Annotated in this window: 49 protein-coding genes (1 of these 49 running past the window's edge); 39 read left to right on the forward strand and 10 right to left on the reverse strand. The window is 73.3% G+C overall.

Features of this window, described 5'->3' with window-relative positions; all coding sequences use genetic code 11:
• From ABT296_RS03325 to ABT296_RS03430, 22 genes are all read left to right on the forward strand, one after another.
• Positions 1-308, forward strand: partial view of a helix-turn-helix domain-containing protein gene (locus ABT296_RS03325; protein WP_351922654.1) — the 3' end only. Its footprint begins 673 nt before the window's first position; only the last 308 of its 981 coding nucleotides appear in the window; its start codon lies beyond the left edge, outside the window; it ends in the stop codon at positions 306-308.
• Positions 305-511 (forward strand): hypothetical protein, encoded by a 207-nt coding sequence (locus ABT296_RS03330; protein ID WP_351922655.1) that lies wholly within the window; start codon positions 305-307, stop codon positions 509-511. The genes ABT296_RS03325 and ABT296_RS03330 overlap by 4 nt, the downstream gene beginning before the upstream one ends.
• Positions 508-2,496 (forward strand): AfsR/SARP family transcriptional regulator, encoded by a 1,989-nt coding sequence (locus ABT296_RS03335; RefSeq protein ID WP_351922656.1) that lies wholly within the window; start codon positions 508-510, stop codon positions 2,494-2,496. The genes ABT296_RS03330 and ABT296_RS03335 overlap by 4 nt, the downstream gene beginning before the upstream one ends.
• Positions 2,497-2,921: 425 nt before the next feature.
• Positions 2,922-3,815: an alpha/beta fold hydrolase gene (locus tag ABT296_RS03340; RefSeq protein ID WP_351922657.1), complete on the forward strand. Its 894-nt coding sequence runs from the start codon at positions 2,922-2,924 to the stop codon at positions 3,813-3,815.
• Between the two features lie 140 nt (positions 3,816-3,955).
• Positions 3,956-5,101, forward strand: coding sequence for an SDR family oxidoreductase (locus tag ABT296_RS03345; protein ID WP_351922658.1), 1,146 nt, complete (start codon positions 3,956-3,958; stop codon positions 5,099-5,101).
• Between the two features lie 129 nt (positions 5,102-5,230).
• On the forward strand, positions 5,231-5,512 hold the full coding sequence (locus tag ABT296_RS03350; protein WP_351922659.1) for a hypothetical protein: 282 nt from the start codon (positions 5,231-5,233) through the stop codon (positions 5,510-5,512).
• Positions 5,512-7,074 carry a class I adenylate-forming enzyme family protein gene (locus ABT296_RS03355; RefSeq protein WP_351922660.1) on the forward strand — a complete coding sequence of 521 codons (1,563 nt, stop codon included), beginning with the start codon at positions 5,512-5,514 and terminating at the stop codon, positions 7,072-7,074. The genes ABT296_RS03350 and ABT296_RS03355 overlap by 1 nt, the downstream gene beginning before the upstream one ends.
• Entirely contained in the window at positions 7,071-8,066 is a 996-nt protein-coding gene (locus tag ABT296_RS03360) for a transglutaminase-like domain-containing protein (RefSeq protein WP_351922661.1), read from the forward strand. Before ABT296_RS03355 ends, ABT296_RS03360 begins: the two co-directional genes overlap by 4 nt.
• Before the next feature lie 67 nt (positions 8,067-8,133).
• On the forward strand, positions 8,134-10,386 hold the full coding sequence (locus tag ABT296_RS03365; protein ID WP_351922662.1) for an MMPL family transporter: 2,253 nt from the start codon (positions 8,134-8,136) through the stop codon (positions 10,384-10,386).
• Between the two features lie 197 nt (positions 10,387-10,583).
• On the forward strand, positions 10,584-10,838 hold the full coding sequence (locus ABT296_RS03370) for a phosphopantetheine-binding protein (RefSeq protein WP_351922663.1): 255 nt from the start codon (positions 10,584-10,586) through the stop codon (positions 10,836-10,838).
• 5 nt (positions 10,839-10,843) lie between these two features.
• Positions 10,844-12,385, forward strand: coding sequence for a class I adenylate-forming enzyme family protein (locus ABT296_RS03375; RefSeq protein WP_351922664.1), 1,542 nt, complete (start codon positions 10,844-10,846; stop codon positions 12,383-12,385).
• Positions 12,382-14,022, forward strand: a complete 1,641-nt coding sequence (locus ABT296_RS03380) for an FAD-dependent monooxygenase (RefSeq protein ID WP_351922665.1) — start codon at positions 12,382-12,384, stop codon at positions 14,020-14,022. Before ABT296_RS03375 ends, ABT296_RS03380 begins: the two co-directional genes overlap by 4 nt.
• A gap of 115 nt (positions 14,023-14,137) precedes the next feature.
• A complete protein-coding gene (locus ABT296_RS03385) occupies positions 14,138-16,351 on the forward strand; it encodes an anthranilate synthase component I (protein ID WP_351922666.1) in 2,214 nt (737 codons plus the stop codon).
• Positions 16,348-17,274, forward strand: a complete 927-nt coding sequence (locus tag ABT296_RS03390) for a 4'-phosphopantetheinyl transferase family protein (RefSeq protein ID WP_351922667.1) — start codon at positions 16,348-16,350, stop codon at positions 17,272-17,274. The genes ABT296_RS03385 and ABT296_RS03390 overlap by 4 nt, the downstream gene beginning before the upstream one ends.
• Entirely contained in the window at positions 17,271-19,223 is a 1,953-nt protein-coding gene (locus tag ABT296_RS03395; RefSeq protein ID WP_351922668.1) for an L-aspartate N-monooxygenase, read from the forward strand. Before ABT296_RS03390 ends, ABT296_RS03395 begins: the two co-directional genes overlap by 4 nt.
• 687 nt (positions 19,224-19,910) lie before the next feature.
• Complete coding sequence (locus tag ABT296_RS03400; protein WP_351922669.1) at positions 19,911-21,332, forward strand: nitrosuccinate lyase; 1,422 nt, start codon at positions 19,911-19,913, stop codon at positions 21,330-21,332.
• Positions 21,329-22,177, forward strand: coding sequence for an alpha/beta fold hydrolase (locus ABT296_RS03405; RefSeq protein WP_351922670.1), 849 nt, complete (start codon positions 21,329-21,331; stop codon positions 22,175-22,177). Before ABT296_RS03400 ends, ABT296_RS03405 begins: the two co-directional genes overlap by 4 nt.
• A gap of 168 nt (positions 22,178-22,345) precedes the next feature.
• Positions 22,346-22,630, forward strand: a complete 285-nt coding sequence (locus ABT296_RS03410) for a hypothetical protein (protein WP_351922671.1) — start codon at positions 22,346-22,348, stop codon at positions 22,628-22,630.
• 194 nt (positions 22,631-22,824) lie between these two features.
• A complete protein-coding gene (locus ABT296_RS03415; protein ID WP_351922672.1) occupies positions 22,825-24,270 on the forward strand; it encodes a DUF2252 domain-containing protein in 1,446 nt (481 codons plus the stop codon).
• Positions 24,267-24,740: a hypothetical protein gene (locus ABT296_RS03420; protein ID WP_351922673.1), complete on the forward strand. Its 474-nt coding sequence runs from the start codon at positions 24,267-24,269 to the stop codon at positions 24,738-24,740. Before ABT296_RS03415 ends, ABT296_RS03420 begins: the two co-directional genes overlap by 4 nt.
• A gap of 42 nt (positions 24,741-24,782) precedes the next feature.
• On the forward strand, positions 24,783-25,685 hold the full coding sequence (locus ABT296_RS03425; RefSeq protein WP_351922674.1) for a J domain-containing protein: 903 nt from the start codon (positions 24,783-24,785) through the stop codon (positions 25,683-25,685).
• A gap of 26 nt (positions 25,686-25,711) precedes the next feature.
• Positions 25,712-26,059, forward strand: coding sequence for a rhodanese-like domain-containing protein (locus ABT296_RS03430; protein ID WP_351922675.1), 348 nt, complete (start codon positions 25,712-25,714; stop codon positions 26,057-26,059).
• Positions 26,060-26,065: 6 nt separating this feature from the next.
• On the opposite strand, the gene ABT296_RS03435 is transcribed toward ABT296_RS03430, so the two are convergent.
• The gene (locus ABT296_RS03435) at positions 26,066-27,202 is read right to left on the reverse strand and encodes an acyl-CoA dehydrogenase family protein (RefSeq protein ID WP_351922676.1); all 1,137 of its coding nucleotides are present in this window, start codon (positions 27,200-27,202) and stop codon (positions 26,066-26,068) included.
• A 239-nt stretch (positions 27,203-27,441) separates the two neighbouring features.
• Here ABT296_RS03435 and ABT296_RS03440 point away from each other — a divergent pair, with 239 nt between their 5' ends.
• Genes ABT296_RS03440 through ABT296_RS03450 form a run of 3 tightly spaced genes read left to right on the forward strand, consistent with a single transcriptional unit; the run spans position 27,442 to position 30,196 of the window.
• Complete coding sequence (locus ABT296_RS03440; protein WP_351922677.1) at positions 27,442-28,161, forward strand: DUF5819 family protein; 720 nt, start codon at positions 27,442-27,444, stop codon at positions 28,159-28,161.
• On the forward strand, positions 28,158-29,456 hold the full coding sequence (locus ABT296_RS03445; protein WP_351922678.1) for an HTTM domain-containing protein: 1,299 nt from the start codon (positions 28,158-28,160) through the stop codon (positions 29,454-29,456). Before ABT296_RS03440 ends, ABT296_RS03445 begins: the two co-directional genes overlap by 4 nt.
• On the forward strand, positions 29,453-30,196 hold the full coding sequence (locus tag ABT296_RS03450; protein WP_351922679.1) for a TrmH family RNA methyltransferase: 744 nt from the start codon (positions 29,453-29,455) through the stop codon (positions 30,194-30,196). The genes ABT296_RS03445 and ABT296_RS03450 overlap by 4 nt, the downstream gene beginning before the upstream one ends.
• A gap of 9 nt (positions 30,197-30,205) precedes the next feature.
• On the opposite strand, the gene paaN is transcribed toward ABT296_RS03450, so the two are convergent.
• Entirely contained in the window at positions 30,206-31,897 is a 1,692-nt protein-coding gene (paaN, locus tag ABT296_RS03455) for a phenylacetic acid degradation protein PaaN (RefSeq protein WP_351922680.1), read from the reverse strand.
• Between the two features lie 160 nt (positions 31,898-32,057).
• Here paaN and ABT296_RS03460 point away from each other — a divergent pair, with 160 nt between their 5' ends.
• Together ABT296_RS03460 and ABT296_RS03465 are read left to right on the forward strand one after the other, a co-directional pair.
• Positions 32,058-33,575 (forward strand): 3-hydroxyacyl-CoA dehydrogenase, encoded by a 1,518-nt coding sequence (locus tag ABT296_RS03460; RefSeq protein WP_351922681.1) that lies wholly within the window; start codon positions 32,058-32,060, stop codon positions 33,573-33,575.
• The gene (locus ABT296_RS03465) at positions 33,572-34,162 is read left to right on the forward strand and encodes a TetR/AcrR family transcriptional regulator (protein ID WP_351922682.1); all 591 of its coding nucleotides are present in this window, start codon (positions 33,572-33,574) and stop codon (positions 34,160-34,162) included. The genes ABT296_RS03460 and ABT296_RS03465 overlap by 4 nt, the downstream gene beginning before the upstream one ends.
• Position 34,163: 1 nt before the next feature.
• Here the strand turns inward: ABT296_RS03465 and ABT296_RS03470 are convergent, their stop codons facing one another.
• Complete coding sequence (locus ABT296_RS03470; protein ID WP_351922898.1) at positions 34,164-34,649, reverse strand: Lrp/AsnC family transcriptional regulator; 486 nt, start codon at positions 34,647-34,649, stop codon at positions 34,164-34,166.
• A 190-nt stretch (positions 34,650-34,839) separates the two neighbouring features.
• On the opposite strand from ABT296_RS03470, the gene pdhA (ABT296_RS03475) reads away from it, so the two are divergent.
• From pdhA (ABT296_RS03475) to ABT296_RS03500, 6 genes are read left to right on the forward strand one after another with little or no spacing between them, the layout of a single operon-like run.
• Positions 34,840-35,970, forward strand: coding sequence for a pyruvate dehydrogenase (acetyl-transferring) E1 component subunit alpha (pdhA, locus tag ABT296_RS03475; protein WP_351922683.1), 1,131 nt, complete (start codon positions 34,840-34,842; stop codon positions 35,968-35,970).
• Positions 35,967-36,971, forward strand: a complete 1,005-nt coding sequence (locus ABT296_RS03480) for an alpha-ketoacid dehydrogenase subunit beta (RefSeq protein ID WP_351922684.1) — start codon at positions 35,967-35,969, stop codon at positions 36,969-36,971. The genes pdhA (ABT296_RS03475) and ABT296_RS03480 overlap by 4 nt, the downstream gene beginning before the upstream one ends.
• Complete coding sequence (locus ABT296_RS03485; protein ID WP_351922686.1) at positions 36,971-38,353, forward strand: dihydrolipoamide acetyltransferase family protein; 1,383 nt, start codon at positions 36,971-36,973, stop codon at positions 38,351-38,353. The genes ABT296_RS03480 and ABT296_RS03485 overlap by 1 nt, the downstream gene beginning before the upstream one ends.
• Positions 38,354-38,408: 55 nt before the next feature.
• Complete coding sequence (locus ABT296_RS03490) at positions 38,409-39,356, forward strand: NTP transferase domain-containing protein (protein ID WP_351922688.1); 948 nt, start codon at positions 38,409-38,411, stop codon at positions 39,354-39,356.
• A complete protein-coding gene (locus ABT296_RS03495) occupies positions 39,353-40,774 on the forward strand; it encodes a molybdopterin molybdotransferase MoeA (protein ID WP_351922690.1) in 1,422 nt (473 codons plus the stop codon). Before ABT296_RS03490 ends, ABT296_RS03495 begins: the two co-directional genes overlap by 4 nt.
• Positions 40,762-41,868: a potassium channel family protein gene (locus ABT296_RS03500; RefSeq protein WP_351922692.1), complete on the forward strand. Its 1,107-nt coding sequence runs from the start codon at positions 40,762-40,764 to the stop codon at positions 41,866-41,868. The genes ABT296_RS03495 and ABT296_RS03500 overlap by 13 nt, the downstream gene beginning before the upstream one ends.
• A 74-nt stretch (positions 41,869-41,942) precedes the next feature.
• On the opposite strand, the gene ABT296_RS03505 is transcribed toward ABT296_RS03500, so the two are convergent.
• Both ABT296_RS03505 and ABT296_RS03510 read right to left on the reverse strand, forming a co-directional pair.
• Entirely contained in the window at positions 41,943-42,791 is an 849-nt protein-coding gene (locus ABT296_RS03505) for an ABC transporter permease (RefSeq protein WP_351922694.1), read from the reverse strand.
• Positions 42,788-43,786, reverse strand: a complete 999-nt coding sequence (locus ABT296_RS03510) for an ATP-binding cassette domain-containing protein (RefSeq protein WP_351922696.1) — start codon at positions 43,784-43,786, stop codon at positions 42,788-42,790. Before ABT296_RS03510 ends, ABT296_RS03505 begins: the two co-directional genes overlap by 4 nt.
• Before the next feature lie 148 nt (positions 43,787-43,934).
• Here ABT296_RS03510 and ABT296_RS03515 point away from each other — a divergent pair, with 148 nt between their 5' ends.
• Positions 43,935-44,915, forward strand: coding sequence for an NAD(P)H-quinone oxidoreductase (locus ABT296_RS03515; protein ID WP_351922698.1), 981 nt, complete (start codon positions 43,935-43,937; stop codon positions 44,913-44,915).
• Between the two features lie 107 nt (positions 44,916-45,022).
• Here the strand turns inward: ABT296_RS03515 and ABT296_RS03520 are convergent, their stop codons facing one another.
• A complete protein-coding gene (locus ABT296_RS03520; RefSeq protein WP_351922700.1) occupies positions 45,023-45,424 on the reverse strand; it encodes a hypothetical protein in 402 nt (133 codons plus the stop codon).
• Positions 45,425-45,589: 165 nt separating this feature from the next.
• Between ABT296_RS03520 and ABT296_RS03525 the strand changes: the two genes are divergently transcribed.
• Positions 45,590-46,135 (forward strand): bacterial proteasome activator family protein, encoded by a 546-nt coding sequence (locus tag ABT296_RS03525; protein WP_351922702.1) that lies wholly within the window; start codon positions 45,590-45,592, stop codon positions 46,133-46,135.
• 97 nt (positions 46,136-46,232) lie between these two features.
• Here ABT296_RS03525 and ABT296_RS03530 read toward each other — a convergent pair whose 3' ends face one another.
• A complete protein-coding gene (locus tag ABT296_RS03530) occupies positions 46,233-47,855 on the reverse strand; it encodes a protein kinase domain-containing protein (RefSeq protein WP_351922704.1) in 1,623 nt (540 codons plus the stop codon).
• A 335-nt stretch (positions 47,856-48,190) separates the two neighbouring features.
• Here ABT296_RS03530 and ABT296_RS03535 point away from each other — a divergent pair, with 335 nt between their 5' ends.
• Positions 48,191-49,756: a protein kinase domain-containing protein gene (locus tag ABT296_RS03535; RefSeq protein WP_351922706.1), complete on the forward strand. Its 1,566-nt coding sequence runs from the start codon at positions 48,191-48,193 to the stop codon at positions 49,754-49,756.
• 62 nt (positions 49,757-49,818) lie between these two features.
• Here the strand turns inward: ABT296_RS03535 and ABT296_RS03540 are convergent, their stop codons facing one another.
• On the reverse strand, positions 49,819-50,844 hold the full coding sequence (locus ABT296_RS03540; protein WP_351922708.1) for a phosphotransferase: 1,026 nt from the start codon (positions 50,842-50,844) through the stop codon (positions 49,819-49,821).
• Between the two features lie 542 nt (positions 50,845-51,386).
• Between ABT296_RS03540 and pdhA (ABT296_RS03545) the strand changes: the two genes are divergently transcribed.
• From pdhA (ABT296_RS03545) to ABT296_RS03555, 3 genes are read left to right on the forward strand one after another with little or no spacing between them, the layout of a single operon-like run.
• The gene (pdhA, locus tag ABT296_RS03545) at positions 51,387-52,535 is read left to right on the forward strand and encodes a pyruvate dehydrogenase (acetyl-transferring) E1 component subunit alpha (RefSeq protein WP_351922710.1); all 1,149 of its coding nucleotides are present in this window, start codon (positions 51,387-51,389) and stop codon (positions 52,533-52,535) included.
• Between the two features lie 2 nt (positions 52,536-52,537).
• Positions 52,538-53,518, forward strand: a complete 981-nt coding sequence (locus tag ABT296_RS03550; RefSeq protein WP_351922712.1) for an alpha-ketoacid dehydrogenase subunit beta — start codon at positions 52,538-52,540, stop codon at positions 53,516-53,518.
• 10 nt (positions 53,519-53,528) lie between these two features.
• Positions 53,529-54,923: a dihydrolipoamide acetyltransferase family protein gene (locus tag ABT296_RS03555; RefSeq protein ID WP_351922714.1), complete on the forward strand. Its 1,395-nt coding sequence runs from the start codon at positions 53,529-53,531 to the stop codon at positions 54,921-54,923.
• Between the two features lie 56 nt (positions 54,924-54,979).
• On the opposite strand, the gene ABT296_RS03560 is transcribed toward ABT296_RS03555, so the two are convergent.
• Positions 54,980-55,918, reverse strand: coding sequence for a D-alanyl-D-alanine carboxypeptidase family protein (locus ABT296_RS03560; RefSeq protein WP_351922716.1), 939 nt, complete (start codon positions 55,916-55,918; stop codon positions 54,980-54,982).
• Positions 55,919-56,114: 196 nt separating this feature from the next.
• Positions 56,115-57,014 carry a D-alanyl-D-alanine carboxypeptidase family protein gene (locus tag ABT296_RS03565; RefSeq protein WP_351922718.1) on the reverse strand — a complete coding sequence of 300 codons (900 nt, stop codon included), beginning with the start codon at positions 57,012-57,014 and terminating at the stop codon, positions 56,115-56,117.
• Positions 57,015-57,141: the final 127 nt, after the last annotated feature.

Raw genomic sequence — 57,141 nt, forward strand, 5'->3', positions numbered from 1 at the left:
GCCCCGTCGAGGTCGCCCGCCGGCACAACATCTCCCTGCGCTACCTGCAGAAGATCTTCCAGGAGTTCGGCGTCAGCCCGGCCCGCTGGATCCGCGACGAGCGGCTCGCCCGCTGCCGGTCCGAACTGGCCGACCACACCCTGGACCACCTGCCCGTCGCCCTGATCGGAGAACGGGCCGGCCTCTACGGGGCCTCCCACTTCAGCCGCCTCTTCCGCGGCCGGTACGGGGTCACCCCCAGCGAGTTCCGGAAGGAGCGCCGCGCCATGGACCACCAGCCCGCAGCGAACACCGGAGCCCGGCCGTGAGCGCGAACACCGGCGCCGCACCGACGGCGCGCTACGGAACCGTCGAACACTTCCTCGGCCTGCTGCTGCCCGGCGGACTGCCGCCGGAGTCCGCCTGCCCCGGCCGGCTGGTCTCCACCCGGACGCTGCCGCTCCAGAACCAGGCACCGCGCCCCGCCGCACGGGACCGGGACCGGGCCGCCGGCCGCAGGAGGAAGCCATGACCGCCACCACCGCCGGACTGTCCGACCTGCGCATCAAGGTGCTCGGCCCGCTGGAGATCCACGTCGGCGGCGAGCGCCGCACCCTCACCGCGCCGATGGCCCGCCGCGCCATGGCCGTCCTGCTGCTCGACGCCAACCACCTGGTCACCACCCAGGCCCTCGTCGAGGAGCTGTGGGACGAGGAGCCGCCCCGGCTCGCCCGCAAGACCGTGCAGACCTACATCTACCAACTGCGCCAGGCGCTCAAGGGCAGCACCGACGCCGGCGGGGACCGGCTGGAGACCGGCCCCGGCGGCTACCGGCTGACGGCCGGCCCCGGGGAGCTGGACCTGTGGGAGTTCGAGCGGCGCGTCGCCCGTGCCCGCGGCGCGCTCGCCGCCGACGCTCCCGAGGACGCCGCCCGGCTGCTGCGCGAGGGGCTCGCCCTGTGGCGCGGGGAGCCGTTCGCCGGACTGGAGGCCGGCCCGCTGCTCACCGCGCGGATCGCGCAGATCGCCGAGGCCCGGCTCGGCGCGCTGGAACTGCGCATCGAGGCCGACCTCCAGCTCGGCCGCCACCAGGCGCTGGTGGCGGAGCTGCGCCGGCTCACCGTGGACCAGCCCCTCGACGAGCGTTTCACCGCCCAGCTGATGATCGCGGCCCACCGCTCCGGGCAGCGCAGCACCGCCCTCGACGCCTATCTCCGGCTGCGCCAGCGGCTCGTGGACGAACTGGGCATCGAACCCTCCGAGCGGGTGCGCCAGCTCCAGCAGGACATACTGCGCGAGGTCCTGCCGCCCGCGGCCAAGCCGGAACCGGCCGCTCCGAGGCGGCCCGCCGCCCCCGTCCCGGCGCCCGCGGCGCCCGCCGCTCCGTCGGTGGACCAACTGCCGCTCGAAATATCCGACTTCACGGGGCGCGAGCAGGAAATGGCGCGCATCCAGGAGCCGTTCGCGGGCCCCGGACCCCAGGTGCTGACCGTGCTCGGGCCGGCCGGCGTGGGCAAGAGCGCCCTCGCGGTACGGGCCGCCCGGACCCTGGCCGGACGGTTCCCCGACGGGCTGCTGTACGCGTCCCTGCACGACTCGGCCGACCGGCCGCGCGCCCCCGAGGCGGTCCTGCGGTCCCTGCTGGACGGGCTCGGCATCGGCCGGCCCCGGCAGCCCGAGGACACCGAGGGGCTCGCCGCGCTGTTCCGGGCCGCCGCCCGGGAACGGTCCCTGCTCGTCCTCCTCGACGACGCGGCGGGACCCGACCAGGTGCTGCCGCTGCTGCCCGGCGGCGAGACCTGCCTCACCCTGGTGACCTCCCGGGTCCGGCTGTCGGGGCTGCCCGGTGCCCGGCGCCTGACACTCGGGCCGCTCGGCACCGAGGACGCCACCGGGTTCTTCGTCCGCCTGGTCGGCGAGGAGCGCGTCACCGGACACCGGCCGGCGCTGCGGCACGTGGTCGGGCGGCTCGGCGGGCATCCGCTGATGCTGCGGGCCGTGGGCGAGCTGTACGCGGCCCGGCCGATGTGGACGCTGAGCGACCTCGCCGCCGGGCTCCTCGACGACGAGCGGCTGGTCGTCGAACTCCAGGACGACTCCGGTGCGGCGCTGGCCCGCGCGGACAGCGCCCTGGCCCGGCTCGCGCCCTGGCTGCGCAGGTCGGTGTTCCTGCTCGCCGGGTCCGGTCCCGGGCCCTTCGACACCGAGGACGTCAAAGAGGTCCTCGAACTCGACACCTGGAGCGCCCAGTCGGTCGTGGGGCGGCTGCTGGACCGGCACGTCCTGGTCCTCGCCGACGCCGCACCGGACGGCTCGGCCACCTTCCAGGTGCCGGAGCTGGTCCGGGCCGGGGTCCTCGCGCACGCGGCGGAGGGCGTGCGAGCGGTACCGCCGGCCGGGCCCGCCCCCGCCGAACCCGCCCCTGCCGGGCCCGCCACCGCCGAGCCGTTCGTCCCGGGCTGCGGGCGCCCCGTACGGGCGGCACTCACGCCGGTGCGGCAGAGCGGGCTGCGGTGAACGGGGCGGTGAGGGCTTTACGGGCGGAGGGGGCGGAGGGGGCGGTGGGTCCGGGTTGCGGGCTGTCTCTTCGGGCGCGGTGGGGAGGTCCGGGTTGCGGGCTGTCTCTTCGGGTGCGGTGGGGAGGTCCGGGGTCCGGGCCGTCCCTTCGGGCGCTGTCGGGAGGTTCGGCGGCCCGGCCGTTCCGCCCTGCCCGGGCGGGGGATTCGGTGGCCGGTTCGGCGCGGGTGTCCCGGTCGGGTGGGGCCGGTCGAAAGCAGCGTCCGTGCAACCCCGGAGAAACGGCTCTGACCAGCAGGTTTTCCCGCTCTTGGACACGCCTTGCGCGGGTGTTGAACGGGTCGAAGGAGTCTGGACGACGGCGACGGTCGCCCGTCCGGATCGCTCCCCGTCGCACGTCCGAACGAACCATCCAAGGAGACCCCATGACGGACCAGCAGTTCGGCCAGCTCGACGTCCGCTACCTCAACCACTCCGCGCTCGGCCTGCCCGGTGGCGGGGAGCTGTACTACGAGGACAGCGGCGAGGGCCCGGCGGTGACCCTGCTGAACAACTTCTACATCGTCAGCCCGATCTGGCGGAACTTCACCACCGCCCTCGCCGACGACTTCCGGCTCGTCCACTACGACCTGCGCAACCAGGGCGCCTCCAACCCGGGCCCGGAGCCGGTCACGTTCCAGGACCACGTCGAGGACGTGCGCCGCCTGCTGGACCACCTCGGCATCGAGAAGACCTACCTGGTCGGCACGTCCATATCCACGCTCATCGCCCGGGAGTTCGCCCTCAAGTACCCCGAGCGCGTGGCCGGCCTGGTCCTGGTGGGCCCGGCGTTCTCGCCCAACGGCACCCTGCGCCGCAAGCTGGTCAGCCGCTCCTGGCTGGCGAGCCTGGAGTCCGGCGGCACCCAGCAGCTGTTCGGCCACCTCTACCCGCTGGTCTTCCCGGACCAGATGATCCACGAGGGCGGCACCCCGGCCTACCTGGCGCTCAAGGACAACTTCCTGTCCCTGCTCTCCGTCGGCTCCATCCGGGAGAACCTGCTCGCCTCCCTGGAGATCGAGGACGACCCCGAGGAGCTCGCCCGCCTCGTCCCGCCCACGCTGATCATCAACGGCGACGGCGACTTCGCCTGGAGCGAGTCCGTCGTCGAGGACGCGCTGGCCCGCATCCCCGACAGCCGCGCCGTCACCCTCCCGCGCGCCGGCCACGTTCCGTTCTTCGACGACCCGCAGGGCTTCCAGACCGCCGTCTCCGAGTTCGTACACGAGCTGGAGGCGCGCAGCGCGGCCGAGACCACCACCGCGGTCACCGGCGCGTAGCCGGACGGGCGACACGGGGCGGCCGGGCCCGGAGACCCCGGATCCGCCGGCCCCCTGCCCGTCCGCCCGGCCCCGCCCCGCCCCGACACCACTTCCGCTGCACCACCGCAGCACCACATCGACGCTGGAGACAAGTACTCATGACAACACGTCTGTTGACCGGGGCCACCGGCTTCGTCGGCGGAGCCGTGGTCCTCGAACTGCTCGACAAGACCGACGACCCCGTCATCGCACTGGTCCGCGGCAAGGACGACGCCGAGGCGACGCAGCGGCTGCACGACACCCTCTCGGCGATGGCGGACGGCTACGGCCGCTCCGACCTGCACCCCGAGATCCTGCGCCGGACCGTCGCCGTGCACGGCGACATGACCGTCGACGGCTGCGCGGCCGACGTCTCCGAGCTGCCTCCCGTCGACGAGGTCTGGCACTGCGCCGCCTCGCTGCGCTACGAGGAGGAGTACCGCACCGAGATCGAGGCGCAGAACGTCCAGGGCACCGCCAACGTCCTCGCCCTCGCCCGCACGGTCGGCGCGCGCACCTTCAACTACGTCTCCACCGCCTACGTCGCCGGCTCCCGCACCGGCCTGATCGCCGAGGGCCCGGTCACCGACCGGTCGGTCGCCAACAACTGCTACGAGCAGACCAAGATGCGGGCCGAGGCCCTCGTCGAGGAGGCCGCCGGCGACGAGCTGCGCATCCGCATCCTGCGGCCCACCGTGGTCATCGGCCACAGCATCACCCGCCACGGGCTCAACTGGTCGGGCATGTACGGCTTCGCCCGTCAGGTGCTGGTCTTCAAGAAGACCGCCGCCCGCAAGCTCGGCACCTTCCTGTCGCACGCCCGGGTCCGGCTGCTCGCCGACCCCGACACCGTCGTCAACCTGGTGCCGGTCGACATCGTCGCCCGCAACGCCGTCGCCATCGCGCTGTCGGACTCCCCCGAGACCTACTTCCACCTCGGCAACTCCGAGGGGCCGAGGGTCCGGGACATGGTCACCCAGATCTTCGAACTGATCGGGCTGCGCGAGCCGCTGTGGGTCGACGACCGCGACGGGTTCACCGCGATCGACGAGGCCCTCGACGGGGGCATGACCTTCTACCGGTCCTACCTGCGCCACAACAAGCGGTTCGACCTGACCAACACCGCGGCGGTCTGCGGGGACGACGCGTCCTTCGCGCCCACGGGCGAGGAGGAGCTGGCCGAGTACCTCCTCTACTACCTGCGCACCCTGCGCGGGTTCGAGGAGAACAGCGGGAACGAGCGCGTGGTGCACACGGCGGCGTAGAGCTCCGCCGGTTGGGCGGGGACGGACCGGTCGTCTGCCGGCTGCGGAGCCGTCGTGGCTTGTCGCGCAGTTCCCCGCGCCCCCAAAAAAAGTGCCTGCGCATCTCCGCGGGCCGTCACTGGAGGAGACATGAACGACAGCACGACGGTCGCGGAGCACCTGCGCGGCCTGCTGGAGAACGCGGTCGGTGCTCCGCTGCCGCTGGAGGACCCCGCCGCGCGGACGACGTCGCTGTGGAACCTGGGGCTCGCCTCGGCCGGGTTCATGCGGCTGCTCGCCGACGTCGAGGACGCCTTCGGCATCGAGTGGGACCTGGACCAGCCGACGGAGGCGTTCTCGTCGTACGACGCGCTGCTGGCCCACATCACCGAGCACCTTCAGCGCCGTGCGGCGAAGGCGGGGGGTGCGTGATGGCCCGCGTGAACCGCCGGCTCGCGCTGGCCACCGCCCCCGCCGAGGCCGCCCGCCGGCACGGCCCGGTGCCGATCCGTCTCGACCGTGCCCTGGACCTGTTCCCCGAGGCCGGCCGGCTCTTCGACTACGCGGACTTCGCCCGCATGGTCGAGGAGGCCGCGGCCCTGCTGGCGGGGGCCGGGGTGACCCGCGGTCAGCGCATCCTGATCGTCAAGCAGTCCAACTTCGACATCCCGCTGCTGGGGTTCGCCTGCGCCCGGATCGGCGCCGTTCCGGTGCTGGTGCACTCGGCCGTCGGCTTCCAGTCGCTCGGCGTCATGACCGGGCGGGCCGCCCCGGCCGCCGTCCTGACCGACGTCACCACCGAGTCGGCCGGTGTGCTGGACTCCGTCGACCCCGAGCTGCCGCGCTGGTACGTCGGTGAGCGGGGCGAGCACGGGCTGTCCCTGCTGGACGCCCCGCGCGGCGAGGTGCCGCCCGCCGAGGTGCCCCGCGAGGACACCCCGCAGCTGGTCACCCACAGCTCGGGCACGACCGGGGTGCCCAAGCTGGTGCTGCACTCCGTGCACAGCTTCGCCGGGCACGCCCGGCCGCAGATCACCATCGGCAAGGTACTGCGGGTCCGCGACCCGTACCTGATGTGCCTGTCGCCAGTGCACGCCCGCTGCATGTCCGGGATGCTCGCCATCCTCGCGCTCGGCCTGCCGCTGGGCTTCCTCACCGACACCGGCCCCGAGAACGCGGCCGAGCTGCTCGCCGCGGTGCGTCCCGGGGTCGTGGAGACCGTGCCGAACGCGTTCATCCGCTGGGAGGAGGTCGCCGAGCGGCAGCCCGAACTGTTCGCGCAGACAAGGCTGTTCGTCAGCTCCTTCGACGCCGCCCACCCGCGCACCATCCGCACCCTGCTGGGCGCGGCCCGGCCCGGCGCCCGCTACATGCAGGCGTACGGGCAGACCGAGACCGGGCCGGTCACCGTCAAGTCGCACAAGCTCAAGAGCCGCTGTGACGACGGCCGTTGCGTCGGCCGGGGAGTCATCGGCCACACCAGGATCCGGGTGCTGGACGACGAGGGCGGCAAGGCCGCCAAGGGCACCGCGGGCCAGATCTTCGCCCGTTCCTCCGGAGTGACCCCCAGCTATCTGGGCTCCCCCGACCAGCGGGTCGACGGCTGGTGGGCGATGGGCGACTACGGCCTGGTCAGCGACCGCGGCTGTCTGCACCTGTTCGACCGGATCGTGGACCGGGGCAGCGGCGTGCAGAGCCTGCTGGCGGCCGAGGACGACATCCTGGAGGCGCTGCCGCAGCTCACCGAGGCCGTGATCATCCCGATGGCCGACGGCCCGGCGGTCCCCCTCGTCGTCACCCGCGGCGACGCCCCCCTCGACCTCGCCGCCTGGCGGCGCGCGGTCGCCCGACTGCCCGAGCTGGCCGCGCCCGTGCAGTGCCGCTGGGACGACATCCCGCACACCGCGACCTGGAAGGTCAAGCGGCTGGAGGTGGCGCGCCGGCTGGCCGCGGGCGATCTGCCGGTGCTGGCCGCGGCAGGGGAGGAACGATGACCTCGGCACCGCCGCGCCGCACCACCACGGCGCAGGAACTGTGGTCCCACTGGCTGCCGGCGGTGGAACGGCTGGTGCAGGTACCGGCCGAGTTCCGCTCCGCGCACCTCCCCCACCAGGAGGCGGCCCGCGAACTCGCCGTGGACGAGGGCGTCCTGGAGACCCTGGTCGGCGCCGGCTTTCCCGCTGTGGAGACCGGTGACGGGCTGTTCTACGACTCCCACGACGTGCGCAACCTCGGCCTCCGGGCCGGCCTCGGCCGCTCCCTGGCCGAGCTGGGCGAACGCCAGTGCATGCGGCTGGCGGCCGGGCAGCCCGAGCAGTGGACGGCCGAGCGGGTCACCCGGCTCAGGCTCACCGCCGTCTGCTCGGCACCCGGCTGCACCGCCCCCGCCGACCCGGCCGTCCCCGCCCCCAAGCTGTACGAGGGCCGGCTGACGGAGTGGGCCAGGGAGGACGGGCGGCCCGGCTCGATGCTGGCCGAGGTGACCACCCGGGGCCACCGGGACGCGCCGCGCACCGACACCGTCCGCCGTATCCACGACGAGCTGCTCGCCCGGCTGGTCTCCGGCGAGTACCAGTACGGCTGGGTGCCCGAGGCGCTGCGGGCCCGTCCCGCCGCCGCGATCGGGCACCGCACCGTGGACTGTGTCGTCGCCGCCTGGCAGATGCAGCAGTGGGCCGAGGAGGCGGGCGTACGGGCCCGCACCCGCCGGGGCTTCCTGCTCGGTCTGGTCGGGGTCGAGCACGCCTGGACCGAGGTGTTCGAGGAGGGCCGCTGGCTGCTCCTGGACCCGGTGCTGGCGTACCTCGGCTCCCGGCACCGGGCCACCCACCCAGAGTTCGCCGACTTCACCCGAGGTTCGGTGCACAACCGGCTCCTGGCCTGGGACCGGTCCGTGGACGAGTCGCTGGCGGAGCACGCCTGCGACTTCGGCGGACACGTCCGCGTCGACTGCCGTCAACTCCCCGCCGCCCGCACCCCCGCCTGAGTGTGCGGGCGACTGACATCCCCCCATCGGGGCGACGCCCCGCCCCGTCATCTCTGGAGGAATACCGATGTTCAACAAGCTGGCCGCCTTGGCGACCGGCCGCCGGAAGCTGGTTCTCTGGCTGGGACTGCTGTTCTGTGTCGTGGCCGGAGGACTCGGCGGCGCCGTCAACAGCAAGCTGTCCTCCGGTGGTTACGAGGTGCCCGACGCCCCGTCGACGCAGGCGAACGCGATCCTCAGCGAGAAGTTCGGCACCGGTGAGCCCAACCTGGTGCTGCTGGTGAAGACCCCGCAGGGGGCCGACGACGCGGACACCGCGGCCAGGGGCGCCGAGCTGACCGAGAAGCTCGCCGCCGAGCCCGGCGTCCAGGAGGCCGCCTCCTACTGGACCCTGGACAAGGCTCCGTCGCTGCGTGCCGAGAAGTCGGACTCGGCGCTGGTCCTCGCCCACCTCGAAGGCAACGAGGACGAGGTCGACGACTACCTCGCCGATCTGCGCCCGCACTACGAGGACGGCTTCGAGGGCCTGGAGATCCGGTTCGGCGGACGCGCCGAGGCGTACGCCGAGATGAACACGCAGACCCAGGAGGACCTCGTCCTCGCCGAGACCCTGGTGCTGCCGCTCACCCTGATCCTGCTGGTCTTCATCTTCCGCGGGGTCATCGCCGCCCTGCTGCCGCTGGCCGTCGGCATCGTCGCCATCATCGGCGCGCTCGGTGTGCTGCGGGTGCTGGTGGAGCTGACCGACGTGTCGGTCTTCGCGATGAACCTCACCACCGGCCTCGGACTCGGACTGGGCATCGACTACAGCCTGTTCGTGGTCAGCAGGTACCGGGAGGAGCTGAACAAGGGCGCCGCCGTCAACGACGCCATCGGCATCAGCCTGCGCACCGCCGGCCGTACCGTCCTGTACTCGGCGATCACCGTGGCGCTGTCGCTCTCCGCGCTGCTGCTGTTCCCGATGTACTTCCTGCGCTCCTTCGCCTACGCCGGTATCGCGGTCGTCGCCTTCGCGGTGCTCGCGGCGCTGGTGCTGCTGCCGGCGCTGCTCGCGGTCATCGGCACCCGGATCAACAAGTGGTCCTGGAACCGCAGGAAGCCCGAGAAGTCGGTGGAGAGCGGCTTCTGGCACCGGCTCGCCACGCTGGTGATGCGCCGGCCGCTGCCGCTGGCCACCGGTGTGATCGTGGTGCTGCTGCTGCTCGGTTCGCCGTTCCTCGGGATCAAGCTCAACCTCGCCGACGAGCGGACGCTGCCCGCGGACGCCGAGGCCCACCAGGTGGGCACGGTCCTCGTCGAGGACTACTCGGCCCGTGAGATGGAACCGCTCATGGTCGTCACCGAGAACGCCGGCCCCGCGGCCGACCGCGAGAAGAACGTCGCGGCCTACGCCGAGGAGCTGTCGAAGCTCGACAACGTGGCCCGGGTGGACGCCCTGACCGGCTCCTACACCGACGGCGAGCAGATCGCCCCGGCCGGCGCGATCAACGAGCGGTACGAGAAGGGCGAGGGCACCTGGCTCTCGGTGATCCCGGAGGTCGGCGCCTACACCGACGAGGGCCAGGACCTGGTCGTCGACGTCAGGGACGCGAAGGCGCCGTTCGAGGACGTGAAGGTCGCGGGTACCGCCGCCTCCTTCAAGGACACGATGACCTCGCTGACCGACCGGATGCCGTGGGCGCTGCTGCTGATCGCCGTCTCCACGTTCGTGCTGCTGTTCCTGATGACGGGCAGTGTGCTGATGCCGGTGAAGGCGTTCGCGCTGAACCTGCTCAGCCTCACGGCCACGTTCGGCGCGATGGTGTGGGTGTTCCAGGACGGCAACCTGATGTGGCTGACCGGGGACTTCACCGTCACCGACGGGATCGTCGCCACGACCCCGATCATGATGTTCTGCGTCGCCTTCGGGCTCTCCATGGACTACGAGGTGTTCCTGCTCTCGCGGATCAAGGAGGAGTACGACCGGGGTGGCGACAACACGCGGGCGGTGGCGCTGGGGCTTCAGCGGACGGGTGGTCTGGTGACGGCTGCGGCCGCGCTGATCGCGCTGGTCTTCGCGTCGTTCCTGGTGTCCGGGATCACGTACATGAAGCTGCTGGGGCTTGGGCTGGCGTTGGCCGTGCTGATGGACGCGACGCTTGTGCGGGGCATTCTCGTGCCGGCGTTCATGCGGCTCGCCGGCCGCTACAACTGGTGGGCGCCTCGGCCGCTTACGCGGGTCTATGAGCGGTTCGGACTCAGTGAAGGCGAGGACGACGTCGCCCCCGGTGGGGGGACGGTGAAGACGCCGGGGCGTGAGCCCGCTGACGTCGGTCGCTGATCGTCTGCCGCGCCGTCGTGGCCGGTCGCGCCCCGCGGCGGAGCCGCACATCGATGCAGCCCCCGCTCCTAGGGAGCTGATCGACCCCCCGATGTGAGCAGTACCCCATCTCCCGGCGGGCCCCATGGCCACCCGGGTCCCGCCGGGCCCCTTTCTTTCGTATGCACCGATCACCCCACTACTTCGAGGGGACACCCATGTCCGATCTGACCCCGGGCCATGCCCTGTTGCTGGAGTTCGTCGATCTGCCCGAGTTGCTCGACGGGATCGGGCGGGAGGACGACCTGACGACCGCCGGACTGAACTCCGGTGATCTGATCCGGCTCGCGCTCGCCATCGAGGAGCGCACCGGCAACCCGCTCGACGACGACGAACTGACCGCGCTGCACACCATCGAGGGCATCGACCAGGTGCTCACCGCGCGCGGCGCCTCCGTGAGCGAGGCCCGCTGATGTGGATGGCCCACTTCGTCCGGCGGCACGCCGGACAGCGCCCCGACGCGCTCGCCGTCGCCGACGAGCGGCTCTCGCTGACCTGGCGGGAACTGGACGAACGGACCGACGCGCTGGCCGCCGCGCTGATCGACCGCGGGATCGGCCCCGGTGAGCGTCTCGTCGTCAGCTCGCCCAACCGGGTCGAGGTGCTGGAGCTGTACATCGCGGCCGGCAAGGCCGGGGCGATCGTCTGCCCCGTCAACCACTCCTTCCCCGCACCCGAGGTCGAGCACGTCGTCACCAACTCCGCGCCGCGCGGGGTGATCGCCGAGCAGGGGGTGCTGGACCGGCTCGGTGACGCCTTCGGCGACGGCTGGCGCCTGGCCCTGGACAGCCCCGCCTACGAGGAGCTGCTCGCCACCCCGCGCCGTGCGCTGCCGCTGCCGCACATGGACGACCTCTGCGCGATCCTGCACACCTCGGCCACCACCGGCCGGGCCAAGGGCGTCGCGGTCACCCACCGCTCGGTGTCCGCCTGCTACACGGCGCTCGCCGCCGAGGCCCGGTTCACCGCGGACGACGTGATGCTCAACCCGTGCCCGCTGTTCCACGGCTCCATGGTGATCGGCCTGGCCCTGCTCGCGGCCGGCGGAACCCTGGTGCTCCAGCGGGAGTTCGCCCCGCAGCGCTTCCTCGCCGAGGCCGAGCAGCGCGGTGCGACCCGGGCCTTCCTGGTGCCGTCGATGGTCCGCTTCGCGATGCGCACCAAGGCGTTCGACTCCACCGACCTGTCCACCCTCGTGGACGTGATGTTCGGTGGCGCCCCGATGCCGGAGGAGCTGCTGCGCGAGTCCCTGGAGCGCTTCCCGTGCGCCTTCCGCGGGATCTACGGCATCACCGAGGGCGGCGGTCCGATCGCCACCGTGCTGTTCGGCGGGGCCGAGGACCACGGTGCCGACGCCACCGCCCGTGAGCTGCGGCTGCGGTCGGCGGGCCGGATGCTGCCGGGCTGCCACATCGAGGTGCAGGACAAGGTGGGCAAGGCGCTGCCGCCCGGCGAGATCGGCGAGGTGTGCGTCCGCGGCGACGGTCTGATGCGCGGCTACTGGCGCAACCCCACGGCCACCGAGTCGACCCTGCGCGACGGCTGGCTGCGCACCGGCGACCTCGGCTACTCCGACGCCGACGGCTATCTCTACCTGGTCGACCGGATCAACGACGTGCTCATCCGCGGCGGGCAGAACGTCTACCCGGCCGAGATCGAGCGGGTTCTCGGCGGGCAGCGCGGGGTCGCCGACGCGGCCGTCGTGGGCGCGCCGTCGGAGGAGTGGGGCGAGGTGCCCGTCGCGTTCGTCGTCGCCGAGGGCGAGGAGGTCTCCGCGGCCGGGCTGCTGAAGGCGTGCGCCAGTGAACTGGCCAGCTACAAGCGGCCGGTGCGGATCGAGTTCGTGTCCGAGATCCCGCGCAGCGCGGCCGGCAAGATCCTGCGCCGCAAGCTGCGGGAGCGGTTCGCCGACGGGATGCCGGGCGCCGCCCCGGTGCCGCCGTCGGAACGGGGAGCGTGAGCGCCGTGCGAGTCGCCTGCATAGGCGCCGGGCCCGGCGGGCTGATGCTGGCCCTGCTGCTGCGCCGCCTCGGCGGTCACGAGGTCGACGTCTTCGAACGCAGCCCGGCCGGTGCCACCTACGGCTTCGGTGTGGTCTTCTCCCGGTTCAGCCTGGCCCGGCTGCGCCGTGCCGCGCCCGACGTGGTCGCCGCGCTGCTGGACCGCGGGGCCCGCTGGGACGACGTGGAGGTGCGCCGGGACGGCGAGCGGATCCGCTCCTCCGGCCACGGCTTCGCCGCCGTGGAACGGCGCGCCCTGCTCACCGCGCTGAACGAGCTGGCCGAGGAGGCCGGCGCCCGGCTGCACTTCGGCACCGAGGCCGACGCCGCCGACCTGCTCGAACGGTACGACGTGGTGGTCGCGGCGGACGGCTCCGGCAGCCGTACCCGGGCCGCGTACGCCGACCGGTTCCGGGCCGGGATCGTGCCCGCCGGCGGCCGGTACGCCTGGTTCGGGGTGGACCGCGCCTTCGACGCGATGACGTTCCTGTTCGCCGACAGCGCGTACGGGCCGGTCGGCGCCCACGTCTACCCGTACGGGCCCGACCGCTCGACGTTCCTGGTGGAGCTGGGCGAACAGGCCTGGGAACGGGCCGGTTTCACCGAGGGCCACACCAGGCCGCCGGGCTGGAACGACGAACAGGCCATGGAGTTCTGCGCGGAGGTCTTCGCCGAGCACCTGCGCGGGGCGAAACTGCTCGGCAACGGCTCGCGCTGGCTGACCTTCCCGCACATCTCCGCCACCGCCTGGTCCACCGGCCGTCTGGTGGGTCTCGGCGACGCCGTGCACACCGCGCACTTCTCCGTCGGCTCGGGCACCACGATGGCGCTGGAGGACGCGGTCGAGCTGGCCCGGCGGCTCGCCGGGCACGGTGAGGGCGACGACCTGGAGGCGACGCTCGCCGCGTACGAGGCGGCCCGCCGCCCGATCGTGGAGTCCGTGCAGCAGGCCGCGTTCGCGAGCCTGCGGATGTGGTCGCACCCCGAGGAGCACCGCGCGCTGGACCCGGCCACGCTGATGCTGCGGCTGCTGACCCGCACCGGCCAGTCCGCCGCCGACGTACTGCTGCGGCTCGATCCGCAGCTCGCCAAGATCGGCGACGGGGTGACCGCCCTGCCCGAGGGGCCGGTGCCCGCGCTGGTCGCCTCCGGTGCTCCCGGTGCCTCCACGGCTCCGGGTGACGCCCTGCTCCTCGCCGCCGGGGAACCCGTGCCCGCCGGTCACGACGGCCCGCTGCTGGTGGCGGCCGACGACGACTTCGCGGCGGCCGGGCAGCGGCTGCGGGCGCTGCGGGCCGAACGGCCCGGTGCCGGGCTCGGGCTGCTCGTCCGTGCGCCGGAGCCGGCCGAGGAGGCCGTGGCGGAGGTGGTCGGCGCCGTCGCGGCGCTCGCCGCCGCCGTACCGCTGGACCTGGTCGCCGTGGCGCCCGGCAAGCGGTTGCCGGCCGCCGACCGCACCGCCCGTTCGGCGCTCGCCGAACGGCTGACGGCGGCGGGCGCGCGGGTCGCGTTCGTGTGCCGGCCGAACGAGCTGAGCCTGGGCTGGACCCATGTGCGCTCCGGCCGGGCCGACGCCGTGTGGACCGCCGAAGCCTGACCGCGCGCCGTACCGCCGAAGCCTGACCGCGCGCCGTACCGCCGGGCCTCTCAGGGGCCTGCCGTCACCTTCCCAGCCCCCGGCCACCGCCGGGTTCGAGAAAGGAATCTGGGGCATGCCCCTGCTGGAAACCACCCGGCCGCTCACCGGCCGGGCAGCCCCGTCCGGGCGGTGGACGACTCCGGCCGGAGTCGAGGTCGTCCGCGTCACCGAGACCCTCGGCTCAGCCGCCGTCCTGCGCACCGCCCTGGAGGACACCCTCGACGAACGCCGCGGCATGCTGATGTTCCGCGGCCCCGACCGGATCGTCGGCTACACCGATCCGCCCCTGGAGATCACCGCGACCGGCCCGGAGATACGGGCCACCGCGCTCAACGAGCGCGGCCGGGTCCTGCTGCCCGCCCTGCTGGCCCTGTTCTCGGACGCGGCCGGCCCCGGCGGACACGTCGAGGCGGACGGCTGCACCGTGCGGATGCGCGGCGGCGTCCCCGACGGGACCTTCGCGGAGGAGGACCGCACCCGGCGGGTCGGCGTGTTCGCCGCGATCCGCTCCCTGGTCCAGGGGCTGGCCCTGCCCGACGACCCGCTGCTCGGCCTGTGGGGCGCCTTCGGCTACGACCTGATCTTCCAGGTCGACCCGGTGGCCCTCACCCGGCACCGCGCCCCCGGCGACCGGGACATGGTGCTGCACCTGCCCGACACCGTCTACGAACTGGACCTGGCCGCCGACGACGCGATCCGCCACGACTACGAGTTCCGGATCGGCGCCGGGCGCACCGACGGCCTCGACCGCCGCACCCCCGCCCGCCGCTTCGTGCCCGCGGCGCACGCCCCCGAACGGGACCACGAGCCCGGCGAGTACGCGCGCGTCGTGGAGAAGGCCGGGCCGCTGTTCCGCTCCGGCGACCTGTTCGAGGTCGTGCCCAGCCAGTCCTTCCACCGGGTCGTGACGCGCCGGCCGTCCCAGCTGTTCCGCACCCTGCGCGAGCGCAATCCCGCCCCGCACAGCCTGCTGATGAACCTCGCCCGGGACGAGTACCTGGTCGGGGCGTCCCCGGAGATGTTCGTCCGGGTCACCGGCCGTCCGGGCGCCGGCGCGCTCGTCGAGACCTCCCCGATCAGCGGCACCATCGCCCGCGGCCGGGACGCCCTGGAGGACGCCGAGCGCATCCGCACCCTGCTCAACTCGTCCAAGGACGAGCACGAGCTGACGATGTGCACGGACGTCGACCGCAACGACAAGTCCCGGGTGTGCCTGCCCGGCACCGTCAGGGTCACCGCCCGCCGCCGTATCGAGACGTACTCCACGCTCATCCACACCGTGGACCGCGTCGAGGGTGAGCTGCGGCCCGACCGGGACGCGCTGGACGCCTTCCTCGCCCACCTGTGGGCGGTCACCGTCACCGGGGCGCCCAAGCTGTCCGCGATCGAGTTCGTCGAACGGCACGAGCGTTCCCCGCGCCGCTGGTACGGGGGAGCGGTGGGCCGGATCGGGTTCGACGGCGACCTGGACACCGTGCTGACGCTGCGCACCATCCACCTGCACGACGGGGTGGCCACCGTCCGCGCCGGGGCGACCCTGCTGCACGACTCCTCGCCCGAGGACGAGGAGCTGGAGACCGAGCTGAAGGCGAAGGCGCTGCTCGGCGTCCTGGACGAGCCGCCCGCCGTGGTGCGCGCCGCCCGGGCGAGCGTTTCCGAGGGGCCCGGCGCGGGCCGGCGGATCCTGCTGGTGGACCACCGCGACTCGTTCGTGCACTGCCTGGCCGGCTATCTGCGCGAGACCGGGGCCGAGGTCGGCACCTACCGCAGCGGCGGCCATCTGCCGCTCCTCGCCGAGCAGCGCCCCGACCTGGTGGTCCTCTCGCCGGGACCGGGCACGCCCTCGGACTTCGGCACCGCGGCGACGCTCGCCGAGGCCGAACGGCTCGGCATCCCGGTCTTCGGTGTCTGCCTGGGCCTGCAGGGGATCGTCGAGTACCTCGGCGGCACCCTCGGGGTGCTGCCCGAGCCGGTGCACGGCAAGCCGTCCCGGGTCCGGCGCACCGAGGCCGACTCGCTGCTGCTGGACGGGCTGCCCAAGAGCTTCACCGTGGGCCGCTACCACTCGCTGTACGCCGACCCGGCCGGGCTGCCCGAGGCGCTGCGGGTGACGGCGGCCACCGAGGACGGGCAGGTCGCGATGGCCGTCGAGGCGCCCGGGCACCAGTTCGCCGCGGTCCAGTTCCACCCCGAGTCGATCATGACCAACGCCGGGCACACCGGGCGGCTCGTGGTGCGCAACGCGGTCGCGCGGCTGACCCGTACCCCGATCGGGGCCCTGCGGTGAGCGCCCTGCTCCCGGCCCCGGCGCGGGTGCCGGCGAGCGGTGCGCACGAGCCCGTCGACCTGGGCGCGGTGGCGGCGCTGTTCGAGCCGCCCGTGGTCGCGGCACAGGCGCACACCGGCGAACTGGAGTTCGTACAGCTGCCCGCGGCGACCCGTGGTCTGCTGAGCGGCTACACCGCGCCGCTGCGCCGCGAGACCTTCACCGCGGGCCGGCTGGCCGCGGCCCGCGCCATCGCCGCGCTGACCGGCGTGCCCCGATGGCTGGACGCCGACGCCCGCGGGGCGCCGCGCTGGCCGTACGGGGTCGCCGGGTCGCTCAGTCACACCAACCGGGTCGCCCTGTGCGTGGCCGGGCCCGACCGCGGGGTCGGACTCGGCATCGACATCGAACCGCTGGCCACGGGCGCGGAACTGCTCCTGGCCGAGCACTACGTGTGCACCCCGCGCGAGCGGGAGCGGCTGCGCGGGGCGGCCGACCCGGCCCGTGCCGTGCTGCGGCTGTTCTGCGTCAAGGAGGCGCTGTACAAGGCGCTGCCGCCGGACAGTCAGGACGGCGTCTCCTTCCAGTCCGTGGACCTGGAGTGGGAGGAGCCGCCGGCCGGGGCGGACCCGGCGGAGCCGGTGGTCCTGCGTGTGGTGCGCGGCCCGGCGCCGGGTACCGAGGGGCGCTGCGCGGTGGTCGGGAGCCGGATGGTCGCGGCGGTCGCGGTGCGGTGGCGGCCGGTGCCGCCCGTGCCTGCTCCTGTTGACGCCCCGGTCGAGACCTCCGCCGAGTTCCTTGCCGAGCCCTGCGCCGAGCGCGTTGCCGAGCCCTTTGCCGATCCCTTTGCCGAGTCTGCCGAGTTCCTTGCCGAGCCCTCTGCCGATTCCTTTGCCGTGTCCCGCCCAGAGCCCCGTATCCAGCAGGACGGACAGTTGACATGACCACCAAACAGCACACCGTGTGCGTGATAGGCGCGGGACCGCGGGGCCTCTCCGTGATCGAGCGGCTCTGCGCCGGCGCCCGTGCCGCCGCCCCCGACACCGCGATCCGCGTCCACGTCGTCGACCCGGCCGCGCCCGGCGCCGGCCAGGTCTGGCGCACCAGCCAGTCCGCGCACCTGCTGATGAACACGGTGGCCGGACAGATCTCGGTGTTCACCGACGCCAGCGTCGAGCTGACCGGCCCCCTGGAACCGGGCCCCAGCCTGCACGCCTGGGCCGAACTGCTGGTGGCCGGGGACATCCCCGGCCACCGTCCCGGCCACATCCTCGACGAGGCCCGGGCGCTGGGCCCCGACACCTATCCCACCCGGGCGTTCTACGGCCACTACCTGCGCTGGGCCTTCGACCGCGCCGTCGAGGGCGCCCCGGACCGGGTGACCGTCACCTGGCACCGGGCCCGCGCGGTCGCCCTCGACGACGAGGCCGCCGCCCTCGCCACCGGCCACCCGCCACGCCAGCGGGTCACCCTGGACAACGGCGCCGTCCTGTCGGACCTGGACGCGGTCGTCCTGGCCCAGGGCCATCTGCCCGCCCGGCCCACCGCGGTGGAGGAGCAGTTCGCCGGGCTGGCCCGCGAGTACGGCCACACCCACCTGGCGCCCGCCAACCCCGCCGACGCCGACCTGGACGCCGTCCAGCCGGGCAGGCCGGTCCTGCTGCGCGGGCTCGGGCTGAACTTCTTCGACTACATGGCCCTGCTCACCACGGGCCGCGGCGGCAGCTTCACCCGCGTCTGCGGGCGGCTGGTCTACCTGCCCTCGGGCCGCGAACCCCGCCTGTACGCCGGCTCCCGGCGCGGGGTGCCCTACCAGGCGCGCGGCGAGAACGAGAAGGGCCCGCACGGCCGGCACGAGCCGCTGCTGCTCACCCCGGCCCGGATCGCCCGGCTGCGCGCCGCGCACGGCACGGACGGCGCCGACTTCCTGCGGGACGTGTGGCCGCTGGTCGCCAAGGAGGCCGAGACCGTCTACTACCGGACCCTGCTGGCCGCGCGCGGCCGGGCGGACCGGGGCGAGGCGTTCCAGCGGGCCTTCCTGCTCGCGCTGCCGGGCACGTCCGCGGAGGAGACGGTGCTCGACGCGTACGAGATCGGGGAGAAGGACCGCTGGGACTGGGACCGGCTCGCCCGGCCCTACCGGGACCAGGAGTTCGGCGGTCCCGAGGACTTCACGGCCTGGCTCCTGGACCATCTGCGCGAGGACGTCGCCGAGGCCCGGGGCGGCAACGTCAGCGGGCCGCTGAAGGCCGCCCTCGACGTGCTGCGCGACCTGCGCAACGAGATCCGGCTCGCGGTCGACCACGGCGGGCTGCACGGCGACTCGCACCGCGAGCACCTGGACCGCTGGTACACGCCGCTGAACGCCTTCCTGTCCATCGGGCCGCCCGCGTCGCGGATCGAGGAGGCGGCCGCGCTGATCGAGGCGGGCGTGCTGCACATCGTCGGCCCCGACCTGAAGGTGGACGTCGACAGGCAGGGCTTCCACGCCCACTCGCCGCTGGTGCCGGGTTCCCGGATCCGCACCGAGGCGCTGATCGAGGCGCGGCTGCCCGACATCACGCTCAGCCGCACCGAGGATCCGCTGCTGCGGTATCTGACGGACACCGGCCAGTGCGCCCCGCACCGGATCGCCACCCGCAACGGCACCTGGATCTACACCGAGGGCCTCGCGGTCACTCCCCGCCCGTTCCAGCTCCTGGATGCCGCCCGGCGCCCGCACCCGCGCCGGTACGCGTTCGGCGTGCCGACGGAGTCGGTGCACTGGGTGACGGCGGCGGGCATCCGGCCGGGCGTCAACTCGGTCACCCTGACCGACTCCGACGCCATCGCCCAGGCCGCGCTGGCCGCGGTGCTGCAACAGCGGGACAGCTTGCAGCCGACGGCGGCGTGACGCCTGCGGCGGGCGGGGGCGGGGGCGGGTGCCTGCGGCGCGGCGGCGGTTTCGGGTGCGGGGTCCGTCCGGCGCGGGGCTGTTGCGGTGCGGGGCGTCGTGACGCGGGCTCCGCTCGGCGCGGGGCCGCTCGGCCGTGGGCCTTTGCGGCGCGGGCTTCTCCCGAGCCGGGCCGGTGCGGCGCGATCTCCGCTCGGCCGTGGGCCGTTGTGGCACGCCTCCCGGCGGGGTCCGTAAGGGCGCGGCTCCGCTTGGCGCAGGCCGTCGCCGTGCGGGACGGCATTGCGGTGCGGGCCGGCATTGCGGTGCGGGCTCCGTTTGGCGCGGGCCGTTGCGGCGCGGGCCTGTCGGCATGGGCCTGGGCCGGTGCGGCGCGATCTCCGCTCGGCTCGGGGCCGTTGCGGCGCGGGCCTCCCCGCCGGGGCCGTTGCGGCGCGGGTTCGCTCGGCACGGGCCGGCGTGTGCGGGATGGCGTGTGCGGGACGGCGTCGCCGTGCGGGACGCCGTCGTGGCTCGGGCTGCTTCCGGCGCGGTTCGTCGCCGTGCGGGTTCGCTCCGTGCGGGCCTGTCGGCGTGGGCCGTCGCGGCGCGGGCTTCCCGTCGCGCTCCGTTGCGGTGTGGGCTCCGGCCCGGCGCGGGTTTCCGCGGTACGGGCTCCTTTCGACCAGTTTCAGAAGAGGACCAGCCATGACCCACGTACTTCCCCCGGACCTCACCTCCCTGGTGGACTCCGGGCTGTTGTCGCCGGTGCGGGCGGCCACCCCCGTGGAGGCGGCGGTGTCCGACGCCGCCTGGCTCGCGGCGATGGTCGAGGCCGAGACCGCGCTCGTACGGGCGCAGGCCCGCCTGGGCACCGTGCCCGCGGACGCCGCGCGGGCGATCACGGCCGCCGCCCGCCCCGGCCGCCTGGACCTCGTCGCGCTCGCCCGGGCCGCCCGGGAGACCGCCAACCCCGTCGTCGGGTTCGTGAAGGCGCTGACCGAGGCGGTCGCCGCCGAGGACCCGGCCGCCGCCGAGTACGTACACCGCGGCTCCACCAGCCAGGACATCCTGGACACCGCCGCCATGCTGGTCGTCCGCCGGGCCGCCGCCCTGATCCGCGCCGACCTCGACCGGTGCGCGGCGGCCCTGGAGGAGCTGGCCCGGGAGCACCGCGCCACCCCGATGGCCGGGCGCACCCTCACCCTGCACGCCGTACCCACCACCTTCGGTCTGAAGGCGGCGGGTTGGCTGCACCTGGTGAACGAAGCCAGGCGCCGCGTCGAGGCGTTGGCCGACTCCGTGCCCGTCGAGCTGGGCGGCGCGGCCGGCACCCTGGCCGGCTACCTGGAGCACGCCGGCACCCCCGGCGACGACTACGCCGACCGCCTGGTCGAGGCGTACGCGCGGGAGACCGGACTGGCCCCGGCGGCCCTGCCCTGGCACGTCCTGCGGACCCCGGTCGCCGACACCGGGGCGGTCTGCGCCTTCGCCGCCACCGCGCTGGGCAAGATCGCCGTCGATGTGCAGTCGATGGCGCGTACCGAGGTCGGCGAGGTCACCGAACCGGCCGTGGCCGGGCGGGGCGCGTCCTCGGCGATGCCGCACAAGCGCAACCCGGTGCTCGCCACGCTGATGCGCTCGGCGGCGCTCCAGGTGCCGCAGCTCGCCGCGGTGCTGTACGGCACGATGCTCGCCGAGGACGAGCGTTCCGCGGGCGCCTGGCACGCGGAGTGGCAGCCCCTGCGGGAGTGTCTGCGGCTGACCGGCGGCTCGGCGCACACCGCGGCGGAACTCCTGACCGGGCTCACCGTCAACGCCGAACGCATGCGCGCCAACCTCGACCTGACGGGCGGGCAGATCGTCTCCGAGCGGGTCGCGGCCGTACTGACGCCGCTGCTCGGGAAGGGCCCGGCGCGGGCCCTGATGACGCGGGCCTCGCACGAGGCGGCGGACCGGGGCACGAGCCTCGCGCGCGTGCTGGCCGCCGACCCGGAGGTGACGCGGCATCTGGGCCCGGCCGAACTGGAGGCCCTGCTGGACCCGGCGCAGTACCTGGGCGCCGCCCCCGGACTGGTGGACCGGGTGGTGGGACCGGCCCCGGAGGTCCCGGACAGGGCGGCGGCATGAGCACCCCGCTCGCGCACAGCCGTCACGGCACCGGGACCCCGCTCGTGCTGCTGCACGGCATCGGCAGCGGCAGACGGTGCTGGGCCCCGGTGACGGGGCTGCTCACCGCGCGGCACGAGGTGCTGGCCGTGGACCTGCCGGGGTTCGGGGACAGCCCCGCCCTGCCGCCCGGGACGGCTCCCACCGCGGGGGCGCTCGCCGAGGCCGTCGGCAGGTTCCTGGACGAGCGGGGGATCGACACGGCGCACGTCGCGGGGAACTCGCTGGGCGGCTGGGTCGGCCTGGAGCTGGCCCTGGCCGGCCGGGTCCGCACGCTGAGCCTGATCTCGCCGGCGGGCCTGTGGCGGGAGACCACCCCGTTCACCACCCGGCTCCTGCTGCGCTCCTTCCGGCTGGCCGCACCCTGGCTGGCCGGACCGGCCGCGCCGCTGCTGCGGACGGCGCCCACGCGGGCCGCCCTGCTCGCGGGTGTCCACGGCCGGCCCGGGCGCGTGCCCTACGCCCACGCGCGGGCCGCCGCCCGGGACATGGCGCGGGCGACGGGCTTCGAGGCGACCTGGCGGGCCGTCTCCACCACCCGGTTCACCGGCGGGCGGGCGATCGACGTGCCGGTGCGGGTGGCGTTCGGCTCCCGGGACGCCGTCCTGCGCGCCGGGCGGGCTCGGTTCCTCGACGAACTCCCGCGGGGCACCGAGTCGCGGGTCCTGCCGGGCTGCGGCCACGTCCCCATGCACGACGCGCCCGAGGCGGTCGCCCGGTTCATCCTCGCGGGCACCGCCGAGCAGGCGCGGCGACCGGTGTTGACGGTGCCTGCACCGCCGAGCAGGCGCGGCGACCGGTGTTGACGGTGCCTGCACCGCCGAGCAGGCGCGGCGACCGGTGTTGACGGCGTCTGCACCGCCGAGCAGGCGCGGCCACCGGTGTTGATGGCGCCTGCACCTCTGAACAGGCGCGGCCACCGGTGTTGACGGTGCCTTGAACGGTCCTTGACCACTCTTCAGCAGCCTGGGGGTATGACACGCGAACCCGCCTCGGATCGGAGGCAGTTGCTCGACACCCTGCAAGGGCTGCTCGACGCCCTGCCCCGACCCGACGGCGGGCGGCCGCTGCGGGCGGAGGACGTCCTGTCCTTCCTGGAGACCGGGCGGCGGGGCGGCGCCGGGACGGCGAGCACGGACGGCGGTGCCGGCGCGCGGAGTGCGGCCGGGGACGCGGCCGTCGAGGCGTCGCTGCGGCTGGTGGTCGAGGCGTTCACGGCGCTGGCGGGCGGGCGGGGGGAGACGGCCGGGCCGAGGTGACGGGACAGGGTCCGTGGCGCTGACGGGACGGGGCCCGTCGTGCTGGCGGGACGGGCCCCGTCCGTAGGGAAGTTGTCCACAGGGCGGGCTTTGTCCACAGGGGCTGACGCGGGCTCTGCCCCGCGCTGTACCGTCGCACGAGTTGATGTTCGTGCGGGCCGGGGACGGCCCGGGTACGGGGGGAGGCGGTCGCTGTGGACGACGGCGGTGCTCAGGCGGCGGAGACGGCTCGGGCCAAGGAGCGGCGGCCGGTGTCCCGGCGGCTGCCCCGGGTGGCCGGTTTCGCCGAGTGGCCGGTGAAGGACACCCCGAAGGAGGAGGGCAAGGCGCTGCGCGAGCGCGTCCCGCGCGCCTCGCACGCCCTGCTCGACCTCGACCCCGACCGTCCCGACGCGCTCACCGCGGTCGAGGAGTCCAACCTCGGCCGGATCGAGGAGCTGACGCCGATAAGGGTCGGCCGGATGGCGGCCACCCCCTTCGCGTTCCTGCGCGGCTCGGCGGGCCTGATGGCCCACGACCTGGCGCGCACCCCCATGACCCGGGTCCTCGCCCAGATCTGCGGCGACGCCCACGCGGCGAACTTCGGCCTGTACGGCGACCCGCGCGGCGGTCTGGTCATCGACCTCAACGACTTCGACGAGACGCTGCTCGGCCCCTGGGAGTGGGACCTCAAGCGGCTCGCGGCCTCACTGGTGCTGGCCGGCCGGGAGACCGGCGCGTCCGAGGACGTCTGCCGGAAGGCGGCGCACGACGCGGTGGGCGCCTACCGGCGCACGATGCGGCTGCTCGCCAAGCTGCCGGTGCTGGACGCGTGGAACGCCATCGCGGACGAGGAGCTGGTCTCCCACACCGACGCCCATGACCTGGTCGGCACCCTGGAGCGGGTGTCGGAGAAGGCGCGCTCCAACACCAGCGGCCGGTTCGCGGCGAAGTCGACGGAGTCCACCGAGGACGGCGGCCGGCGCTTCGTGGCGGCACCCCCGGTGCTGAACGAGACGCCGGAGGACGAGGCGGCGGCGGTCGCCGCGTCCCTGGAGGAGTACGTCACCACGCTCTCCGAGGACCGGCTCCCGCTGCTGGCCCGGCACGCGGTGCACGACGTGGCGTTCCGCGTGGTCGGCACCGGCAGTGTCGGCACCCGCTCCTACGTCGTCCTGCTCCTCGACCACCGGGGCGAGTGCCTGGTCCTGCAGGTGAAGGAGGCGCGCCCGTCGGCACTGGTCCCGCACCTGGCGACGGCCGGGTTCGAGACCCGCCCCGTGGCGCACGAGGGCCACCGGGTGGTCATGGGGCAGAAGCGCATGCAGGTGGTCAGCGACATCCTGCTCGGCTGGACGACCGTGCAGGGCCGTCCCTTCCAGGTCCGCCAGTTCCGCAACCGCAAGGGCAGCGTCGACCCCGCCGCGCTCTCCCCCGACCAGCTCGACGACTACGGGCGGATGACCGGCGCCCTGCTTGCCCGCGCCCACAGCCACAGCGCGGACCCCCGGCTGATCGCCGGCTACTGCGGCAAGAACGAGGAGCTGGACGAGGCGGTCGCCACGTTCGCGGTCGCCTACGCCGACCGCACCGAGGCGGACCACGAGGACCTGGTCAAGGCGGTCCGGGCGGGCCGGATCGCGGCGGAGACGGGGGTGTGAGGTACGTCGACCTCGACGGGAGCTTCGGCGAGGTGACGGGTGTCATCGATCCGCAGCCGTACCTGGAGCGGCTGCCCGGCCTCGCGGAGCGCCTCCCGCCGGGCGCCCGGGCCTTCGCCACCGACCCCGGGCACTACGCGTTCACCGGGAGCCGGTGCGTGAAGGACCTACGGCCGCTGTGGGCCCGCCGCACCGGCGAGGGCGAGGTGGAGCTGCGCTTCGGGCACAACTGCTTCAAGCACGAGGAGGACCTCGTCGTCCGCTACCGGGGCGTCTCGCGTTTCCAGGCGGACTTCCTGGACACCTGCGACGTGACGGGCCTGGGTGAGGTGATCCTCGACGAGCTGCTGCCGCACCCCGACGGCTGCAGCCACGAGGTCGCCTGCCGGCCGGGGACGCTGTTCGTGGTCTGCCGGGACCTGTCGGCGCGGTGGACACCGGCGGAGTGTCCCGAGGCGGCGCCCTCGTGATCACCCGTAGGCCGGGGCCCGGCGGTGGCCTACGCTGGTCGGGTGACGACACCGGAAGCTGAGCAGTCCCCGTCCCCGTCCGGTGAGGGCGCCGGGACGCCGCGGCCCGAGGAGCGGCTGGAGCGGGCCGTGCGCGCCGCCGAGCAGGCGCTGATCGAGTTCGAGATCGCCGTGGAGACGTTCCGCGTCGAGGTCGAGAACTTCTCCCGCCTGCACCACCAGAAGCTCGGCCCGATGTATGCGCGCCTCGACGACCTGGAGGCGCGGATCGCCGAGGCCAGGGCCGAGCGCAGCGGCGACCCGGAGGACCGGCGCAAGGCGGACGAGGCCCGCGCCCGGGTCATGCCCATGCCGGCCGTGGAGGAGCTGTTCCACGGCTGGATGGACGGCGACGGCCTGTTCCCGGAGGCGTCCGCGATGCTCACGGACCAGCCGGTGCGGCCGCCGCAGCGGGTCCGCCCCAGCGAGGAGGCCCGCAAGCTCTACCGCGACCTCGCCCGCAAGGCCCACCCCGACCTGGCCCAGGAGGACGCGGAGCGGGCCCGCCGGGAGGAGTTCATCACCCGGGTCAACGCCGCCTACGCGCGCGGCGACGAGGCCCTGCTCGCGGAGCTGGCGAGGGAGTGGACGGCCGGTCCGGCGCCGAAGGAGCGCGCGCCGAGCCCCGCCGAGGAGCTCTACGCCCGTCTCGAGTGGCTGTCCGAGCGCAAGGAACTGCTCAACCTGGTCGTGCGGGAGCTGGAGGACAGCGCGATCGGCTCCATGCTGCGGCTGGCCCCGGACGACCCGGACAAGCTGCTGGAGGAGATCGCCGAGCAGCTGCTCGCCGATGTCTCCGCGCGCGAGGCGGAGCTGGCGGAACTGCTGGCCACCCCCGCGGAGCAGGAGCCCGCGCGGGAGCAGGAGCCGGAGCGTGAGCAGGAGGACCGAGCCCGTGAGGCGTGAGTCCCGCGTCGGGTAGCGTCGGGGCCATGCATCTTGGATCTGGCGTTCCCACGGTCGAGGTCACGGACCTCAAGGACGGCGACTTCCTCCTGGACGTCCGCGAGGCCGACGAATGGCAGGCGGGCCACGCCGAGGGGGCGCTGCACATCCCCATCAGCGAGTTCGTCGCCCGGTACGGCGAGCTGACCGAGGCCGCCCCGCAGGACGGCCGGGTCAACGTGATCTGCCGCTCCGGGGGCCGCTCGGCGCAGGTCGCGATGTACCTCGTGCAGCAGGGCATCGACGCGGTGAACGTCGACGGCGGCATGCAGGTGTGGGCGGCGGTGGGCCGCCCGGTGATCACGGACGCCGGACAGCCCGGCTTCGTGCTCTGACCGTTCTCAACCACCGAGGGGGTGGGCGGCCAGCAGGTCGCCCAGGGCCTCCTCGTGGGCCGGGGCCGGGCCGAGGGCGAGTTCCAGTTGTTTGGCCCAGGCGTGGTAGCGGTGCAGCGGGTAGTCGACGTCGGCGCCGAAACCGCCGTGCAGGTGCTGCGCCGTCTGCACGACGCGCCGTACCCCTTCCGACGCCCAGATCTTGGCGACGGCGACGTCCCCGGCCACGGGCAGGGACCCCGGTGCCCGGGTGGTGATCCGCCAGGCGGCCTGCCACAGGGTGGCCTCCATCGCCTTGAGGTCGATGTAGCGGTCGGCGGCCTGCACGGCGACCGCCTGGAAGGTGGCGAGCGGGAAGCCGAACTGCTCCCGCTTGCCGGTGTACTCGCTCGTCATGCGCAGCACCCGCCCGCCGAGGCCGAGCGCCTGCGCGCACGTCCCCACGGTGAGCAGTTCCCGCAGCGCCTCCCAGGCGCCCTCCGCGTCCACCACGTCCCGCGCGTCGAGTGTCACGGAGTCCAGCCGCAGCTCCCCGAGCCGCTCCCCGCCGGTGCCGTACTGCTCGGCGACCGAGACGCCGGCGTGGTCCTGGGGGACCACCGCGAGGACGGTGCGGCCGGTGTCCGCGGCGGCGGGGACGACGACGAGGTCGGCGTCGCAGGCCCAGGCCACCGCCGTCTGCGTGCCGTCCAGGACCCAGCGCGCGCCTTCGCGGCGGGCGGTCACCGCGAGTTCCGCAGGGTCGTGCCCGGTCCGTCCGTGCGCGGCGACCGTCAGCGTGGGTTCGCCCCGCCCGGCGCGCGTGAGCAGGTCGTCCTTCAGCTCCTGGCCGCCGTGGGCGCCGAGCACGGACAGCGCGGCGCTGTGCTCCAGCAGCGGCACCCGGGCTAGTACGGCCGAGGTCTCGCGCAGGACCAGGCAGAGCGCGACCGCGTCCAGGCCGGCCCCGCCGTGCTCCTCGTCGAGCAGCAGGCTCAGCAGGTCGGCGCCGGCCAGGCGGGACCACAGTTCCCGGTCGAAGCCCTCGGCGACGGCTCCCGCGGTGAGCGAGGGGCTCGGGACGGCGTCCGGGGCGACCCCGGCGCACACCCCGCGCGCCGCCTCGGCCGCCGCCCGCTGCTCCTCGGTGAAGGAAAAGTCCACGGTCCCTGCCCTTCCGCGCCACGGAGATCTGACGGTCCGTCAAGATAGAACAGGTTCTAGAAGAAGGGAACCGCCCGGGCGGGCACTCCCTCTCCGCGGGGCCCGCCGGACGTGACCTGCTCGTGCGCCGGCCGCTCCGCGGACGTGACCTCCCCATGCGCCGGGCGCCGTAAGGTGTCACCCCTGAGCGGGGCCCGGGACCGGCCGCGCGGGGGCCGGGAACCGGGAAACGGGGCGGAATGGACGCGTACGACACAGGGGGCGGGACCGGGCGGGCGCCGGAGCCCGCGCCCGGGCCGGAGCCCGCGCCCCGCACGGGTGTGGCCGCGCTCTCCCTGCGCCACCAGATCGCCGCCGCCGTCGCGCTCGCGGTCGTCGCGGTCGCCGTCTGCGTCCACCTCGGCATGGTCTTCCTGCACGTCGCGCCCTCGAACACGGTCAGCAAGCAGCACAGCACGGTGATCTCGGACTGGATCTACCCGGAGTTCGAGCAGAACTGGAAGCTGTTCGCACCCAACCCGCTCCAGCAGAACATCGCCGTACAGGCCCGCGCGGAGGTCCGCACGCCGGACGGCGGGATACGCACCACCGGCTGGTACGACCTGTCCGCCCGCGACGGCGAGGCCATCGACGGCAACCTGCTGCCCAGCCACACCCAGCAGAACGAGCTGCGCCGCGCCTGGGACTTCCTGGTCGCCACGCACGACAGCGACAACCGCGCGGTCGGCGAACGGGGCCTGCTCTCCGAGTCGTACCTGCGCCGGATCGTGGCCCTGCGCCTGGACCGCGAGGACGCCGCCGGGGACGGCGGGATCGTCGAACGGGTCCAGGTCCGCTCCCGCACCACGCACGTTCCGCCGCCGGAGTGGACCGGTGAGCGGGCGCCCACCGACGTGGCGTACCGGGAGCTGCCCTGGTGGGAGCTGCCCGACCAGGAGGAGCGGAGGGACGCCGAGTGAACCGCTTCGCCCTCGCGACCTCGGCCGGCATCGCCCGCGTCACCGAGTCCGCCCTCGGCCCGTACCAGACGGCCGTCGTCCGGATCGGCTTCGCCGCGACGTGGCTGTTCTTCCTGCTGCGCGAGCTGCCCCACCGCCATGAGCTGTACGGGCCCGACGGCCCCTGGAGCTTCGACCTCGCCGAGCGGCTGATCGGCCTGAACGACGCCTTCACCGTCCTGATCTGGTCCGACGGCCGGTTCTGGTTCGAGCTGGTGTACGCCCTCGCGCTGCTCTCCGCCGCGCTGCTGCTGGTCGGCTGGCGCAGCCGCACCATGTCCGTGGTGTTCATGGTCGGTGTGCTGTCCCTGCAGAACCGCTCGGTGTTCATGGGCGACGGCGGCGACAACGTCCTGCACCTGATGTCGATCTACCTGGTCTTCACCCGCTGCGCCCAGGTCTGGTCCCTGGACGCGCGCCGGGCGGGCCGGGAACGCGCCGCGCGCGCCCGGGGCGAGCGGGTCACCGACCGGGTCGGCCCCGCGCTGTGGGCCGTGTTCGGCGTGGTGCTGGTCGTCGCGACGGTGGCCGGGAAGCTCGGTGCGGGCTGGCCCGGGGACGAGGCCGGGTCCGGCCCGCCGCGGGCCGTGGTCCTCGCGCTGAACGTGCTGTCCACCTGGGTCGGCGGACAGGGGCTGATCCCGGCGGTCCTGTGGGGCGTGTGGGCGGCGCAGGCCGTGTGGTGGACCGTCGGACGCCGGGCGCGGACCGACCAGCCGCGCATCCTGCTCGACGTGGTCGCGAACATCGTGCACAACGGCGCCCTGCTCGTGATCATGGCCGAGGCCTGTCTGATCTACGCCACCGCCGGCTGGTACAAGATCCAGGGCTCTCGCTGGCAGGACGGCACGGCCGTCCACTACCCCCTGCACCTGGACTACTTCTCGCCCTGGCCCGCGCTCGCCGACGTCCTGACGGCGAGCGGCACCCTGGTGATGCTGGTGACGTACGGGACCGTGCTGGTGCAGGTCGCCTTCCCGTTCGCGCTGCTCAACCGGCGGGCCAAGAACGTGCTGCTGGCCCTCATGATGTTCGAGCACGCGGTGATCGCGGTCGTCCTCGGGCTGCCGTTCTTCTCCCTGGCGATGATCGCGGCCGACGCGGTCTTCCTGCCCACCGGCTTCCTGCGCCGCCTGGGCGCGGGCGCGGCCCGGCTCTCCCGGCGACTGCCGGTGCCCCGGCCCGGCCGGGCGGTGCTGCCGGGGCCGCGCAAGCCGGAGAACCCCGAGCCCAGCCACGTAGGCTCGCCGTCATGACCGCCCCCGTCACCACCTGGCACCGCCTCGCCGACAGCGCCGTACTGCTGGACGGCTTCCACGCCCTCAAGCACGCGGTGCGCTTCGGGGCCGAGGTGCCGGTGGCGGTCGCCGTGGACCGGGAGGCGACCCTCGCGCTCGCCCGGGAACTCGCCCCGGACGTCACCGAGGCCCTGGCCGCGCTGCTGACCGAGGTTTCCGAGGCGACCTACCGCTCCCTGGTCCCGCGCCCCCACCCCACCGCGGTCGCCGCCCTCGCGCCGAGGCCCTCCCGCGAGGCCGGCCTGGAGCTGCTGGCCCGCACCCCGCGCACCGCCCCGGTGGTGCTCCTGGACCAGCCGCGCAACCTCGGCAACACCGGCGCGGTGATCCGGCTCGCCGCGGGCTTCGGCGCCACCGGAGTGGTCACCACCGGCACGCTGGACCCCTGGCACCCGACGGTCGTGCGGGGCGGCGCGGGCCTGCACTTCGCGACCACCGTCGAACGCGTGACGGCGGACGGCCTGCCCCCGGGGCCCCTGTTCGCGCTGGATCCGGAGGGCGACGACATCCGGGGCGTGAAGCTCCCGGACGACGCCGTCCTCGCGTTCGGCTCGGAGCGCAGCGGCCTGTCGGCCGAGGTCCGCGCCCGCGCCGACCAGCTGCTCGCGCTGCCGATGCGCCCCCAGGTCTCCAGCTACAACCTGGCCACGAGCGTCGGGATGACGCTCTACCACTGGAGCGCGTTCAGACCTTCTTAGAGGAAGGCCCTACGCCTCCCGGCGGACCTCCACCACGCGGAAGCGGCCGGCGACGAAGGCGCCGTCGCACAGGGCCGCGTTGGCCGCCGGGTTGCCGCCGGAGCCGTGGAAGTCGGAGAACGCGGCCGTCTGGTTGACGTACACCCCGCCGGTCAGGTTCAGGGACAGCTGCGCGGCCTCCTCCAGGCAGACCTCGCGCACCGCCTCCTCGACCTCCGCGTCGACGGTGTAGGCGCCGACGGTCATCGCGCCCTGCTCCCGGACGGTGCGGCGCAGCAGCTCGACCGCGTCGGCGGCGGAGTCCATCGCCACCGCGAAGGACACCGGGCCGAAGCACTCGCTCATGTAGGCGGCCTCGTCGTCGGGCTTGGCGCCGTCCAGCTTGACCATGACCGGGGTGCGGACCACCGCGTCGGGGAACTCCGGGTTGGCGATCTCGCGGGAGGCCAGGGCGACCTCGCCGAGCCCCGCCGCGGCCTCCAGGCGGGCCTTGACGTCGGGGTTCACGATCGCCCCGAGCAGCGCGTTGGCGCGGGCGTCGTCGCCGAGGAGGCCGTCGACGGCGCGGGCGAGGTCGGCGACGACCTCGTCGAAGGTGCGCGGACCGTCCTCGGTGCGGATGCCGTCGCGGGGGATCAGCAGGTTCTGCGGCGTGGTGCACATCTGGCCGCTGTAGAGCGACAGGGAGAACGCCAGGTTGGACAGCATCCCCTGGTAGTCGCCGGTCGACTCCACGAGCACCGTGTTGACGCCGGCCTTCTCGGTGTAGACCTGCGCCTGGCGGGCGTTGGCCTCCAGCCAGTTGCCGAAGGCGGTGGAACCGGTGTAGTCGATGATGCGGATCTCGGGCCGCACCGCGAGGTCCTTGGCGATGCCCTCGCCGGGCCGCTCGGCGGCGAGCGCGACCAGGTTGGCGTCGAAGCCCGCCTCGGCCAGCACCTCGCGGGCGACCTGCACGGTCAGCGCGAGCGGCAGCACCGCGCGCGGGTGCGGCTTGACCAGGACGGCGTTGCCGGTGGCGAGGGAGGCGAACAGGCCCGGGTAGCCGTTCCAGGTGGGGAAGGTGTTGCAGCCGATCATCAGCGCGACGCCCCGCGGGACGGGGGTGAACGCCTTGGTCAGGGCGAGGGGGTCCCGCTTGCCCTGCGGCTTGGTCCACTCCGCGGTGTCGGGGGTGCGGACCTGCTCGACGTAGGCGTACGCCACCGCCTCCATGCCGCGGTCCTGGGCGTGCGGGCCGCCGGCCTGGAACGCCATCATGAACGCCTGGCCGGAGGTGTGCATGACCGCGTGCGCGAACTCGTGGGTGCGGTCGCTGATCCGCTTGAGGATCTCCAGACAGACCACCGCGCGGATCTCCGCGCCCGCGTCCCGCCAGGCCCGCTGCCCGGCCCGCATCGCGGGCAGCAGCACGTCGAGGTCCGCGTGCGGGTACTCCACGCCCAGCTCGGGGCCGTAGGGGGAGACCTCGCCGCCCACCCAGCCGTCGGTGCCGGGCTGGCCGAGGTCCAGCCGGGTGCCGAGCACGGCGTCGTGGGCGGCCTTGCCCGCCGCCATGTCCAGGCTGCCGTTCTCGCCGTACGCCTTGGGGTGCTCGGGGTGCGGGGACCAGTAGGCGCGGGTGCGGATCGCCTCCAGTGCCTGGTCGAGGGTGGGCCGGTGCCGGGCGATCAGGTCGTGGGGGGTGAGGGGGGCGGCCATGCGGGACCAACTCCTTGTTTTCAAGAACTCTCCGTCGAGTTCATGACCTGGCAGGAACATGGGCAGGAAGGGGCAGACAGAGTTAGAGTAACCGAACGATCGGTCGGGACAAGGGGGTCCGCCGCATCTGTGGAAAACCCTGTGCGGGAGGATCGCGGACATGACAGCACTGGACCTCAGCAGCCCCGTGGCCGTCGTCGGCACCGGCACCATGGGCCAGGGCATCGCCCAGGTCGCGCTGGTCGCCGGCCACCCCGTACGGCTCTACGACACCGTGCCCGGCAGGGCCGAGGAGGCGGCCGCCGCTATCGGCGCCCGCCTGGACCGGCTCGTGGCGAAGGAGCGGCTCGCCGAAGCCGACCGCGACGCCGCGCGCGCCCGGCTGACGCCCGCCGCCGAACTCGCCGAACTCGCCGACTGCGCCCTGGTGATCGAGGCCGTCCTGGAGCGGCTGGACGTCAAGCAGGAGCTGTTCCGCGCGCTGGAGGCGATCGTCTCCGACGACTGCCTGCTCGCCACCAACACCTCCTCGCTGTCCGTCACCGCGATCGGCGGCGCCCTGGCCAACCCCGGCCGCTTCGTGGGCCTGCACTTCTTCAACCCCGCCCCGCTGCTGCCGCTGGTCGAGGTCGTCTCCGGGTTCGCCACCGACGTCACCTCGGCCACGCGCGCGTACGAGACCGCCCGCGCCTGGGGCAAGACCCCGGTCGCCTGCGCCGACACCCCCGGTTTCATCGTCAACCGCATCGCGCGGCCCTACTACGCCGAGGCCTTCGCGGTCCACGAGTCGCAGGGCGCCGACCCCGCCACCATCGACGCCGTCCTGCGCGAGTGCGGCGGCTTCCGGATGGGCGCCTTCGAGCTGACCGACCTGATCGGCCAGGACGTCAACGAGTCGGTCACCCACTCCGTGTGGCAGTCGTTCTTCCAGGACGTCCGCTTCACGCCCTCGCTGGCCCAGCGCCGCCTGGTCGAGTCCGGCCGCCTCGGCCGCAAGAGCGGACACGGCTGGTACGACCACGGACCCGGGGCCGAGCGCCCCGAACCGCACACCGCCGAACCCGAGCGCGCCCCCGAGTACGTCGTCGCCGAGGGCGACCTGGGCCCGGCCGGCGAACTGCTCGCCCTGCTGCGCGAGGCGGGCGTCCCGGTGCGCGAGGAGGAGGAGGACCACGGCACCCGGCTGGTCCTGCCCTCCGGCGGCCAGCTGGCCCTCGCCGACGGGCAGACCTCGGTGGAGTTCCGGGACGTCGTCTACTTCGACCTCGCCCTCGACTACCGCCGGGCCACCCGGATCGCCCTGTCCGCCTCGAAGGACACCTCCCCGCGCACCCTCGCCGAGGCGATCGGCCTCTTCCAGGCGCTCGGCAAGGACGTCAGCGTCATCGGCGACGTGCCCGGGATGATCGTCGCCCGTACGGTCGCCCGGATCGTCGACCTCGCCCATGACGCGGTCGCCAAGGGCGTCGCCACCGAGGAGGACATCGACACCGCGATGCGGCTGGGCGTCAACTACCCGCTCGGCCCCTTCGAGTGGAGCCGCCGGCTCGGCCGGAACTGGGCCTACGCCCTCCTCGACGACCTCCACCTGCGCGACCCCTCCGGCCGGTACGCGCCCTCCCTCGCCCTGTACCGGCACGCGTACGCCACCGACAAGCGGGAGGGCAGCGGCGCATGACCACCGCCAAGCGGGACACGTACACCCCCGAGACCCTGCTGTCGGTCGCGGTGCGGGTCTTCAACGAGCGCGGCTACGACGGCACCTCCATGGAGCACCTCTCGCGCGCCGCGGGGATCTCCAAGTCGTCGATCTACCACCACGTCAGCGGCAAGGAGGAGCTGCTGCGCCGGGCGGTCAGCCGGGCGCTCGACGAGTTGTTCGGCATCCTCGACGAGGAGCACGCGCGCGAGGGGCGCGCCTCGCAGCGCCTGGAGCACGTGGTGCGGCGCATGGTCGAGGTGCTGATGGCCGAGCTGCCGTACGTGACGCTGCTGCTGCGGGTGCGCGGCAACACCGACACCGAGCGGTGGGCGCTGGAGCGGCGCCGGGACTTCGACCACCGGGTCGCCGAGCTGCTCCAGGCGGCGGCCGACGAGGGCGACGTGCGGGGCGACGTGGAGGTGCGGCTCGCCACCCGGCTCGTCTTCGGGATGATCAACTCCATCGTGGAGTGGTACCGGCCCGACGGCCGCGGCATGGGCGAGCGCGAGGTCGCCGACGCGGTGGTGCGGATGGTGTTCGGCGGGCTGCGCCGGGCCGCCTGAGTCAGCCCTGCGGCTCCAGGTCCTCCTCCTCGAACACCAGCAGGGTGCGGGTGCTGAGCACCTCGGGGATGGCCTGGAGCCGGGTGAGCACCAGTTCGCGCAGTGCCCGGTTGTCGGGCGTGTGCACCAGCAGCAGCACGTCGAAGTCGCCGCCCACCAGCGCGATGTGCGAGGCGCCGGGCAGCTGCCGCAGCTGCTCGCGCACGGTGCGCCAGGAGTTCTGCACGATCTTCAGCGTGATGTACGCCGAGGTCCCGTGCCCGGCGCGCTCGTGGTCGACCCGGGCGCCGAAGCCCCGGATGACACCGTCCTCGATGAGGCGGTTGATACGCGCGTAGGCGTTGGCCCGCGAGACGTGGACCCGTTCGGCGACCGACCGGACCGAGGCGCGGCCGTCGGCCTGGAGCATCTGGAGGATGTCCTGATCTATGGCGTCGAGCGGGCGGGGCGGCGGTGGGGGCGGCCCGCCCTCGGGGCCCTCGGCCATTTGTTCAGGTGCCATGTCCCCCCGCCTCCCGCTTGTGGACGTACTGCGTTCATTCCAGGCTGTGGAGAACCGTTTGTCCACAGCCTGGAGGTGCCTGTAGCCAAAATGTGCCGACGACCGAACAATCGGTAGGTGAGGCGCATCACAGCCGCTGCGCCTCCCGTAGCCACTCCCACGAGGAGGTGCCGTCATGACGGTCCTGGAGCAGCGGGGCGCGTACCGGCCATCGCCGCCGCCCGCCTGGCAGCCCCGTACCGACCCCGCGCCGCTGCTGCCGGACGCGGAGCCCTACCGCGTCCTCGGCACGGAAGCCGCGGCCGAGGCCGACCCCGGCCTGCTGCGCCGCCTGTACGCCGAGCTGGTGCGCGGCCGTCGGTACAACGCCCAGGCCACCGCCCTGACCAAGCAGGGCCGGCTCGCCGTCTACCCGTCCACCACGGGCCAGGAGGCCTGCGAGATCGCCGCCGCGCTCGCCCTGGAGGAGCGCGACTGGCTCTTCCCGAGCTACCGCGACACCCTCGCCGCCGTGGCCCGCGGGGTGGACCCCGTCCAGGCGCTCACCCTGCTGCGCGGCGACTGGCACACCGGCTACGACCCGCGCGAGCACCGCGTCGCCCCCCTGTGCACGCCGCTCGCCACCCAGCTCCCGCACGCCGTCGGGCTCGCCCACGCCGCCCGCCTCAAGGGCGACGACGTGGTGGCGCTCGCCATGGTCGGCGACGGCGGCACCAGTGAGGGCGACTTCCACGAGGCACTGAACTTCGCGGCCGTCTGGCAGGCGCCGGTGGTCTTCCTGGTGCAGAACAACGGCTTCGCCATCTCCGTACCGCTGGCCAAGCAGACCGCGGCGCCGTCGCTGGCCCACAAGGCCGTCGGCTACGGCATGCCCGGCCGCCTGGTCGACGGCAACGACGCCGTCGCCGTGCACGAGGTGCTGACCGAGGCCGTGCGCCACGCGCGTGCGGGTGGCGGCCCCACCCTGATCGAGGCGATCACCTACCGGATCGACGCCCACACCAACGCCGACGACGCCACCCGCTACCGCGGTGACTCCGAGGTGGAGACCTGGCGCGGCCACGACCCGATCGCCCTGCTGGAGCACGAGCTCACCGAGCGCGGCCTCATCGACGAGGCCGGCATCCGGGCCGCGAAGGACGCCGCCGAGGCCATGGCCGCCGACCTGCGCGAGCGGATGAACGCCGACGCGGTGCTCGACCCCATGGACCTGTTCGCCCATGTGTACGCCGAGCCCACCCCTCAGCTGCGGGAGCAGCGGGAGCAGCTGGTCGCCGAGCTGGAAGCCGAAGGGGACGAGCGATGACCACCGTCGCGGTGAAACCCGCCACCATGGCGCAGGCCCTCACGCGCGCGATGCGCGACGCCATGGCGGACGACCCGTCCGTGCACGTCATGGGCGAGGACGTGGGCACCCTCGGCGGTGTCTTCCGGGTCACCGACGGACTCGCCAAGGAGTTCGGCGAGGACCGCTGCACCGACACCCCGCTCGCCGAGGCCGGCATCCTCGGCACGGCCGTCGGCATGGCCATGTACGGCCTGCGCCCGGTCGTGGAGATGCAGTTCGACGCGTTCGCCTACCCGGCGTTCGAGCAGCTGATCTCGCACGTCGCCCGCATGCGCAACCGCACCCGCGGGGCCATGCCCCTGCCGATCACCATCCGCGTCCCCTACGGCGGCGGCATCGGCGGCGTCGAGCACCACAGCGACTCCTCCGAGGCCTACTACATGGCGACCCCGGGGCTGCACGTGGTCACCCCGGCCACCGTCGCCGACGCCTACGGCCTGCTGCGCGCCTCCATCGCCTCCGACGACCCGGTCGTCTTCCTGGAGCCCAAGCGGCTGTACTGGTCGAAGGACTCCTGGAACCCGGAGGAGCCCGAGAGCGTTGAACCCATCGGCCGCGCGGTGGTGCGGCGCTCGGGCCGGAGCGCCACGCTCATCACGTACGGTCCGTCCGTTCCCGTCTGCCTCGAAGCCGCCGAGGCGGCCCGGGAGGAGGGGTGGGACCTGGAGGTCGTCGACCTGCGCTCGCTGGTGCCGTTCGACGACGAGACGGTCTGCGCCTCGGTGCGGCGGACCGGGCGAGCGGTCGTCGTGCACGAGTCGGGCGGGTTCGGCGGCCCGGGAGGGGAGATCGCGGCCCGGGTCACGGAGCGCTGCTTCCACCATCTGGAGGCGCCGGTGCTCCGGGTGGCCGGGTTCGACATCCCCTATCCGCCGCCGATGCTGGAGCGTCACCACCTGCCCGGCGTGGACCGGATCCTGGACGCCGTGGGGCGTCTGCAATGGGAGGCCGAGAGCTGATGGCACAGGTGCTGGAGTTCAAGCTCCCCGACCTCGGGGAGGGGCTCACCGAGGCGGAGATCGTCCGCTGGCTCGTCCAGGTCGGCGACGTGGTCGCCGTGGACCAGCCGGTCGTCGAGGTCGAGACCGCGAAGGCGATGGTCGACGTCCCCTGCCCGTACGCCGGTGTGGTCACCGCCCGCTTCGGTGAGGAGGGCAGCGAGCTGCCCGTCGGGGCGCCGCTGATCACGGTCGCCGTCGGCGCGCCCGCCGACGGGGACGGCGAGAGCGCCGGCTCGGGCAACGTCCTCGTGGGGTACGGCACGTCCGAGGCGCCGGCGCGGCGCAGGCGGGTCCGTCCGGCGCCGCCCGCGGCCAACGGCGTGGCGGCCGCGCGCGCGGTGCCCGTCGCCGCGGCGCCCGCCGCCCCGGAGGTGTCAGCAGCACAGGAAGCGCCGGAGGGTCCCGAGGGGCCGGTTCCGGTGATCTCCCCGCTGGTCCGCAGGCTGGCCCGGGAGAACGGCCTGGACCTGCGCGAACTGCACGGTTCCGGGCCCGAGGGGCTGATCCTGCGCGCCGACGTGGAGTACGCGCTGCGGGCCGCCGCCGCGCAGGGACGCCCCGCCGCCGGAGCCCCGGTGCCCGTCGCCACGGCACCCGTCGTCGCGTCGGCCCCGGTCGTGGCCGCGCCCGCCCCCGCCCCGGTCTCCGCCGGTGAGGTCCGTACACCCCTCAAGGGTGTCCGCGGCGCGGTGGCCGACAAGCTCTCGCGCAGCCGCCGGGAGATCCCGGACGCCACCTGCTGGGTGGACGCCGACGCGACCGAGCTGATGCGCGCCCGTACCGCGATGAACGCCGCGGGCGGCCCGAAGATATCCCTCCTGGCCCTGCTGGCCCGCATCTGCACCGCCGCGCTCGCCCGCTACCCCGAGCTGAACTCCACCGTCGACCAGGGGGCCCGTGAGGTCGTCCGGTTCGGCCACGTCAACCTGGGCTTCGCCGCCCAGACCGAGCGGGGCCTGGTGGTCCCCGTCGTCCGGGACGCCCACGCGCGCGGCGCGGAGTCGCTGAGCGCCGAGTTCGCCCGGCTCACCGAGTCGGCCCGCACCGGCGCCCTCACCCCCGCCGACCTCACCGGAGGCACCTTCACGCTCAACAACTACGGCGTGTTCGGCGTCGACGGCTCCACGCCGATCATCAACCACCCCGAGGCGGCCATGCTCGGCGTCGGCCGGATCATCCCCAAGCCGTGGGTGCACGAGGGCGAGCTGGCGGTCCGCCAGGTCGTGCAGCTCTCGCTCACCTTCGACCACCGGGTCTGCGACGGCGGCACCGCGGGCGGCTTCCTGCGCTATGTCGCGGACTGCGTGGAACAGCCGGCGGTGCTGTTGCGCACACTCTGATCACAGCGCGCCCCGGCGCGTTCCCTGTGATCGCCGGGGCACGCATACTCAGGGGGTGACCGCGTACGAGCCCCCGGGCGACCCGGACAGCGAGGCGTACGACGCCGTCGTGCTCGCCGGGGGTGCCGCCCGGCGGCTCGGCGGCGCCGACAAGCCCGGCCTGAGCGTCGGCGGGCGCCCCCTGCTGGACCGGGTGCTCGCCGCCTGCGCCGGGGCGCGCCGCACCGTGGTCGTCGCCGAACCCAGGCCCACCGCGCGCCCGGTGACCTGGGCGCGCGAGGACCCGCCCGGCGGCGGCCCGCTCGCCGCCCTCGACGCCGGCCTGCGCCACACCACCGCGGACCGCGTCCTGCTGCTCTCCGCCGATCTGCCCTTCCTCGACACGGCCACCGTGGCGCGGCTGCTCGCCGCGCCGGCCGCCGACGGCACGGACGGCACCGACGGAGCGCTGCTCACCGACGCCGACGGCCGGGACCAGCCGCTCGTCGCCGCCTACCGCGCCGCACGGCTGCGCGAGGGCCTGACGGCGCTGCGCGAGGAGCACGGCGGTCTGACCGGCCTGCCCCTGCGCCGCCTCACCGCGGGCCTCGGTCTCACCCGGGTCCCCGGCCCCGTCGCGTCCTTCGACTGCGACACCTGGGACGACATCGCCACCGCCAGGGCACGCATCAGGGAGCATGGGCACGTGTTGGATGAATGGATTTCCGCGGCCAAGGACGAGCTGGGCATCGACCTCGACGTCGACATCAAGGTCCTGCTGGACCTCGCCCGTGACGCCGCCCACGGCGTGGCGCGGCCCGCGGCCCCGCTGACCACCTTCCTCGTCGGCTACGCGGCGGCCCGCGCCGGGGGCGGCCCCGAGGCGGTCGCCGAGGCCGCCCGCAGGGCCGCGGACCTCGCCGCGCGCTGGGCCGCGGAGGCGGAACAGGCCGAGGCCGCCCCGGCCCCGGGCGCCGAGACGAAGCCCGGCGCGAAGCCCGACGCCGCCCCGGACGCCGGATGACCGCCCGCAGCGTCCGCGACGGGCGGGACGCCGAGGACCTCGACATCGAGGAGGTGCTCGCCCTGGTGAACGACAAGCACCCGGCGGGCGATCACACCACCGCGCGCCGCCCCGGGCCCGCAGACCGGCCCGACGCCCGCGCCGCCGACCGCCCCGGGGAGCCCCCGGCCGAGCGGCACCGGGCCACCCCCTGGCCCGAGGCCCGGGCCCTCGCCGCCCGTGCCGGCCTCCCGCGCGGCGCCCGCCGGACCCCGGTCTCCGTCCCCCTCGACGCGGCCCTCGGCCTCACCCTGGCCGCCCCGCTCACCGCCCTCACCGACCTGCCCTCCTTCGACACCTCGGCGATGGACGGCTGGGCGGTCGCCGGACCGGGCCCCTGGGCCGTACGGGAGGCGGGCGTGCTGGCCGGGCACGGTGAGCCGGAGCGGCTCACCGACGGAGAGGCGGTCCGGATCGCCACCGGCGCGCGGATCCCCGTGGACACCACCGCCGTGCTCCGCAGCGAACACGGCCGCACCGACGACAAGGGCCGGCTGCACCCCACCCTCCCCCACGCCCGGCCCGGCTCCGGCGCGGGAACCCCCACCCTCCAGCACGGGCAGGACATCCGCCCCCGCGGCCAGGAGTGCCGCGCCGGGGACCAGCTCCTCGCCCTCGGCACCCTGGTGACCCCGGCCGTCCTGGGCCTCGCCGCGGCAGCCGGCTACGACACCCTCGCCGCCGTCGCCCGGCCCCGGGCCGAAGTGCTGATCCTGGGCGACGAGCTGCTCACCGAGGGGCTGCCGCACGACGGGCTGATCCGGGACGCGCTCGGCCCGATGCTGCCGCACTGGCTGCGGGCGCTGGGCACCGAGGTCACCGCGGTGCGCCGGCTCGGCGACGACGCCGAGGCCCTGTACAAGGCCGTCGCCTACTCCGAGGCCGACCTGATCGTCACCACCGGCGGCACCGCGTCCGGACCCGTGGACCACGTCCACCCCGTCCTGCGCCGCCTCGACGCCGAACTCCTCGTCGACGGAGTCAAGGTGCGCCCCGGCCACCCCATGCTGCTGGCCCGCACCAAGGCCAACCAGCACCTGGTCGGGCTGCCGGGCAACCCCCTGGCGGCCGTCTCCGGGCTGCTCACGCTCGCCGAGCCGCTGCTGCGCACCCTCGCGGCCCGGCCCGCCCCCGAGCCGTACACGCTGCCGCTGCGGGACGCGGCGCACGGGCATCCGTACGACACCCGGCTGGTGCCGGTGGTGCTGCGCGGTGACCGGGCCGTCCCGCTGCACTACAACGGCCCCGCGATGCTGCGGGGGATCGCCGCCGCGGACGCCCTGGCCGTCGTACCGCCCGGAGGGGCACCGGCCGGCACGGAGGCGGAACTGCTGGAACTGCCCTGGGCGTCCTCGGGGATCGGGGTGTGTTTCACGTGAAACTTCCGGGCCACGACGCCATCGCGCGCCAGCCGGACGAAAAGCTGGTGACGCACCGGGTGAAGCTGCCGAGGAAGGTGGTGGAGCACCCGTTCCGGCAGGTCGCCAAGCGGGTGCTGGTGGCACTGGCGCTGCTGGTGCTCTGCTCCCTCATCGTCTACGCCGACCGCGAGGGCTACAACGACAACTCCGACGGCAAGCTCGACTTCCTCGACGCCTTCTACTACTCGACCGTCACCCTCTCCACCACCGGATACGGCGACATCACGCCGGTCAGCGACACCGCCCGGCTCACCAACATCCTTGTCATCACGCCGATGCGGGTGCTGTTCCTGATCATCCTGGTCGGCACCACGCTGGAGGTCCTCACCGAACGGACTCGGGAGGAATGGCGTCTGAACCGCTGGAGGTCCACTTTGCGCGACCACACCGTCGTCGTCGGCTTCGGTACCAAGGGGCGCTCGGCGATCGAGACCGTGTGCGCGACGGGCCTGAGCAAGGAGCAGGTCGTCGTGGTCGACCCCAGCGCCAAGGCCATCGAAGCCGCGACGGCCGAGGGCTTCGCGGGGGTCGTGGGCGACGCGACCCGCAGCGATGTGCTGAACCGGGCCGAGGTGCACCGGGCCCGGAAGATCATCATCGCCACCCAGCGCGACGACACCGCCGTCCTGGTCACGCTGACCGCCCGCCAGCTCAACCGCGGGGCGAAGATCGTGGCCGCGGTGCGCGAGGAGGAGAACGCGCCGCTGCTCAAGCAGTCCGGCGCGGACGCGGTCATCACCAGCGCCAGCGCGGCCGGCCGGCTCCTCGGTCTCTCGGTGCTCAGCCCCGCCGCCGGCATGGTGATGGAGGACCTGATCCACCAGGGCAGCGGCCTGGACCTCGTCGAACGGCCGGTCATAAAGGCCGAGGTGGGCAAGGGCCCGCGGGAGACGACCGACCTGGTGGTGAGTGTCCTGCGCGGCCACCGGGTGCTCGGCTACGACCACGAGGACGTCGGCACGCTCCAGTCCACGGACCGCCTGATCACCATCGTGCGGGCGACGCCGACCACGCAGGTCGCGCCCGACGCCCGCCCCATCCCCCAGGACTAGGACCCTTCCGACGGGCCCTTCTGCCACGGAGATCCGTCAGAAGGGCCCTGGACGGGCAGTCCCGGGGGTCCGGACTACTTGCGGTTGTACAGCCGCATCGTGATCGGCCCGAAGACCGCCACGAACAGCGCGGACCAGCCCAGCGACCAGGCGATCTCGTCGGCCGGCCAGTCACCGGCCATCAACTCCCGGACCGCGGAGGCCAGGTGGGTGATGGGGCTGTTGTTGACGAACGCCTGGAGCCAGCCCGGCATGGTGCTCGGGTCGACGAAGACGTTGGACAGGAAGGTCAGCGGGAAGATCACCATCATGCTGACGCCCATCACCGACTTCTCGGTGCGCAGCAGCAGCCCGAACATCGTCCAGATCCACGAGAACGAGAACGAGAACAGCACCAGCAGCGCGATCCCGGCGAGCACGCCCACGACCCCGCCGTCCGGCCGGTAGCCGAGGATCACGCCCACGGTCAGCATGACCACGGAGGCGATGGTGTAGCGCAGGGCGTCGCCGAGGAGATAGCCGACCATCGTCGAGGGCCGCCAGATGGGCAGCGTCCGGAACCGGTCGAAGACGCCCTTCTCGATGTCGGTGTTGACCGACACCCCGGTGTACATGGTGATCATCACGACCGACATCACCAGGATGCCCGGCAGCAGGAACTGGATGTACTCCTCGGGGGACCCGGCCAGGGCGCCCCCGAACAGGTACGTGTACATCAGCACCATCATGATCGGGAAGGCGGTGACGTCGAAGAGCTGCTCGGGGACGTGCTTGATCTTCAGCATCGCCCGCCAGCCGAACGTCAGCGAGGCCGACAGCGCGCTGGGCCTGCGCGGCCGTTCCCCGGCGACGAGCAGCTCGGCGAGCGACTCGGCGCTGACCGGGGCGAGGTCCTTGGTCTCCTGGGTCGTCGCGGTGCTCATGCCGCCACCTCGTCCTTGGTGTCGTGGCCGGTGTCGTGTCCGGTGAGGGCGAGGAAGACCTCGTCCAGGCTGGGCTGGCCCAGCGAGAAGTTGTCGACGGTGATGCCGGTGCGGGCCAGTTCGGCCAGGGCCCGCGAGGCCTGCTCGGCCGCGCCGTCGCCGGTCGCCGAGCCGAGCCGGGCGGTCAGCGCCACGGGATCGGGCTCCAGCGACACCTCCGCGTCGAGCGCCGCCCGCAGCACGCGCTCCGCGTCCGGGCGCTGTCCCGGGTCCCGCAGCCGCAGATGGACCGATCCGGCGCCCACGGACGCCTTCAGCTCGCCCTTGGTGCCCTCGGCGATCACCCGGCCCTGGTCGATGACCGCGATCCGGGACGCCAGCTGGTCGGCCTCGTCCAGGTACTGCGTGGTCAGCAGCACCGTCGTGCCCTGGGCGACCACCGCGCGCACGATGTCCCAGACCTGGTTGCGGCTGCGCGGGTCGAGCCCGGTCGTCGGCTCGTCGAGGAAGAGCAGCTCGGGGGTGTTCAGGATGGACGCGGCGATGTCGATACGGCGCCGCATGCCGCCCGAGTAGTGCTTGACCTGCTTCGCGGCCGCCTCGGACAGCCCGAAGGCCTCCAGGAGCTGCTCGCTGCGGCGCCGCGCGGCCTGCTTGGAGTGGCCCAGCAGCCGGCCCAGCAGCACCAGGTTCTCGGTGCCGGTGAGGTCCTCGTCGACGGAGGCGTACTGGCCGGTCAGGCTCACCCTGCTGCGCACCTCGTCGGCCTCGCGGACGACGTCGTGGCCGAAGACGTGCGCCTCGCCGCCGTCGGGCCGCAGGAGGGTGGCGAGCATCTTCACGGTGGTGGTCTTCCCGGCGCCGTTCGGGCCGAGGACGCCGTAGACGGTTCCGGCCGGAACCGACAGGTCGACGCCGTCGACGGCCCTGGTGTCGCCGAACGTCTTCACCAGGCCCGCCGTCTCGATGGCCAGGGCTGACGTGTGCTGGCTCATGGTGGCTTGTCCTTCCACGCACTTGGGTTACGCATGGGGAGACTTTTACCGTCGCGCAAACTCATCGGTTCCGCACAGGGTTTTCCGGCGGATCCGACCAAGGACCGAGTCGGACCGGGACCCGGGACCGAGGAGTAGCGTCGCCGTCATGCATGCGATCACGATTGACGAACCCGGCGGGCCCGAGGCGCTGGTGTGGGCCGAGGTCCCCGATCCGGTGCCCGGCGAGGGCGAGGTCCTGGTCGAGGTGGCGGCCAGCGCCGTGAACCGGGCCGACATCCTCCAGCGGCAGGGCCTGTACGACCCGCCGCCCGGCGCCTCCCCCCACCCCGGCCTGGAGTGCTCCGGACGGATCGCCGCGCTCGGCCCGGGTGTCTCCGGCTGGTCCGTCGGCGACGAGGTGTGCGCCCTGCTCGCGGGCGGCGGCTACGCGCAGCGGGTCGTCGTCCCGGCCGGCCAGCTGCTGCCCGTGCCCGAGGGCGTGGGGCTGGTGCGGGCGGCCGCGCTGCCCGAGGTGGTCTGCACGGTCTGGTCGAACGTCTTCATGGTCTCCCACCTGCGCCCCGGTGAGACCCTCCTGGTGCACGGCGGCTCCAGCGGCATCGGCACCATGGCGATCCAGCTCGCGAAGTCCGTCGGCGCGAAGGTCGCCGTCACGGCCGGCAGCCGGGCCAAGCTGGAGCGGTGCGCCGAGCTGGGCGCGGACATCCTCATCGACTACAAGGAGCAGGACTTCGTCGAGGAGCTCGCCAAGGCCACCGACGGCGCGGGTGCCGACGTCATCCTCGACAACATGGGCGCCACGTACCTGGACCGCAACGTCCGCGCCCTCGCGGTCAACGGGCGGCTGGCGATCATCGGCATGCAGGGCGGCGTCAAGGGCGAGCTGAACATCGCGCGCCTGCTGAGCAAGCGTGCCGCGATCAGCGCGACCTCGCTGCGGGCCCGCCCGCCGGCCGAGAAGACGGCGATCGTGGCGGCCGTACGGGAGCATGTGTGGCCGCTGGTCGAGGGCGGTCACGTACGTCCCGTCGTCGACCGCGAGCTGCCGATGAGCGACGCCGCGGCCGCGCACCGGGTGGTGGAGGAGAGCGGCCACGTCGGCAAGGTGCTGCTGGTCGCGCCCTGAGCGGGCGGCTGCGGGAGCGGCCCGTCGGACGCCCCTGAGCGACCGTCTCCGGGGCTGGGCCCCGGGTGTCCTCCGTGCTGGGCCGGGCGCCGGGCGCTCCGCGCACCTCAGTCCGGGCGGCGCAGGCGCAGGCCGACGAAGGCCAGGCCGAGGCCGAGGCCCATGAGCACCAGCCCGCTGCCCAGCGGCAGCACCTCCAGCACCGGCTCGGCCTCGACGGCCTGCTGGGCGGGCACCGGCTCCCGGGACGCCTCGGGGACCGGCTCACCCGGGGGTGTCCCGGTGGCCGGGGCGGACGGCACGGCCTCCTCGGGCGCGCTCACCCCGGGCCGTCCGGGCCGCTCCCGCCCCTCCCCGGCCGCGCTTCCGGCCCGGGACGGCACGGGGGCGGCGGCCGAGGCGGACGGGGACGGCGGGTCCTGCACGCCGTACGCCGTGCCGCTCCCGCCCGCCCACACCAGGGCGACCGTCAGGCCCGCGGCCCGCACCGCCCGTATCCATGGAGTCACGGAACCAGCCTCACACCCCCTGTCGAACCGGGCATTCCGGGCGCCGCCGCCGGGGCTAACCCCCGGGAGCGGCCGGGACCGGAAAGTTCGCCGGGACAAACGGTGGATCACCTGCCGTGGGGGGCACCACGCTGATGAGATGTGGGGGTGCGAGAGAATGGCGGCATGGAGATGCCGAGGAACGAAAGGTCGCCGGAGAACCCGCAGATCCTGGTCGTGGGCCAGGACGGCATGGCGCTCAGTGGTGGCAACGCGGACGAGGACTCCCGCGAGATTCCGGTGACGGAGCAGGTGGAGCAGCCGGCGAAGGTCATGCGGATCGGCAGCATGATCAAGCAGTTGCTCGAGGAGGTGCGCGCCGCTCCTCTCGACGAGGCCAGCCGGGTCCGGCTCAAGGAGATCCACGCCAGCTCCGTGAAGGAGCTGGAGGACGGCCTGGCCCCCGAGCTGGTCGAGGAACTGGAGCGCCTGTCGCTGCCGTTCACCGACGAGGCGACCCCGTCCGACTCGGAACTGCGCATCGCTCAGGCCCAGTTGGTGGGCTGGCTGGAGGGCCTCTTCCACGGCATCCAGACCACGCTGTTCGCCCAGCAGATGGCGGCCCGCGCCCAACTGGAGCAGATGCGCCGCGCGTTGCCCCCGGGCGTCGGTCACGAGGAGGGCCTGGACGACCCCCGCACCATCGGCCGCTCGGGCGGCCCGTACCTGTAGGACACGAGCACCTGTACGGACGCGAGTACCTATAAGGACAAGGGACAGGGAAGGGCCCGGCAGGCATCGCGCCGCCGGGCCCTTCCGGGTGTCCGTGTCAGGCCGGGTTGCCCGTGGAGACGTCGAACTTGAACGTGCCCGGGTCCTCGGGGTCCATGTCGGTGCCCGCCTCGGGGAACTGATTGATGATCGTGCCGTCGCCCCAGGTGTTCTCGTCGACGTCCCGGATCTCCCAGTCCCATCCGGCGGACTTGAGGCACTTCTTCACCGAGTCGATGTTCTTGAACGCGAAGTCGGGCATCTCGACCTTGTCGGGGTCGTTGTACGACTCCTCGGGCTCGGTGCACTCCGCCGGGTCGATCGTCCGGTTCGCGTCCGGGGCGCGGTAACCCTCCGCGGTCGTCGCCGACGGGCTCGGGGTACCGCCGCCCTTGTCGTCCTTCGTGGCGTCGCCGTTCAGCGACAGCGCGGCGATCAGACCGCCCACCGCCAGCACCGACACCACGATCGAGCCGATGATCACCGGCTTGTTGTTGCGGCCGCCACCGCCGCCGGAGCCGGACACCGTGCTCTGCGGGGTCAGGTTGTAGGGCGGCGGGGTCGAGGCGTACCCGGCGGGCGGCGGCGTCTGGTAGCCGTGCGGCTGCGGGTAGCCGTACGACGGGGCGGGCGCCGGGGTCGGCGTGCCGTACGGGTTCGGCGTCGGGGCCGGCTGGTAGGGCGTGTGGACCGGGCCGGTGGGCGCCGGGTTCGCCTGGTCGACCGGCGGGAACACCGCGGAGCCGACACCGGCGCCGCTGGCGGTCGGGGAGCCGGGCACGATGTTCGGGGCGGCGGCCTGGAAGGAGGACGCCACCCGCAGGCACTCGTCGCGCATCGCCTCGGCGCTCGGGAAGCGCTCGTTCGGGTTCTTCCGCAGCGCGCGGGCGACCAGCGCGTCCACCGCCGGCGGCAGCGAGCGGTTGACGGAGGACGGGGCGACCGGCTCCTCCTGGACATGGGCGTACGCGATGGCCAGCGGCGAGTCCGCCTCGAACGGCAGCCGCCCGGTGACCAGTTGGAAGAGCATGATGCCGACCGAGTACAGGTCGGAACGGGCGTCCACGCCGCGGCCGAGCGCCTGCTCGGGGGAGAGGTACTGAGGGGTGCCGACGACCATGCCGGTCTGGGTCATCGAGGTGACACCGGACTGCATGGCGCGGGCGATGCCGAAGTCCATGACCTTGACGACGCCGCGCTTGGTCACCATCACGTTGCCCGGCTTGATGTCCCGGTGGACCAGGCCCATCTCGTGGCTGATCTCCAGCGCCGCCAGTACGTCCGCGGTGACCTTCAGGGCCTTGTCGGCGGGCATCGCGCCCTGCTGCCGCACGTCCTCGTCGAGCACCGAGCCGAGCGGACGGCCCTCGACGTACTCCATGACGATGTACGGCATCGTCATGCCGTCCACGTCGTCCTCGCCGGTGTCGAAGACCGAGACGATGTTGGTGTGCGTGAGCTTGGCCACGGCCTGGGCCTCGCGGCGGAACCGCTCGCGGAACGCCTGCTCGCGGCCGAGCTCGGTGTGCAGGGTCTTGATGGCGACCTGGCGGTCGAGCACGGCGTCGTACGCCAGGTGCACCGAGGCCATGCCGCCCTCGCCGAGCAAGTCGCGCAGTTGATAGCGACCGGCCGCCAGTGCTCGTCCCGCGTACCGCCCGTGTGCGCCGTCCTGGCTCATGTCTCCGTGTCCCCCATAGCCGTTGGCGCCGGCGATTGTCGTTGATCGAAAGTGCTATTCCCGGCCAAGTCTGCCCCAGGGCAGTGACACGTCAAGCTCGGTGCCCGTTCCGTGACCGTACGCGAAAGAAGCGTCGCGCAAGCGTTACAGGGGTCGTACGGGCGGTACACGGAATTTGCACGAGGCGCGGGCTTGCGGGTTTCATGGCCGGTCCGTCCCCGACCGGCCGCGGGGCACCGTCCCGGACCGGAGGCTTGCGCCGAGGCTGTAGCGTGGCCCGACGGAGACCGTGACAACACCGCGCGCACCGCGGGCAGAAACGACGGCGAGGACCGATGGCACAGCAGCAGCGCGCTCAGGGCCCGTCCGACCCCGAGCCGACTGGCGGCGGTATGTCAGATGCGCCGGAGTTGTGGGGGAACGGCGGACTGGTCGGGGACGGCCGGTACCGGCTCACCCACAGACTGGGCCGGGGCGGCATGGCCGAGGTGTTCGCCGCGGAGGACGTACGTCTGGGACGTACCGTCGCCGTCAAGCTGCTGCGCGCCGATCTCGCCGAGGACCCGACCTCCAAGGCCCGCTTCACCCGCGAGGCCCAGTCGGTGGCCGGCCTCAACCACCACGCCATCGTCGCCGTGTACGACTCCGGCGAGGACTTCGTGGGCGGCCAGAGCGTGCCGTACATCGTGATGGAGCTGGTCGAGGGCCGCACCATCCGCGATCTGCTCATCAACGCCGAGGCGCCCGGGCCCGAGCAGGCGCTGATCATCGTCTCCGGTGTGCTGGAGGCGCTCGCCTACTCGCACCAGCACGGCATCGTGCACCGGGACATCAAGCCGGCGAACGTCATCATCACCAACAACGGCGCCGTGAAGGTGATGGACTTCGGCATCGCCCGTGCCCTGCACGGCGCGTCCACCACGATGACCCAGACCGGCATGGTCATGGGCACCCCGCAGTACCTCTCGCCCGAGCAGGCGCTCGGCAAGGCCGTCGACCACCGCTCCGACCTGTACGCGACCGGCTGTCTCCTCTACGAACTCCTGGCCCTGCGGCCCCCGTTCACCGGCGAGACCCCGCTGTCGGTGGTGTACCAGCACGTCCAGGACATCCCGACGCCGCCGTCGGAGGCGTCCGACGCCGCGCCGCCGGAGCTGGACGGCCTGGTCATGCGGTCCCTGGCGAAGGAGCCCGACGACCGTTTCCAGACCGCCGAGGAGATGCGCGGCCTGGTCCAGTACGGCCTGCAGATGCTGTACGACCAGGGCAGCCACACCGGCACCTGGAACACCGGCCCCGTCGACACGCACGACGGCCGGCACACCCCCTCGGGCGGCTTCGCGCAGACCTCGGTGATGGGCCACCCCGGTATGGCGGCCGGCACCACGCAGATCCCGCAGCCGATCCTGCCGGGCCGCTACGGCGACGGCGACGACGGCGGCTTCGAGGGGCACGGCAACCGGGGCAGCGGCCGCGGCAAGCTGTGGATCCTCGCCGTCCTCGCGGTGATCGCCATCGCCGCGGGCGTCGCCCTCGCGCTCAACGGCGACGGCGACAAGAACCCCGGCAAGGGCACCACCCCGTCGGCGACCAGCTCGCAGACCGAGGACGACGAGACGGCCAGCGAGACGCCGAGCGCCGACGAGACCGACGAGCCCACCGACACCGCCACCGACGACAGCACCGGCACGGACGGCGGCACGAACTGGACGCCGTCGGCGTCGCCGACGTACACCCCGTCCCAGCCGGCGACCAGCGAGGCGCCGGAGCCGACGGACCCCGAGACGGAGCCGACCGAGCCGACGGAGGAGCCCTCCGAGACGGCCGTCGAGCCCAGTGACCCGGTGGATCCGACGGGCGGCACGGTCGAGGGCGCCACGGGCGAGATCGACGGCACCTGACCCGCACACGACGACGGCGGCCCCCCACGCACGCGTGGGGGGCCGCCGTCGTGCGTGACCGGTCAGTCCACGAACGCCGCGCGCACCGCCTCGTACTCCCGGGTCCACCACACCACCAGCGCCGAGGCGGCCGGGAACTGCGGGTCCGCGCGGGGGTCGCCGCGCTCGTAGTGCCAGCGCAGCATCCAGAAGTCGTTCAGCCGTTCCCACCACACCCGGTGCACGGCCGCGGCCAGTTCGGCCGGTCCGGCGCCCGCGGTGCGCCGGTAGGCCCGCGCGTAGGCCCGCACCCGCTCCAGGTCCAGGGTGCCGAGGGGCCGCAGGAAGAAGATCGCGGCGGCCCGTACGGCCTCCTCCGCGCGCGGCTGGACGCCGAGCCGGTCCCAGTCGACGATCGCGGCGGGCGCGTCGCCCCGGTAGAGCAGGTTGAAGGGGTGGAAGTCGCCGTGCACCCAGCCCACCGGGCCGCCGTCGGCCGGCCGCCGCCCCGTGTGCCGTTCCAGCAGCGTGCGGCGTTCCAGCAGCCGGTGGCGGGCCAGTTCGTCGAAGGCGTCGACGGGGCGGTGCCGGCCGACCCGGCCCAGCAGATCCTCGATGAGGGCGAAGGTGTCCTCGGGGTCGGCGCTCACCGCGGCGGCGGCCCGGTCCCGCGGCGGCATCACGCGCTCCAGGCCCGCGTGCACCGCCCCCAGCAGCCCGCCGAGCCGGCCGCACTGGGCCGGGGTGAGCTGGCCGCCGTGCCGGTGGCCGCCGTCGATCCAGGGGTGCAGGGCGTAGGCGTGGCCGCCGACCACGGCGACGGTACGGCCGTCCCGGCCGGGCAGTGGCGGGGCCACGGGGACGCCCAGGTCGGCCAGGCGCCGGGTCGCGCGGTGCTGGCGGGCGATGGCGGCGGGGGCGGCGGTCTCGGGGTCGAAGTGGTGCTTGAGGAAGTACCGGCCGCGGGTCGTGCGGAGCCGGTAGCCGCGGTTGAGCAGCCCCTGGTCGACGGGCTCGCAGGTGACGGCGCGGCCGGCCGCGTACTGGCGCAGAAGGGCGCTCAGCGGGGGCGTGTGGGGTAAGGGGGGTGGTACACAAGGGCGCTGCACGCCGCAGATGCTAGGGCACGCGAGACGGCTGTGAGCTGGGCGTTGTCACAGAAAGTCAACGACAGTCGCGTTTGGTCACCAGGTGTTCCCGAAAGGCCTTTCCGTGGACATCCGGCCCCGCGGGGGCGCCGGCCCGTGTAGGCCGCGCCGATCCGGCCACGGCTCCGACCGTGGGGCTTCCGGCGGTGAATATCGGCATTTCGCCGATTTGTCGGCTTCTCCAAATCGGGCCCGTGAACTCTTCCGGTGACCTGGGTGCGCGGGATAACGTGCCGTTGCTCCGGCCTCCTGCAAGGCTGTGACCAGCACCCTTCGAGTCCCTCGCGATTTACTTGGAAATCCAAGCAAAAACGCAGGTCAAATGGGGTTTCACAGAAATGTGGAGCACTGGGTAACGTGATAGTTGCAGGGCGCTCGCCGGGGCACCTGTCACGCCTGTTCCGGCCGAGTGGCACCCACCCCGTGCACGGGTGCCGGACCAGGTGGAGCCGCAACTGGTCAATCCCGGCAACCCCGGGGGCCGGACCGACGGAGGAGCACACGTGACCGTGGAGAGCACTGCCGCGCGCAAGCCGCGACGCAGCGCCGGGACCAGGAAGTCCCCGAGCACCCAGCCCGAACTCGTTCAGCTGCTGACGCCCGAGGGCAAGCGCGTCAAGAACGCCGAGTACGACAAGTACGTCGCCGACATCACCGCCGAAGACCTGCGCGGGCTCTACCGCGACATGGTGCTCACCCGCCGCTTCGACGCCGAGGCCACCTCCCTGCAACGGCAGGGCGAGCTGGGCCTGTGGGCCTCGCTGCTCGGCCAGGAGGCCGCCCAGATCGGCTCCGGCCGGGCCCTGCGCGACGACGACTACGTCTTCCCGACCTACCGCGAGCACGGCGTGGCCTGGTGCCGCGGGGTCGACCCGACCAACCTGCTGGGCATGTTCCGGGGTGTGAACAACGGCGGCTGGGACCCCAACAGCAACAACTTCCACCTGTACACGATCGTCCTCGGCTCGCAGACCCTGCACGCCACCGGCTACGCCATGGGCGTCGCCAAGGACGGCGCGGACTCCGCCGTCCTCGCGTACTTCGGCGACGGCGCCTCCAGCCAGGGCGACGTCAACGAGTCGTTCGTCTTCTCGGCGGTCTACAACGCCCCGGTCGTGTTCTTCTGCCAGAACAACCAGTGGGCGATCTCCGAGCCCATCGAGAAGCAGACCCGCGTCCCGCTCTACCAGCGCGCCCGCGGTTTCGGCTTCCCCGGCGTCCGGGTCGACGGCAACGACGTCCTGGCCTGCCTCGCGGTGACCCGCGAGGCCCTGGAGCGCGCCCGGCGCGGCGAGGGCCCCACGCTGGTGGAGGCGTTCACCTACCGGATGGCCGCCCACACCACCTCCGACGACCCGACCCGCTACCGCCGCGACGCGGAGCGCGAGGCGTGGGAGGCGAAGGACCCGATCCTGCGCCTGAAGGCGTACCTGGAGAAGGAGGGCCACGCCGACGCCGCCTTCTTCGAGGAGCTGGAGACGGAGAGCGAGACGCTCGGCAAGCACGTCCGCGACGTCGTGCGGGCCATGCCCGTACCGGAGCACATGGCGATCTTCGACAACGTGTACGCGGACGGGCACGCGCTCGTCGACGAGGAGCGCGCGCAGTTCGCCGCCTACCAGGCGTCCTTCACGGGCGGAGAGGCCGAGTAACCATGGCTGTTCAGACGCTTCCCCTCGCGAAGGCGCTCAACGAGTCGCTGCGCAAGGCCCTGGAGACCGACCCCAAGGTCGTCGTCATGGGCCTGGACGTCGGCAAGCTGGGCGGGGTCTTCCGGATCACCGACGGCCTGCAGAAGGACTTCGGCGAGGACCGGGTCATCGACACCCCGCTCGCCGAGTCCGGCATCGTCGGCACCGCCATCGGCCTCGCACTGCGCGGCTACCGGCCGGTGGTGGAGATCCAGTTCGACGGCTTCGTCTTCCCGGCGTACGACCAGATCGTCACCCAGCTCGCGAAGATGCGGGCCCGCTCGCTCGGCGCCGTGAAGGTGCCGGTCGTCATCCGCATCCCGTACGGCGGCGGCATCGGCGCCGTCGAGCACCACTCCGAGTCCCCCGAGTCGCTCTTCGCGCACGTCGCGGGCCTCAAGGTCGTCACCCCGGCGAACTCCTCCGACGCCTACTGGATGCTCCAGCAGGCGATCCAGAGCGACGACCCGGTCATCTTCTTCGAGCCCAAGCGCCGCTACTGGGACAAGGGCGAGGTCGACACCGACGCCATCCCGGGCGAGCTGCACAAGGCCCGCGTCGCCCGTGAGGGCACCGACCTCACGCTCGCCGCGTACGGCCCGATGGTGAAGACCTGCCTGGAGGTCGCCGCCGCGGCCGCCGAGGAGGGCAGGTCCCTGGAGGTCCTGGACCTGCGTTCGGTCTCGCCGCTGGACTTCGACACCATCCAGACCTCGGTGGAGAAGACCCGCCGGCTGGTCGTGGTCCACGAGGCGCCGGTGTTCTTCGGTTCCGGCGCGGAGATCGCCGCCCGGATCACCGAGCGCTGCTTCTACCACCTGGAGGCACCGGTGCTCAGGGTCGGCGGCTACCACGCCCCGTACCCGCCGGCGCGCCTGGAGGAGGAGTACCTGCCGGGCCTGGACCGGGTGCTCGACGCCGTCGACCGTGCCCTGGCGTACTGAGGAGAGGGTCGTGACGACGATGACGGATGCGTCCGTGCGCGAGTTCAAGATGCCCGACGTCGGTGAGGGACTCACCGAGGCGGAGATCCTCAAGTGGTACGTGAAGGTCGGTGACACCGTCACCGACGGCCAGCCGGTGTGCGAGGTCGAGACGGCGAAGGCCGCCGTCGAACTGCCCATCCCCTACGACGGGGTGGTCCGCTCGCTGCACTTCCCCGAGGGCACGACGGTGGACGTCGGTACGGCGATCATCGCCGTGGACGTGTCGGGCGGCGCCGCCCCCGCCGAGCCCCCGGCCCCGGCCGCGGCCGAGCCCCAGGCGCCCGTGGCGGAGGAGGAGAAGCCCGCCGGACGCCAGCCGGTGCTGGTCGGCTACGGCGTGGCCCAGTCCTCCACCAAGCGGCGCCCGCGCAAGGGTGCGCAGGAGCCGGCCGCCCGGGCGGCGGTGCAGGCCGAGCTGAACGGGCACGGTCCGGTGGCGGTGCAGGAGCGCCCGCTGGCCAAGCCGCCGGTGCGCAAGCTCGCCAAGGACCTCGGGGTCGACCTCGCCACGGTGGTCCCGTCCGGCCCGGACGGCATCATCACGCGGGCCGACGTGCACGCGGCGGTGGCCGCGCCCGAGGCACCGGAGCCGGTGGCGCCCGCCCCGGCCCCCGTCGAGGCTCCCGTCGCGGCCCCGGCGCCCGTGGCGGTGTTCGACGGCGCCCGGGAGACCCGCATCCCGGTCAAGGGCGTCCGCAAGGCGACCGCGGCCGCGATGGTCGGCTCGGCGTTCACGGCCCCGCACGTCACGGAGTTCGTGACGGTCGACGTGACGCGCACGGTCAAGCTGGTCGAGGAGCTCAAGCAGGACAAGGACATGCAGGGTCTGCGGGTCAACCCGCTCCTGCTGATCGCCAAGGCCCTGCTGGTCGCGATCAAGCGGAACCCGGGCATCAACGCGTCCTGGGACGAGGCGAACCAGGAGATCGTGGTCAAGCACTACGTCAACCTCGGTATCGCCGCGGCCACCCCGCGCGGTCTGATCGTGCCGAACATCAAGGACGCGCACGACAAGACCCTGCCGCAGCTGGCCGGGTCCCTCGGCGAGCTGGTGGCGACGGCCCGGGAGGGGAAGACGTCCCCGGCCGCGATGCAGCACGGCACGGTGACCATCACCAACGTCGGCGTCTTCGGCGTCGACACCGGCACCCCGATCCTGAACCCCGGTGAGTCGGCGATCCTCGCGGTCGGCGCCATCAGGCTCCAGCCGTGGGTCCACAAGGGCAAGGTCAAGCCCCGCCAGGTCACCACCCTGGCGCTCTCCTTCGACCACCGCCTGGTCGACGGCGAGCTGGGCTCCAAGGTGCTGGCCGACGTGGCGGCCGTCCTGGAGCAGCCCAAGCGGCTGATCACCTGGGCGTAGCGGACACGGAAGGGGCCCGCCGCGAGCTTCGCGGCGGGCCCCTTCGCGCTGTGCGGTCAGTCCTGCTGGGCGCCCTGCGGCAGGACGCGCAGCTGCATCGTCGACGCGGTCGTCGAGCCGAAGGCGTAGTCCATCAGCTTGGCGGCGTCGGTGAAGCGGTTGGCGTCGTTGAGGAGCACGCCCACGACCGACTTGCCGTTGCGGGTGCCGGCGAAGACCAGGCAGGGCCCGGCCGGGGTGTTGGTGCCCGTCTTCACACCGGTCGCGCCGCTGTAGGAGCCGAGCAGCTTGTTGGTGTTGTACCAGGTGTAGGTGCGGGTGGCGCCGGTGCTGGAGGTGGCGTACTGCACCGTCTTGGTCTTCTTCACGATGCCCGCGAACGTGGAGTACTTCATCGCGCTGCGGGTGAGCTTGGCGAGGTCGCGGGGCGTCGTGTAGTTGGTGTTCTGCGTGGAGTTGCCGTCGAACGAGTCGAAGTGCGTCCTGGTCAGACCGAGCGCCTCGGCCTTCTTGTTCATCTTGGCGATGAAGTTCTTGGTACGGGCGGCGACCGTGGAGCCGGTGCCGAACTTGTCGGCCAGCGCCATCGCCGCGTCGCAGCCGGAGGGCAGCATCAGCGCGTGCAGCAGCTGGCGGACGGAGACCTTGTCACCCGTCTTCAGGTCCGCGGAGCTGGCGCCCTGGGCGGCGACGTAGTCGCGGTAGGACTGCTTGACGGTGACCTTGGTGTCGAGGTTCACCCCCTCGATGGCGAGGACGACCCGGGCCGTCATGATCTTGGTGGTGCTGGCCATCGGCAGCTTGGTGTCCGCGGCCTTGCTGTACAGGGTGGAGCCGGTGGCGCTGTCGAGCATGAAGGCGCCCTTGGCGGTGACCGTCGGGGCGGTCGCGGCCTGCGCGGGCGCGGTCAGGGCGCCGCCGGCCACCAGCGCGCCGGTCGTGACCACGACGGCGGCGGCTCGGCGGATACGTACGCCCTTGATGCCGGTTATCACTATGGATACTCCGAATATGCGAAATGTATTGGGGGGAAAGCGTGTTGGCCGGGCCTCGTGAGGAAGGTGGGCCCTCAGAAGACTCACAAGGGGGGCCGATGGATGTACGGCGGAAGGGAATTCGCCGTAAGGACGACGAAGGGCCCGCCGCTGGTTGCGGCGGGCCCTCGTTCTCTTTTCTTCTTCGCTGCGGGTGTCAGCTGATCTTGGCGTACCCGTAGTTGATCATCTTCTGCACGTCCGCGGTGCGGTTCGCCGCCGAGGAGGAGGTGAGCACCGTGCCCATCACCGTCTCGCCGTTCTTCGTCGCGGCGAAGACCAGGCAGTACTTGGAGGAGGTGCCCGAACCCGTCTTGACGCCGAGCGTGCCGTTCCAGCCGAGCAGGGTGTTGGTGTTCGTCCACGCCCCCATGGTCCGGATGGTGCCGGAGCTGGTGACCGTCTTGGCCGTGTACGACTTGGTCTTGACGACCGACTTGAACGTGGAGGACTTCATCGCGCTCCGGGCGAGCAGCGTCAGGTCCTTCGGCGTCGAGTAGTTCGAGCCGTTGCTGATGCCGTCGAACGAGTCGAAGTGCGTGTTCGTCATGCCGAGCTGCTTGGCCTTGTTGTTCATCTTGGCGATGAAGTTCTTGGTGCGGGCCGCGACCGTGGAGCCGGTGCCGAACTTGTCGGCCAGTGCCATCGCCGCGTCGCAGCCGGAGGGCAGCATCAGCCCGTAGAGCAGCTGGCGGACGGTGACCTTGTCGCCGACGATCAGCCGCGCCGAGGACGCCCCCTTGGACACGATGTAGTCGCTGTACGCCTTCTTGATGGTGACCTTGGCGTCCAGGTCCAGGTTCGACTGCGTGAGCACGACCTTGGCGGTCATGATCTTCGTGGTGGAGGCGGTCAGCCGCTTGGTGTTGGGGGACTTGTAGTAGAGCGTCTTCCCGGTGGCGCCGTTCATCAGGTACGCGCCCTTGGCGGTGACGGTGGGCTCCGCCACGGCCTGGGCCGGCGCCGCGGTGATGGCTGCCGTGGCGAACATCGCGCCGGTCGTGAGCGCGACGGCCGCCGCTCTGCGGATACGGACGCCGTTGCTGGCGGTTATCAACACAAATACCCCGAATTAGTCGAATGACCGTGTTGTGCGGCCGAGTTGCAAGGACAAGAAGGTGGGGCCGCACCTGTTTGACACGTAACTAGCACAGAAGGTTGTGCCCCCGCTGGGGTGAATGTGT

Origin of the sequence: Streptomyces sp. NPDC000983 (assembly GCF_040299205.1) — a bacterium.
In the GTDB taxonomy this organism is placed as follows: Bacteria; Actinomycetota; Actinomycetes; order Streptomycetales; family Streptomycetaceae; genus Streptomyces.

What these genes read in the sequence shown, in the direction of transcription:
- ABT296_RS03335 (WP_351922656.1), top strand. Translation starts at nt 508, where the DNA reads ATGACCGCCACCACCGCCGGACTGTCCGACCTGCGCATCAAGGTGCTC.
- ABT296_RS03340 (WP_351922657.1), top strand. Translation starts at nt 2,922, where the DNA reads ATGACGGACCAGCAGTTCGGCCAGCTCGACGTCCGCTACCTCAACCAC.
- ABT296_RS03345 (WP_351922658.1), top strand. Translation starts at nt 3,956, where the DNA reads ATGACAACACGTCTGTTGACCGGGGCCACCGGCTTCGTCGGCGGAGCC.
- ABT296_RS03350 (WP_351922659.1), top strand. Translation starts at nt 5,231, where the DNA reads ATGAACGACAGCACGACGGTCGCGGAGCACCTGCGCGGCCTGCTGGAG.
- ABT296_RS03355 (WP_351922660.1), top strand. Translation starts at nt 5,512, where the DNA reads ATGGCCCGCGTGAACCGCCGGCTCGCGCTGGCCACCGCCCCCGCCGAG.
- ABT296_RS03360 (WP_351922661.1), top strand. Translation starts at nt 7,071, where the DNA reads ATGACCTCGGCACCGCCGCGCCGCACCACCACGGCGCAGGAACTGTGG.
- ABT296_RS03365 (WP_351922662.1), top strand. Translation starts at nt 8,134, where the DNA reads ATGTTCAACAAGCTGGCCGCCTTGGCGACCGGCCGCCGGAAGCTGGTT.
- ABT296_RS03370 (WP_351922663.1), top strand. Translation starts at nt 10,584, where the DNA reads ATGTCCGATCTGACCCCGGGCCATGCCCTGTTGCTGGAGTTCGTCGAT.
- ABT296_RS03375 (WP_351922664.1), top strand. Translation starts at nt 10,844, where the DNA reads ATGGCCCACTTCGTCCGGCGGCACGCCGGACAGCGCCCCGACGCGCTC.
- ABT296_RS03385 (WP_351922666.1), top strand. Translation starts at nt 14,138, where the DNA reads ATGCCCCTGCTGGAAACCACCCGGCCGCTCACCGGCCGGGCAGCCCCG.
- ABT296_RS03395 (WP_351922668.1), top strand. Translation starts at nt 17,271, where the DNA reads ATGACCACCAAACAGCACACCGTGTGCGTGATAGGCGCGGGACCGCGG.
- ABT296_RS03400 (WP_351922669.1), top strand. Translation starts at nt 19,911, where the DNA reads ATGACCCACGTACTTCCCCCGGACCTCACCTCCCTGGTGGACTCCGGG.
- ABT296_RS03405 (WP_351922670.1), top strand. Translation starts at nt 21,329, where the DNA reads ATGAGCACCCCGCTCGCGCACAGCCGTCACGGCACCGGGACCCCGCTC.
- ABT296_RS03410 (WP_351922671.1), top strand. Translation starts at nt 22,346, where the DNA reads ATGACACGCGAACCCGCCTCGGATCGGAGGCAGTTGCTCGACACCCTG.
- ABT296_RS03430 (WP_351922675.1), top strand. Translation starts at nt 25,712, where the DNA reads ATGCATCTTGGATCTGGCGTTCCCACGGTCGAGGTCACGGACCTCAAG.
- ABT296_RS03440 (WP_351922677.1), top strand. Translation starts at nt 27,442, where the DNA reads ATGGACGCGTACGACACAGGGGGCGGGACCGGGCGGGCGCCGGAGCCC.
- ABT296_RS03450 (WP_351922679.1), top strand. Translation starts at nt 29,453, where the DNA reads ATGACCGCCCCCGTCACCACCTGGCACCGCCTCGCCGACAGCGCCGTA.
- paaN (WP_351922680.1), bottom strand. Translation starts at nt 31,897, where the DNA reads ATGGCCGCCCCCCTCACCCCCCACGACCTGATCGCCCGGCACCGGCCC.
- ABT296_RS03460 (WP_351922681.1), top strand. Translation starts at nt 32,058, where the DNA reads ATGACAGCACTGGACCTCAGCAGCCCCGTGGCCGTCGTCGGCACCGGC.
- ABT296_RS03465 (WP_351922682.1), top strand. Translation starts at nt 33,572, where the DNA reads ATGACCACCGCCAAGCGGGACACGTACACCCCCGAGACCCTGCTGTCG.
- ABT296_RS03470 (WP_351922898.1), bottom strand. Translation starts at nt 34,649, where the DNA reads ATGGCCGAGGGCCCCGAGGGCGGGCCGCCCCCACCGCCGCCCCGCCCG.
- pdhA (WP_351922683.1), top strand. Translation starts at nt 34,840, where the DNA reads ATGACGGTCCTGGAGCAGCGGGGCGCGTACCGGCCATCGCCGCCGCCC.
- ABT296_RS03480 (WP_351922684.1), top strand. Translation starts at nt 35,967, where the DNA reads ATGACCACCGTCGCGGTGAAACCCGCCACCATGGCGCAGGCCCTCACG.
- ABT296_RS03485 (WP_351922686.1), top strand. Translation starts at nt 36,971, where the DNA reads ATGGCACAGGTGCTGGAGTTCAAGCTCCCCGACCTCGGGGAGGGGCTC.
- ABT296_RS03495 (WP_351922690.1), top strand. Translation starts at nt 39,353, where the DNA reads ATGACCGCCCGCAGCGTCCGCGACGGGCGGGACGCCGAGGACCTCGAC.
- ABT296_RS03505 (WP_351922694.1), bottom strand. Translation starts at nt 42,791, where the DNA reads ATGAGCACCGCGACGACCCAGGAGACCAAGGACCTCGCCCCGGTCAGC.
- ABT296_RS03510 (WP_351922696.1), bottom strand. Translation starts at nt 43,786, where the DNA reads ATGAGCCAGCACACGTCAGCCCTGGCCATCGAGACGGCGGGCCTGGTG.
- ABT296_RS03515 (WP_351922698.1), top strand. Translation starts at nt 43,935, where the DNA reads ATGCATGCGATCACGATTGACGAACCCGGCGGGCCCGAGGCGCTGGTG.
- ABT296_RS03525 (WP_351922702.1), top strand. Translation starts at nt 45,590, where the DNA reads ATGGAGATGCCGAGGAACGAAAGGTCGCCGGAGAACCCGCAGATCCTG.
- ABT296_RS03530 (WP_351922704.1), bottom strand. Translation starts at nt 47,855, where the DNA reads ATGAGCCAGGACGGCGCACACGGGCGGTACGCGGGACGAGCACTGGCG.
- ABT296_RS03535 (WP_351922706.1), top strand. Translation starts at nt 48,191, where the DNA reads ATGGCACAGCAGCAGCGCGCTCAGGGCCCGTCCGACCCCGAGCCGACT.
- ABT296_RS03550 (WP_351922712.1), top strand. Translation starts at nt 52,538, where the DNA reads ATGGCTGTTCAGACGCTTCCCCTCGCGAAGGCGCTCAACGAGTCGCTG.